This window comes from Nocardia sp. NPDC058633, from assembly GCF_042717045.1.
GTDB lineage: Bacteria > Actinomycetota > Actinomycetes > Mycobacteriales > Mycobacteriaceae > Nocardia.
In genome coordinates this window covers 56,248-112,866 of sequence record NZ_JBHXRA010000011.1, presented here as the reverse complement: position 1 = coordinate 112,866, position 56,619 = coordinate 56,248, and the positions used below count along the sequence as shown (strand labels likewise).

56 protein-coding genes (1 of these 56 only partly in view) are annotated in these 56,619 nt (G+C 67.9%); 35 read left to right on the top strand and 21 right to left on the bottom strand.

The features are described 5' to 3' along the window. The 5 genes from ACFWUR_RS16590 to ACFWUR_RS16570 form a co-directional block, all read left to right on the top strand. Positions 1-159: the 3' portion of a hypothetical protein gene (locus ACFWUR_RS16590; RefSeq protein ID WP_378907735.1), read on the top strand. It extends 561 nt beyond the left edge of the window; only the last 159 of its 720 coding nucleotides appear in the window; the start codon falls outside the window, past its left edge; the stop codon is at positions 157-159. Continuing rightward, on the top strand, positions 156-1,118 hold the full coding sequence (locus ACFWUR_RS16585) for an ATP-binding cassette domain-containing protein (protein WP_378907733.1): 963 nt from the start codon (positions 156-158) through the stop codon (positions 1,116-1,118). The genes ACFWUR_RS16590 and ACFWUR_RS16585 overlap by 4 nt, the downstream gene beginning before the upstream one ends. Then, entirely contained in the window at positions 1,115-1,900 is a 786-nt protein-coding gene (locus tag ACFWUR_RS16580) for an ABC transporter permease (protein ID WP_378907730.1), read from the top strand. Before ACFWUR_RS16585 ends, ACFWUR_RS16580 begins: the two co-directional genes overlap by 4 nt. A gap of 29 nt (positions 1,901-1,929) precedes the next feature. Next, positions 1,930-5,505 (top strand): ABC transporter ATP-binding protein, encoded by a 3,576-nt coding sequence (locus ACFWUR_RS16575; protein WP_378907728.1) that lies wholly within the window; start codon positions 1,930-1,932, stop codon positions 5,503-5,505. A 105-nt stretch (positions 5,506-5,610) separates the two neighbouring features. Continuing rightward, positions 5,611-9,414: a multifunctional oxoglutarate decarboxylase/oxoglutarate dehydrogenase thiamine pyrophosphate-binding subunit/dihydrolipoyllysine-residue succinyltransferase subunit gene (locus ACFWUR_RS16570; protein WP_378907725.1), complete on the top strand. Its 3,804-nt coding sequence runs from the start codon at positions 5,611-5,613 to the stop codon at positions 9,412-9,414. Between the two features lie 78 nt (positions 9,415-9,492). Here the strand turns inward: ACFWUR_RS16570 and ACFWUR_RS16565 are convergent, their stop codons facing one another. Further along, on the bottom strand, positions 9,493-9,942 hold the full coding sequence (locus ACFWUR_RS16565; RefSeq protein WP_378907722.1) for a hypothetical protein: 450 nt from the start codon (positions 9,940-9,942) through the stop codon (positions 9,493-9,495). A 212-nt stretch (positions 9,943-10,154) separates the two neighbouring features. Here ACFWUR_RS16565 and ACFWUR_RS16560 point away from each other — a divergent pair, with 212 nt between their 5' ends. Next, positions 10,155-11,309, top strand: a complete 1,155-nt coding sequence (locus tag ACFWUR_RS16560) for a hypothetical protein (RefSeq protein ID WP_378907720.1) — start codon at positions 10,155-10,157, stop codon at positions 11,307-11,309. Between the two features lie 111 nt (positions 11,310-11,420). On the opposite strand, the gene ACFWUR_RS16555 is transcribed toward ACFWUR_RS16560, so the two are convergent. Together ACFWUR_RS16555 and ACFWUR_RS16550 are read right to left on the bottom strand one after the other, a co-directional pair. Then, positions 11,421-11,588, bottom strand: coding sequence for a hypothetical protein (locus ACFWUR_RS16555; RefSeq protein ID WP_378907717.1), 168 nt, complete (start codon positions 11,586-11,588; stop codon positions 11,421-11,423). Then, complete coding sequence (locus ACFWUR_RS16550; RefSeq protein WP_378907714.1) at positions 11,558-11,716, bottom strand: hypothetical protein; 159 nt, start codon at positions 11,714-11,716, stop codon at positions 11,558-11,560. Before ACFWUR_RS16550 ends, ACFWUR_RS16555 begins: the two co-directional genes overlap by 31 nt. Before the next feature lie 157 nt (positions 11,717-11,873). On the opposite strand from ACFWUR_RS16550, the gene ACFWUR_RS16545 reads away from it, so the two are divergent. The 4 genes from ACFWUR_RS16545 (at position 11,874) to ACFWUR_RS16530 (ending at position 15,841) form a co-directional block, all read left to right on the top strand. Then, positions 11,874-12,188 carry a type VII secretion target gene (locus tag ACFWUR_RS16545; RefSeq protein WP_378907712.1) on the top strand — a complete coding sequence of 105 codons (315 nt, stop codon included), beginning with the start codon at positions 11,874-11,876 and terminating at the stop codon, positions 12,186-12,188. Continuing rightward, positions 12,185-14,104: a hypothetical protein gene (locus ACFWUR_RS16540; RefSeq protein ID WP_378907709.1), complete on the top strand. Its 1,920-nt coding sequence runs from the start codon at positions 12,185-12,187 to the stop codon at positions 14,102-14,104. Before ACFWUR_RS16545 ends, ACFWUR_RS16540 begins: the two co-directional genes overlap by 4 nt. 952 nt (positions 14,105-15,056) lie before the next feature. Next, entirely contained in the window at positions 15,057-15,386 is a 330-nt protein-coding gene (locus tag ACFWUR_RS16535) for a hypothetical protein (protein ID WP_378907707.1), read from the top strand. Between the two features lie 86 nt (positions 15,387-15,472). After that, positions 15,473-15,841 (top strand): ADP-ribosylation/crystallin J1, encoded by a 369-nt coding sequence (locus tag ACFWUR_RS16530; RefSeq protein WP_378907706.1) that lies wholly within the window; start codon positions 15,473-15,475, stop codon positions 15,839-15,841. 54 nt (positions 15,842-15,895) lie between these two features. Here the strand turns inward: ACFWUR_RS16530 and ACFWUR_RS16525 are convergent, their stop codons facing one another. Further along, the gene (locus ACFWUR_RS16525) at positions 15,896-16,510 is read right to left on the bottom strand and encodes a hypothetical protein (protein ID WP_378907704.1); all 615 of its coding nucleotides are present in this window, start codon (positions 16,508-16,510) and stop codon (positions 15,896-15,898) included. A gap of 78 nt (positions 16,511-16,588) precedes the next feature. Between ACFWUR_RS16525 and ACFWUR_RS16520 the strand changes: the two genes are divergently transcribed. Then, positions 16,589-17,146 carry a TetR/AcrR family transcriptional regulator gene (locus ACFWUR_RS16520; RefSeq protein ID WP_378907702.1) on the top strand — a complete coding sequence of 186 codons (558 nt, stop codon included), beginning with the start codon at positions 16,589-16,591 and terminating at the stop codon, positions 17,144-17,146. A gap of 96 nt (positions 17,147-17,242) precedes the next feature. Then, entirely contained in the window at positions 17,243-17,473 is a 231-nt protein-coding gene (locus ACFWUR_RS16515; RefSeq protein ID WP_378907701.1) for a hypothetical protein, read from the top strand. Between the two features lie 84 nt (positions 17,474-17,557). On the opposite strand, the gene ACFWUR_RS16510 is transcribed toward ACFWUR_RS16515, so the two are convergent. Further along, positions 17,558-18,559, bottom strand: a complete 1,002-nt coding sequence (locus ACFWUR_RS16510; protein ID WP_378907699.1) for an NAD(P)/FAD-dependent oxidoreductase — start codon at positions 18,557-18,559, stop codon at positions 17,558-17,560. An 82-nt stretch (positions 18,560-18,641) separates the two neighbouring features. Here ACFWUR_RS16510 and ACFWUR_RS16505 point away from each other — a divergent pair, with 82 nt between their 5' ends. Continuing rightward, a complete protein-coding gene (locus ACFWUR_RS16505; protein ID WP_378907697.1) occupies positions 18,642-19,226 on the top strand; it encodes a helix-turn-helix domain-containing protein in 585 nt (194 codons plus the stop codon). An 82-nt stretch (positions 19,227-19,308) separates the two neighbouring features. Here ACFWUR_RS16505 and ACFWUR_RS16500 read toward each other — a convergent pair whose 3' ends face one another. Then, positions 19,309-19,944 (bottom strand): TetR/AcrR family transcriptional regulator, encoded by a 636-nt coding sequence (locus tag ACFWUR_RS16500; protein ID WP_378907695.1) that lies wholly within the window; start codon positions 19,942-19,944, stop codon positions 19,309-19,311. Positions 19,945-20,012: 68 nt separating this feature from the next. Here ACFWUR_RS16500 and ACFWUR_RS16495 point away from each other — a divergent pair, with 68 nt between their 5' ends. The 4 genes from ACFWUR_RS16495 to ACFWUR_RS16480 all read left to right on the top strand — a co-directional run bounded on the left by ACFWUR_RS16495 (position 20,013) and on the right by ACFWUR_RS16480 (position 25,245). Further along, complete coding sequence (locus tag ACFWUR_RS16495; RefSeq protein ID WP_378907694.1) at positions 20,013-21,548, top strand: flavin-containing monooxygenase; 1,536 nt, start codon at positions 20,013-20,015, stop codon at positions 21,546-21,548. Further along, entirely contained in the window at positions 21,545-22,378 is an 834-nt protein-coding gene (locus ACFWUR_RS16490) for an SDR family NAD(P)-dependent oxidoreductase (protein ID WP_378907692.1), read from the top strand. Before ACFWUR_RS16495 ends, ACFWUR_RS16490 begins: the two co-directional genes overlap by 4 nt. 24 nt (positions 22,379-22,402) lie before the next feature. Further along, positions 22,403-23,356, top strand: a complete 954-nt coding sequence (locus ACFWUR_RS16485; RefSeq protein WP_378907689.1) for an alpha/beta hydrolase — start codon at positions 22,403-22,405, stop codon at positions 23,354-23,356. Positions 23,357-23,448: 92 nt separating this feature from the next. Beyond that, on the top strand, positions 23,449-25,245 hold the full coding sequence (locus ACFWUR_RS16480) for an AMP-dependent synthetase/ligase (RefSeq protein ID WP_378907686.1): 1,797 nt from the start codon (positions 23,449-23,451) through the stop codon (positions 25,243-25,245). A gap of 52 nt (positions 25,246-25,297) precedes the next feature. On the opposite strand, the gene ACFWUR_RS16475 is transcribed toward ACFWUR_RS16480, so the two are convergent. Further along, positions 25,298-26,167, bottom strand: a complete 870-nt coding sequence (locus ACFWUR_RS16475) for an alpha/beta fold hydrolase (RefSeq protein WP_378907684.1) — start codon at positions 26,165-26,167, stop codon at positions 25,298-25,300. Positions 26,168-26,250: 83 nt separating this feature from the next. Here ACFWUR_RS16475 and ACFWUR_RS16470 point away from each other — a divergent pair, with 83 nt between their 5' ends. After that, positions 26,251-26,811, top strand: a complete 561-nt coding sequence (locus ACFWUR_RS16470; RefSeq protein ID WP_378907681.1) for a CGNR zinc finger domain-containing protein — start codon at positions 26,251-26,253, stop codon at positions 26,809-26,811. A gap of 51 nt (positions 26,812-26,862) precedes the next feature. On the opposite strand, the gene ACFWUR_RS16465 is transcribed toward ACFWUR_RS16470, so the two are convergent. Together ACFWUR_RS16465 and ACFWUR_RS16460 are read right to left on the bottom strand one after the other, a co-directional pair. Further along, positions 26,863-27,573, bottom strand: coding sequence for a cutinase family protein (locus ACFWUR_RS16465; protein WP_378907678.1), 711 nt, complete (start codon positions 27,571-27,573; stop codon positions 26,863-26,865). A gap of 72 nt (positions 27,574-27,645) precedes the next feature. After that, complete coding sequence (locus ACFWUR_RS16460) at positions 27,646-28,068, bottom strand: hypothetical protein (protein ID WP_378907675.1); 423 nt, start codon at positions 28,066-28,068, stop codon at positions 27,646-27,648. Positions 28,069-28,194: 126 nt separating this feature from the next. On the opposite strand from ACFWUR_RS16460, the gene ACFWUR_RS16455 reads away from it, so the two are divergent. Continuing rightward, positions 28,195-29,751, top strand: a complete 1,557-nt coding sequence (locus ACFWUR_RS16455; protein WP_378907674.1) for a molybdopterin-dependent oxidoreductase — start codon at positions 28,195-28,197, stop codon at positions 29,749-29,751. Positions 29,752-29,768: 17 nt separating this feature from the next. Here ACFWUR_RS16455 and ACFWUR_RS16450 read toward each other — a convergent pair whose 3' ends face one another. Together ACFWUR_RS16450 and ACFWUR_RS16445 are read right to left on the bottom strand one after the other, a co-directional pair. Further along, the gene (locus ACFWUR_RS16450; protein ID WP_378907673.1) at positions 29,769-31,241 is read right to left on the bottom strand and encodes a DHA2 family efflux MFS transporter permease subunit; all 1,473 of its coding nucleotides are present in this window, start codon (positions 31,239-31,241) and stop codon (positions 29,769-29,771) included. A gap of 29 nt (positions 31,242-31,270) precedes the next feature. Then, complete coding sequence (locus ACFWUR_RS16445; protein ID WP_378907672.1) at positions 31,271-31,975, bottom strand: PadR family transcriptional regulator; 705 nt, start codon at positions 31,973-31,975, stop codon at positions 31,271-31,273. A gap of 123 nt (positions 31,976-32,098) precedes the next feature. Between ACFWUR_RS16445 and secA2 the strand changes: the two genes are divergently transcribed. Next, entirely contained in the window at positions 32,099-34,330 is a 2,232-nt protein-coding gene (gene secA2, locus ACFWUR_RS16440; protein ID WP_378907671.1) for an accessory Sec system translocase SecA2, read from the top strand. Positions 34,331-34,349: 19 nt separating this feature from the next. On the opposite strand, the gene ACFWUR_RS16435 is transcribed toward secA2, so the two are convergent. Continuing rightward, the gene (locus ACFWUR_RS16435; RefSeq protein WP_378907670.1) at positions 34,350-34,943 is read right to left on the bottom strand and encodes a hypothetical protein; all 594 of its coding nucleotides are present in this window, start codon (positions 34,941-34,943) and stop codon (positions 34,350-34,352) included. A gap of 262 nt (positions 34,944-35,205) precedes the next feature. Between ACFWUR_RS16435 and ACFWUR_RS16430 the strand changes: the two genes are divergently transcribed. The 4 genes from ACFWUR_RS16430 to ACFWUR_RS16415 are packed head-to-tail and all read left to right on the top strand — an operon-like array spanning position 35,206 to position 38,614. Further along, the gene (locus ACFWUR_RS16430; protein WP_378908008.1) at positions 35,206-36,090 is read left to right on the top strand and encodes an ABC transporter substrate-binding protein; all 885 of its coding nucleotides are present in this window, start codon (positions 35,206-35,208) and stop codon (positions 36,088-36,090) included. Positions 36,091-36,105: 15 nt separating this feature from the next. Then, positions 36,106-37,254, top strand: a complete 1,149-nt coding sequence (locus ACFWUR_RS16425; RefSeq protein ID WP_378907669.1) for an ABC transporter ATP-binding protein — start codon at positions 36,106-36,108, stop codon at positions 37,252-37,254. Then, complete coding sequence (locus ACFWUR_RS16420; RefSeq protein WP_378907668.1) at positions 37,251-37,910, top strand: ABC transporter permease; 660 nt, start codon at positions 37,251-37,253, stop codon at positions 37,908-37,910. The genes ACFWUR_RS16425 and ACFWUR_RS16420 overlap by 4 nt, the downstream gene beginning before the upstream one ends. Next, a complete protein-coding gene (locus tag ACFWUR_RS16415; protein WP_378907666.1) occupies positions 37,907-38,614 on the top strand; it encodes an ABC transporter permease in 708 nt (235 codons plus the stop codon). Before ACFWUR_RS16420 ends, ACFWUR_RS16415 begins: the two co-directional genes overlap by 4 nt. Here the strand turns inward: ACFWUR_RS16415 and ACFWUR_RS16410 are convergent. From ACFWUR_RS16410 to ACFWUR_RS16390, 5 genes are all read right to left on the bottom strand, one after another. Then, entirely contained in the window at positions 38,597-38,806 is a 210-nt protein-coding gene (locus ACFWUR_RS16410; RefSeq protein ID WP_378907664.1) for a ribbon-helix-helix protein, CopG family, read from the bottom strand. The two genes, ACFWUR_RS16415 and ACFWUR_RS16410, sit on opposite strands and share 18 nt — an antisense overlap. Before the next feature lie 71 nt (positions 38,807-38,877). Beyond that, the gene (locus tag ACFWUR_RS16405; RefSeq protein WP_378907661.1) at positions 38,878-40,098 is read right to left on the bottom strand and encodes an NADP-dependent malic enzyme; all 1,221 of its coding nucleotides are present in this window, start codon (positions 40,096-40,098) and stop codon (positions 38,878-38,880) included. 422 nt (positions 40,099-40,520) lie between these two features. Beyond that, positions 40,521-42,077 (bottom strand): FAD-binding protein, encoded by a 1,557-nt coding sequence (locus ACFWUR_RS16400; protein WP_378907658.1) that lies wholly within the window; start codon positions 42,075-42,077, stop codon positions 40,521-40,523. A 51-nt stretch (positions 42,078-42,128) separates the two neighbouring features. Further along, positions 42,129-42,395, bottom strand: coding sequence for a hypothetical protein (locus tag ACFWUR_RS16395; RefSeq protein ID WP_378907655.1), 267 nt, complete (start codon positions 42,393-42,395; stop codon positions 42,129-42,131). After that, complete coding sequence (locus ACFWUR_RS16390; RefSeq protein ID WP_378907652.1) at positions 42,392-43,246, bottom strand: PHP domain-containing protein; 855 nt, start codon at positions 43,244-43,246, stop codon at positions 42,392-42,394. The genes ACFWUR_RS16395 and ACFWUR_RS16390 overlap by 4 nt, the downstream gene beginning before the upstream one ends. A gap of 68 nt (positions 43,247-43,314) precedes the next feature. Between ACFWUR_RS16390 and ACFWUR_RS16385 the strand changes: the two genes are divergently transcribed. After that, positions 43,315-44,400: a magnesium and cobalt transport protein CorA gene (locus ACFWUR_RS16385; protein ID WP_378908006.1), complete on the top strand. Its 1,086-nt coding sequence runs from the start codon at positions 43,315-43,317 to the stop codon at positions 44,398-44,400. On the opposite strand, the gene ACFWUR_RS16380 is transcribed toward ACFWUR_RS16385, so the two are convergent. The 3 genes from ACFWUR_RS16380 to ACFWUR_RS16370 are packed head-to-tail and all read right to left on the bottom strand — an operon-like array spanning position 44,397 to position 46,460. After that, a complete protein-coding gene (locus tag ACFWUR_RS16380) occupies positions 44,397-44,978 on the bottom strand; it encodes a suppressor of fused domain protein (RefSeq protein WP_378907649.1) in 582 nt (193 codons plus the stop codon). The two genes, ACFWUR_RS16385 and ACFWUR_RS16380, sit on opposite strands and share 4 nt — an antisense overlap. A 4-nt stretch (positions 44,979-44,982) precedes the next feature. Then, positions 44,983-45,477: a general stress protein gene (locus ACFWUR_RS16375; protein WP_056813349.1), complete on the bottom strand. Its 495-nt coding sequence runs from the start codon at positions 45,475-45,477 to the stop codon at positions 44,983-44,985. Positions 45,478-45,524: 47 nt separating this feature from the next. Then, the gene (locus ACFWUR_RS16370; protein ID WP_378907647.1) at positions 45,525-46,460 is read right to left on the bottom strand and encodes an HpcH/HpaI aldolase/citrate lyase family protein; all 936 of its coding nucleotides are present in this window, start codon (positions 46,458-46,460) and stop codon (positions 45,525-45,527) included. A gap of 52 nt (positions 46,461-46,512) precedes the next feature. Here ACFWUR_RS16370 and ACFWUR_RS16365 point away from each other — a divergent pair, with 52 nt between their 5' ends. The 10 genes from ACFWUR_RS16365 (at position 46,513) to ACFWUR_RS16320 (ending at position 55,230) form a co-directional block, all read left to right on the top strand. Next, entirely contained in the window at positions 46,513-47,820 is a 1,308-nt protein-coding gene (locus ACFWUR_RS16365; RefSeq protein ID WP_378907645.1) for a magnesium transporter MgtE N-terminal domain-containing protein, read from the top strand. Further along, positions 47,817-48,407, top strand: a complete 591-nt coding sequence (locus ACFWUR_RS16360) for a DUF1003 domain-containing protein (RefSeq protein ID WP_378907642.1) — start codon at positions 47,817-47,819, stop codon at positions 48,405-48,407. Before ACFWUR_RS16365 ends, ACFWUR_RS16360 begins: the two co-directional genes overlap by 4 nt. A 112-nt stretch (positions 48,408-48,519) precedes the next feature. Beyond that, complete coding sequence (locus ACFWUR_RS16355) at positions 48,520-49,890, top strand: lytic murein transglycosylase (protein ID WP_378907639.1); 1,371 nt, start codon at positions 48,520-48,522, stop codon at positions 49,888-49,890. 96 nt (positions 49,891-49,986) lie between these two features. Next, a complete protein-coding gene (locus ACFWUR_RS16350) occupies positions 49,987-50,841 on the top strand; it encodes a lytic transglycosylase domain-containing protein (RefSeq protein ID WP_378907636.1) in 855 nt (284 codons plus the stop codon). A 70-nt stretch (positions 50,842-50,911) separates the two neighbouring features. Beyond that, entirely contained in the window at positions 50,912-52,048 is a 1,137-nt protein-coding gene (locus ACFWUR_RS16345) for an Mrp/NBP35 family ATP-binding protein (RefSeq protein ID WP_378907634.1), read from the top strand. A gap of 38 nt (positions 52,049-52,086) precedes the next feature. Then, complete coding sequence (locus ACFWUR_RS16340) at positions 52,087-52,407, top strand: DivIVA domain-containing protein (protein ID WP_378907632.1); 321 nt, start codon at positions 52,087-52,089, stop codon at positions 52,405-52,407. Next, a complete protein-coding gene (locus ACFWUR_RS16335) occupies positions 52,404-53,036 on the top strand; it encodes a DNA-3-methyladenine glycosylase I (protein WP_378907630.1) in 633 nt (210 codons plus the stop codon). Before ACFWUR_RS16340 ends, ACFWUR_RS16335 begins: the two co-directional genes overlap by 4 nt. A gap of 106 nt (positions 53,037-53,142) precedes the next feature. After that, positions 53,143-53,310: a DUF3117 domain-containing protein gene (locus ACFWUR_RS16330; protein ID WP_011211259.1), complete on the top strand. Its 168-nt coding sequence runs from the start codon at positions 53,143-53,145 to the stop codon at positions 53,308-53,310. A 2-nt stretch (positions 53,311-53,312) separates the two neighbouring features. Then, the gene (locus ACFWUR_RS16325) at positions 53,313-54,197 is read left to right on the top strand and encodes a putative RNA methyltransferase (protein ID WP_378907627.1); all 885 of its coding nucleotides are present in this window, start codon (positions 53,313-53,315) and stop codon (positions 54,195-54,197) included. A 79-nt stretch (positions 54,198-54,276) separates the two neighbouring features. Then, positions 54,277-55,230 (top strand): prolyl oligopeptidase family serine peptidase, encoded by a 954-nt coding sequence (locus ACFWUR_RS16320; protein WP_378907624.1) that lies wholly within the window; start codon positions 54,277-54,279, stop codon positions 55,228-55,230. A 223-nt stretch (positions 55,231-55,453) separates the two neighbouring features. On the opposite strand, the gene glgA is transcribed toward ACFWUR_RS16320, so the two are convergent. Then, the gene (glgA, locus tag ACFWUR_RS16315) at positions 55,454-56,608 is read right to left on the bottom strand and encodes a glycogen synthase (protein ID WP_378908004.1); all 1,155 of its coding nucleotides are present in this window, start codon (positions 56,606-56,608) and stop codon (positions 55,454-55,456) included. Between the last annotated feature and the right edge of the window lie 11 nt (positions 56,609-56,619).

Below are 56,619 nucleotides of genomic sequence, written 5' to 3'. Positions count from 1 at the left end.
ATCGGTGGCGCGGGCAACCGGGCGCTGGGCAAGGTCACCATCGAGAACGCGCACAAGGCTTTCGGGCCCGCGCCCGCGATGTGGCCCACCCCGCTGCACAACGTGATCGACGCCGACCCGCTGCCCGCGATCGGCACCGGCAAGGTGAACAAGAAGTGAGCGAGGGCCGCGGCGGTGATGCCGTGCTCGTGCGTGGCGTGGGCAAGCAGTTCGGCCCGGTGAGCGCGGTCCACGAGATCGACTTCGCCGTGCCGACCGGTTCGGTGACCGCGCTGGTGGGGCCCGCGGGGGCGGGCAAGTCGACGGTGGTGCGCATGGCGCTGGGCCTGCAGCAGCCGACCACGGGCACCATCGAGGGCCTCGACCGCGGTCCCGCCGCGGTCGGGGCCGTCCTGAGTCCGCGTGGACTCCATCCGGCACGCACCGTGCGCGACCAGCTGTGGTCCCACGCGCCGGTCGCGGGCGCGTCCCGGCGCCGGATCGCCGCGGTGCTCGACGAGACCGGACTCAGCGCCGTGGCCGATACCGTTGTGGCCCGGCTACATCCGGGCCAGCAGACGCGGTTGGCCCTGGCGACGGCTTTGCTGGCCGATCCCCCGCTACTCGTGCTCGACGATCTGTTCGCGGGTGCGAACGGCATCGAACGCGGCTGGCTGCACGAGGTGTTGCGCCGTCACACCGCCCGTGGCGGCACCGTGCTGGTGAGCTCGGACGCGCTGGCCGACGTGGTGGCGATCGCCGATCAACTCGTGGTGCTGAGCGAAGGCACGGTCGTCTGGCAGGGCACACCGGCCAAGCTGCGCCGCGGCCATCCCGACCGCCTCGTCGTCGCCGCCTCGCCGTCCATCGCGCTGGCGACCGCACTGGCGAGCCACGGATTCACCGACGCGGTCATGCGACCCGACGGCCGTCTCGCCGTCGCCGAAGCGAGCGAGGCGACCATCCGCTCGATCGCGGAACACGCCCAGGTGCGGATCGGCAGCATCGTCACCGATCCCATCCACCCCGATCGGGTACTCGCCGCACTGACCAAACCGCGCCGCCACCGGCATACCGTGTCGACGCCGAATCCCGCCGCCTACGCCCCGGCACCGACCTCGTATGGGACACCCCGATGACCACCTCCGTGCTGCCCGCCGATCTCGTTCCCGGTATCGACACCGAGGCGCGCAAGGTCGTCGCGCTACGGCAGACCCGGCTGCTGCTGGCCGCACCGATCGCGTTGGCGCTGGTCGCGACGCTGATCACCGCGATCATGTCGGGGCCAGCCGATCCGAAGGGCCAGCCGACGACCGGTGCCGCCACGATCGGTCTCTACCTCGGGATGATCGCGGTCTTCGTGGTCGCCGCGCTGCTCGGCATCGCCGCCACCGGCGGTGAATACCGGCACAAGACCATGGCGCTGACCGTGCTGTTCGCGCCCGATCGCGACCGGCTGGTCACCGCGAAGTACGTCGCGGTCGCCGGCTTCGCCTTCGCCCTCGCGCTCGCCGCCGAACTCGTGAGCTTTGTGGTGCTGCTGGTCGCGGCGCGCGGGAAATTCGACCTGGGCTGGCAGCTGCTCGAAGTACTCGCCGCCGGACTGCTCGTCGCCGTGTGCTGGGCCGTGCTCGGTGCCGGAATCGGGCTGCTGCTGCGCACGTTCAGCGGCGCGGCGTGGCTGGTGCTCGGCTGGGCGTTCGCGATCGAACCGCTGATCTGGTTGGTGGCCAAGGGCTTCGGAGCAGGCGGATTCGCCGCGTTGCTGCCCGTCTCCGCCACGGTGGCCGGGGTGAGCGCGGGCTCGTTCGACGAGGCCGAGGTGTTCGCACCGACACCGGCGGCGCTGGTGGTGCTGCTGCTGTGGACCGCGGCGGTCGGCGCGGCGGGGTGGTGGGACCTGCGCAACCGAGACCTGTAGTGCCCGCGAAGGCGGGATCGTCGGGGTGGATGCACCGGCTGTGGCGCCTGTGCCTGCACCATCGGCGGCTGCTGGCGGGCATCGCGGTCTCGGTGCTGGCCGGGGCAGCCGTGGCCATCGCCGCACCACTGGCCACCAAACGCGCGGTCGACGCCGCCCAGGCGGGCGACACCTCGGTGATCGGCACCGCCGCCGCCCTGCTCGCCGTACTGGCGGTGACGCGGTTCGTCGTCACCTTCGCGCGCAGGCTCTGGGCGGGCAAACTGTCGCTGGAAGTGCAACACAGCCTTCGGATTTCGCTGCTCGCCGCCCTGCAACGGCTCGACGGCGCGGGCCAGGACGCGATCCGTACCGGACAGGTGGTGTCGCGATCGATCACCGACCTGCAGTTGGTGCAAGGGCTGCTGGCGATGGTGCCGTGGTCGGGGCTGGCGGTGTTGCAGTTCGTGCTGTCGGCGGTGGTGATGGTGTGGTTGAGTCCGCCGCTGGCGCTGGCCGCCCTGCTGGTCGCGCCCGCGATGGCGGTGATCGTGTTGCGCATGCGGCCCCGGCTCTACGCGGCGACCTGGTCGGCGCAGCAGCGCGCGGCCGATCTGGCCGAACACGTCGAGCAGACCGTGACCGGTGTCCGGGTGGTGAAGGGGTTCGGGCAGGAATCCCGAATGGTCGACATCCTCGAAGAGCACGGTCGGCTGCTGTTCGCCGAGCGCATGCGCGCCGCGCGGATCAACGCCAGGTTCGCGCCGGTGGTGTCGGCCCTGCCGCAGGCCGGGCTGGTCGCGGTGATCATCGTCGGCGGCGTGCTCGCCTCGCGCGGTGCGATCGGCATCGGCACCTTCCTCGCGTTCACCGCCTATCTCGCCACCATGACGTCTTCGGCCCGCACGATCACCTCGGTGGTGATCATGGCCCAGCTCACCAAGGCCGCCGTCGACCGCGTCTTCGAGGTGATCGACGCGGCGCCGGTACTGGTCGACCCGGACGATCCCACCGAGCTACCACCGGGACCGCTCGGGATCGAATTCGACGCTGTCGGGTTCGGTTTCGAGGCCGATCAACCGATCTTGGCCGATTTCGATCTCACCGTGCGACCCGGCGAGACGGTCGCGGTGATCGGTCCCGCCGGCTCGGGCAAGACCACGCTCTCGCTGCTGCTGCCCCGCTTCTACGCACCCGACGCGGGCCGGATCAATCTCGTCGGCACCGACGGCACCCGGGTCGATCTGGCCGATCTGCGCGCCGAGGAGTTGCGCGGCGCGGTCGGTGTCGTCTTCGACGATCCGTTCCTGTTCTCCGACACCATCGCCGCCAATATCGCGCTCGGCAGGCCCGACGCCACCGACGCGGAGATCTCCGCCGCCGCGACGGCCGCCGCCGCCGACGAGTTCATCGCCGCGCTGCCCGAGGGCTACGACACCGTCATCGGCGAACGCGGGCTGACCCTGTCGGGTGGCCAACGCCAGCGCATCGCCCTGGCCAGAGTGCTGCTCACCCGCCCGCGGGTGCTGGTGCTCGACGACGCCACCTCGGCGGTCGACGCCGTCACCGAGGCCGAGATCTTCCGCCGACTGCCCGACCCGGGCGGGCGGACCACGCTGATCCTGGCGCACCGCGAATCGACCCTTGCCCAGGCCGATCGCGTCATCCGGCTGCCCGCACCCACCGGGTCGGTGGTGCCGACGACGGCCGTGAAGACCACACCCCGCCTCGACGCGGGCAAGCCGCGGTCGATGTCGTCGGCGTCGAAGGACCTCAGCGAGACCCCGGAACTTCGCGCCGCGGTCGACGCCCTGCCCCCGGCCACCGAAGAACCCGCACTGCCCGGCGACCACCGCGCACCCCGACCCGACTTCAACCTGCGCGCACTGCTGCGCCCGGTGCGTGGCCTGGTGTGCGTGGTGGTGCTGCTGCTCGTCGTCGACGCCCTGCTCGGCATCGCCTTCCCGCCGCTGGTGCGCTACGCCATCGACACCGGTGTCACCGCGGGCGACGACACCGCGCTGCTGGTGTCGGCGCTGATCGGTACCGGCCTGGTCCTGGCCGGTTTGGTGGTCGGCGCCGCCGTCACCGTGCTCACCGCGCGCACGGGCGAGCGGGTGCTGTTCGGGCTGCGGGTGCGCAGCTACGCCCAGTTGCAGCGACTCGGGCTGGACTTCTACGAACGCGAACTGTCCGGCCGCATCATGACCAGGATGACCACCGACGTCGACGCGCTGTCGACGTTCCTGCAGACCGGGGTCGCGACCGGGCTGGTGGCACTGATCACCCTGATCGGCGTGGCCGTCGGACTGTTCTTCATCGATGCCGGGCTGGCGGTGGTCGTGCTGATCGCCGTGGCGCCGATGCTGCTGGCCACCCTCGCCTTCCGCCGGGTCTCCTCGGTCGCCTACACCGTCTCGCGCGAACGCGTCTCGGTGGTCAATGCCGGTTTCCAGGAGAACATCGCCGGTCTGCGCGCCGTGCAGGCCGCCCGCAACGAGCCGACCGCCGCACGCCGCTTCGCCGAGTACTCCCACAACTATCGTGATGCCAGGATCCGCGCCCAGCGTGCGATCGCGGCCTACTTCTCCTTCGGCCTCGCCTGGGCGGACCTGGCCTTGGCCGTGGTGGTCTACCTGGGCGCCAACGCCGTCGCCGACGGGCGCACGAGCACCGGAACGCTCGTCGCCTTCGTGCTCTACCTGGGTCTGTTGTTCAGTCCCATCCAGGATCTGTCCCAGGTGTTCGACGGTTATCAGCAGGCCAGAGTCGGTCTGCGGCGCATCGGCGACCTGCTACGCACCACCTCCTCGATCGCCGCCGACCCACCCGACGCGATCTCCGTCGATCGCCTGCACGGGGAGATCGTCTTCGACGACGTCCACTTTCGCTATCCCGGCGCGAGCGCCCCCGCCCTCGACGGGGTGAGCTTCACCGTGCCCCCCGGCGCGACGCTGGCACTGGTGGGCCCGACCGGCGCGGGCAAATCGACGATCGTGAAGCTGCTGGCACGCCTCTACGATCTGCCGCCCGAGCCGGGGGCGGGCGCGATCCGGGTCGACGGTGTCGATCTTCGGCACTACGTGCTCACCGAGTACCGGGCGCGGCTGGGAATCGTGCCCCAAGAAGTTCACCTGTTCACCGGCGACGTGGCGAGCAACATTGCATTCGGGCAAAGTTTTGCCACATCGGTGGACATCGCGATCGCCGCCGACGCTGTCGGTGCGGCGGAAATGATCGACGGTTTACCCAGGAAAATGCACCATCCGGTCGGCGAACGCGGACGTGGACTCTCCGCGGGCCAACGCCAGTTGATCGCGCTGGCCAGGGCCGAACTGGTCGATCCCGACCTACTCCTGCTCGACGAGGCCACCTCCACGCTCGACCCGGAGACCGAGGCATCGGTGCTGGTAGCGAGCCGATCGCTGGCGCGGGGCCGGACCACCGTCGTGGTCGCGCATCGACTCGTGACCGCGGCGCGCGCGGATCTGGTTGCCGTGGTCGAAGACGGCCGTATCGTGGAATTCGGTGCGCCGCTCGACCTACTCGCCAGTAGGGGCCATTACTCGAGACTCTGGGCGGCGGGCAGGGAGGCAGAGGGCATAGTGTCGACCCAAGACCGGTAGCGACGCCTGTCAACCGCTGGGCATATGCTCGGTGCGGGCGCATCGGCAGCCATCCGCTGATACCCCTGCCTGGCACGTCACAAACGTCGCAGCGCGAAGAACGAAATGAGGCGAACACCAGCTGTGAGCAGCTCAACTTCCCAGTTCGGACAGAACCAGTGGCTAGTCGACGAGATGTATCAAAAGTTCAAACAGGACCCGTCCTCGGTCGACGCGAGTTGGCACGAGTTCCTCGCGGATTACACCCCGGAAGCGACAGAGTCCGGTAACAGCGAGGCACCGGTCGCCTCTTCCGCTCCCGCGACGGCCGCCGCGCCCAAGTCGGCAGCTGCTCAGGCCCCGGCTCCCAAGTCGGCCGCTGCTCAGGCCCCGGCTCCCAAGGCCGCTGTGGCGACGGCACCGCCGAAGCCCGCCGCGGCTCCGGCTCCCGCTCCGGCTCCGGCCGCCAAGACCGTGCGCGCACCGCAGACCACGCCTGCACCGGTGTCCAACGCACCGGCCACCACCACCGCACCCAAGGCTGCCGCCGCGGGCCCGGAGAACAAGGTGCTGCGCGGCCCCGCCGCCGCCATCGCGAAGAACATGTCGGCCTCGCTGACGATCCCCACCGCTACGTCGGTACGCGCGATCCCGGCCAAGCTGATGATCGACAACCGCCTGGTGATCAACAACCACCTCGCGCGCACCCGCGGCGGCAAGATCTCGTTCACCCACCTGCTGGGTTACGCGATCGTGCAGGCGATCAAGGCGTTCCCGAACATGAACCGCCACTTCGCCGAGATCGACGGCAAGCCGAACTCGGTCACCCCCGCCCACACCAACCTCGGCCTTGCGATCGATCTGCAGGGCAAGGACGGCAACCGATCGCTGGTCGTGGCCGCCATCAAGGAAACCGAAGACATGAGCTTCGGTCAGTTCCACGCGGCTTATGAGGACGTCGTACGCCGCGCACGCGAGGGCAAGCTCGGCGCCGACGACTTCTCCGGCGTCACCATCTCGCTGACCAACCCCGGCACCATCGGCACCGTGCACTCGGTGCCGCGCCTCATGCCGGGCCAGGGCGCGATCATCGGCGCCGGTGCGATGGAGTACCCCGCCGAGTTCCAGGGCATGAGCGACGAGCGGATCGCCGATATCGGCGTCGGCAAGCTGATGACGCTGACCTCGACCTACGACCACCGCATCATCCAGGGCGGCGAGTCGGGCGATTTCCTGCGCACCATCCACAACCTGCTGATCTCCGACGAGTTCTACGACGAGATCTTCCACGGCCTCGGCGTGCCGTACGAGCCGATCCGCTGGCGCAAGGACATCAGCGCGCGCGGTGTCGACAAGAGCGCGCGCGTGCTCGAGATGATCGCGGCCTACCGCAACCGCGGGCACCTGATGGCCGACACCGATCCGCTGCGCCTGGTCAAGGACAAGTTCCGCAGCCACCCCGACCTCGACGTCACCCAGCACGGCCTCACCCTGTGGGACCTCGACCGCACCTTCGACGTGGGCGGTTTCCACGGCCAGGACCGGATGAAGCTGCGCGATGTGCTCTCGATCCTGCGCGACGCGTACTGCCGCCACGTCGGTGTGGAGTACACCCACATCCTCGAGACCGATCAGCTCAAGTGGATGCAGGAGCGCGTCGAGCAGAAGCACGTCAAACCGACTGTCGCGCAGCAGAAGTACATCCTGAACCGGCTCAACGCGGCCGAGGCGTTCGAGACCTTCCTGCAGACCAAGTACGTCGGCCAGAAGCGCTTCTCGCTCGAGGGCGCCGAAGCCGTCATCCCGATGATGGACGCCACCATCGACCAGTGCGCCGAGTACGGGATGGACGAGGTCATCATCGGCATGCCGCACCGCGGTCGCCTCAACGTGCTGGCCAACATCGTCGGCAAGCCGTACTCGAAGATCTTCACCGAGTTCGAGGGCAACATGAACCCGGCGGCCACCCACGGCTCCGGCGACGTGAAGTACCACCTCGGGGCGCACGGCCAGTACCTGCAGATGTTCGGCGACAACGAGATCGAGGTCTCGCTCACCGCCAACCCCTCGCACCTGGAGGCGGTCGACCCCGTGCTCGAGGGTCTGGTGCGCGCCAAGCAGGACCTACTCGACAAGGGCGACGGCCCCGACGGCTTCTCGGTGATGCCGCTGATGCTGCACGGTGACGCCGCGTTCGCCGGCCAGGGCGTGGTCGCCGAAACGCTGAACCTGTCGGGTCTGCGTGGTTACCGCGTCGGCGGCACCATCCACATCGTGGTGAACAACCAGATCGGCTTCACCACCGCGCCGGAGAACAGCCGCTCCACCGAGTACTCCACCGACATCGCGAAGTTCATCGGCGCGCCGATCTTCCACGTCAACGGTGACGATCCGGAAGCCTGTGACTGGGTCGCCAGGCTGGCAGTTGATTTCCGCCAGAAGTTCCGCAAGGACGTCGTCATCGACCTCGTCTGCTACCGCCGCCGCGGGCACAACGAGGGCGACGATCCCTCGATGACCCAGCCGGAGATGTACGACATCATCGACACCAAGCGGTCGGTGCGTAAGGCCTACACCGAGTCGCTGATCGGCCGTGGTGACATCTCCATGAAGGAGGCCGAGGACGCGCTGCGCGACTACCAAGGCCAGCTGGAACGTGTCTTCAACGAGGTCCGCGAGCTGGAGAAGTACATTCCGGAACCGTCGGAATCGGTCGAGGACGACCAGAAGGTGCCCGCCACGGTGATCACCGCGGTCGACAAGTCGGTCCTGCAGCGCATCGGTGACGCGTTCCTGAACACTCCCGACGGTTTCAACGTGCACCCGCGCGTGAAGCCGGTGCTGGAGAAGCGTCGCGAGATGGCCTACGAGGGCAAGGTCGACTGGGCCTTCGCCGAGCTGCTCGCCTTCGGTTCGCTGATCGATCAGGGCCACGACGTGCGCCTGACCGGTCAGGACTCGCGTCGTGGCACGTTCACCCAGCGCCACTCGGTGATCATCGACCGGGTCAACGCGGTCGAGTACACCCCGCTGCACAACATCGGTTCGGAGAATCCGGGCTGGTTCGCGGTGCACGACTCGGCGCTGAGCGAGTACGCCGCGGTCGGCTTCGAATACGGCTACTCCCTGGGCAACCCCAACGCACTGGTGTTGTGGGAGGCGCAGTTCGGTGACTTCGTCAACGGCGCGCAGTCGATCATCGACGAGTTCATCTCCTCCGGTGAGGCCAAGTGGGGCCAGCTCTCCGACGTGGTGCTGCTGCTGCCGCACGGCCACGAGGGCCAGGGTCCCGACCACACCTCCGGTCGCATCGAGCGGTTCCTGCAGCTGTGCGCTGAAGGCTCGATGACCGTGGCGGTGCCGTCCACGCCGGCGAACTACTTCCACCTGCTGCGTCGCCACGCGCTCGACGGGATCCGTCGTCCGCTGATCGTCTTCACCCCGAAGTCGATGCTGCGCAACAAGGCTGTGGTGTCCGACGTCAAGGACTTCACCGAGTCGAAGTTCCGTTCGGTGTTCGACGAGCCCACCTACGAACAGGGCATCGGCGACACCGCCAAGGTCAAGCGCATCCTGCTGACCTCGGGCAAGCTCTACTACGAGCTGGCCGCGGAGAAGGCCAAGCACAAGCGCGAAGACGTGGCCATCGTCCGGATCGAACAGCTCTACCCGATCCCGACGTACCGCCTCAACGAGGCACTGGCCAAGTACCCCAACGCGACCGACATCGCCTGGGTCCAGGAAGAACCGGCCAACCAGGGCGCATGGCCCTTCTTCGGCCTGAACCTGCCCGAAGTGCTGCCCGAGCGCCTCGGCCGCCTGCGTCGCATCTCGCGCCGCGCCATGTCGGCCCCGTCCTCGGGTTCGTCGAAGGTACACGCCGTGGAACAGGCCGAGATCATCGGCGAGGCTTTCGAACCGACCACGTAGTTCTCGAAAGCACGTAGTGCTCGAAACATAGTGCGACAGGGGCGGATCCGTTTCGGATCCGCCCCTGTCGCCTGTTTGCTACTGGTTGAGGGTGAACCAGGCCCGGCCCGAGAGCTGTTCCAGTTCAGGGTGATGCGGGTAGAGGTCGGCGGTGGCGACGATTTCCGCCTCGACCCGGCCCGGCCCGGGGCCCATGCCCATGCCGGTGATCACACCGTCGGTCGCGTTGATGACGCCATTGGCGTCGACGGTGTGGGACTGACCGTTCTCCCGGCCGGTATCCAGGTTCTTCCACCGCACCGCCACTCGATAACCCTCGCAGTCCTGCCCGGTCTGGACGATCTTCACCCGCACCCCGAGATGCCCGGCCTGCGGCTGCGGCACCGTCTCGGCATTGATGATGGCCGCGCAATTGTTGCCCGGCACCCGCACCAGCGTCGGCTGGAACTGAACAACCGGGTCGGACGGCAGCGCCGCCGCTGGACCGACCACCCCGACGACCGCGGCGACGGCGGCTGCGGCAGCCACCCCGACCCGAACCGAAACCCGTTGACTTTGCGTTCTTTTCAGATTCATACCCGAATATGGCCACCGGACCGAAACTCGTTAACCACCGCAACGGTTTCCCGGCGGCAACCGGCGAGGAGATCTGGATCACAGAGATCTCTCAGGAGTACGGCAGACCGGCCTCACGGTCGCCGAGTAGCGTCCGCCGCGAACCATCGACAGGAGTGTGACAAGTGAGCGGACGAAACGGATTCCTGCTGCTCGGCGGGATCGCGTCGGTAGGGGCGGGCGCTGTGCACTTCATGGCGGCGGGGATGCATACCGAGCACGCGACTTTGGCGCGGCTGATGGTGGTGCTCGCCGCGGTGCAGTGTGCGACCGGGGTGGCGGTGTTGCTGAGCGAGCGCAAGGTTGTCGTGGCGTCGATGCTCGCGGTGAACGGTTCCGCGGCCGCGGTGTGGGCGTTCACGCGGTTCGCGGATGTGCCGTTCATCGCCGGGTTGACCGCGGAGTCACCGCAGGTGGCCGACACCGTGTGTGCCGCTTTGGGTGCGCTGGCCGTTGTCGCCGCCGGTGTCGGGCTGCTGCGGCCCACCGCGACCTTGCCCCCGATGCGCTCGGGGATCGCGGCGGCGGCAGTGGGTGTGCTCGCGCTGGCGGCGATGCTCAACGGCGTCGGACACGTCCACAGCCACGGCGAAACCGGCGAGCACGCGCACGCCGCGGGCGACGATCACGCGCACGGCGCGGGGGACGACGCGAACTGGCCTCGCCCCTATGATCCGACCGCGCCGATCGACCTGTCCGGTGTCTCCGGCGTGAGCACCGACCAGCAGGCCCGCGCCACCAACCTGATCCGCAGCACCCTCGACGGCCTGCCCGCGTTCGCCGATGTGAATACCGTTGGCGCGTTGGGCTTCCGCTCGATCGGCGACTCGGCGACCGGGTACGAGCACTACATCAACACCGGCTACATCCGTGACGACAACTTCCTCGACGCCACCCACCCGGAGTCGCTGGTCTACCGAGTCGACGGCACGAACCGCACACTCGTCTCGGCCATGTACATCGCCAACGGCAAGAAGATCGACGACCCGACCCTCGTGGACTTCGGCGGGTCGCTGATGCAGTGGCACGTCCACGACAACCTCTGCTGGAAGGCAGGCGACAACGGCCCGCAGGTCGCCGGCGTCACCGATGAACAAGGCAACTGCCCGCCCAACTCGATCAACCCCGGTGCGGGCAATCCGATGGTGCACGTATGGATCGCCCCGCACGAGTGCGGCCCGTTCGCGGCGCTCGAGGGCCATGGGGCGGGCCAGGCCTCCGCGGGCGGGCGCCGAACAGACACCTGCGGCAGCCACGACCATGGCGGCGGTCACAAGTAGGCAGCAACACTGTCAACAACCATCCCCGGCCGTGCCGCAAGGTTGAATGCTTGCACACTGCCGTGGGCGCGAGCTCGACTTCGCTGGAGGTACGAATCAGCCGGGCTGAACTCAGCGACGCAGAGCGTCGATCGTGGTCTTCGGAGAAGTGTTGAAGCGGGACAGGATTCCGAGTTCCAGTTCGCTCCCGACATTGATCAGTCGTTCGAACAGGGTGTGTTCGGGCGCCATCCGCACACCCGCACCGATCATCGCGCGCCCGAACGTGGCGCCGCGCACTCGCGCATTTTCGACTCCGCCAGGTCGGGGTCGGCGGGTACCTGCCAGGAGACGATGTCGAATCCCGCTGCCCATAGGGCGGATTCGCCTGCCTCGATGCATGCGGCCAGCGCGTCTTCGTCGGCCAACGCACACCGACGCCCCCGATCCTGGTCTGGCCCGAAGCCGCTACCTCGAGCCACGTCGCCCCTTGCCGCGCCCGATCCACAGTTGGAGGCGGGCGGTACACTTCCCGCTTCGACGCCGATATCGCAATAATCGGCCGATCGGACGAAGGCGGGGGCGATGAGTTTGAAGGTGGACCCGGATGCGCTCCGGGCATGGGCTGGCTGGTTGGACGGCCTATCTGACGATGTCGAGGCATTGCAGAACACCGCGACAATGACCAACACGGCGTCGTTCGGCGCAGTGGGAGTATTCCCCGGCACCGACATCGGTGCCGCTTTGACCAGCGCCCAAACCGCCGTCAAGGGCGCGCTGGGTACCTTCGCTACCCGACCGGCCGAGATGGCCACCATCGCCAGGGGCGCCGGTGACAACTATGAGATAACCGATGTACAGTTCGCCGCCGGTCTGCAGGCGATGGGCGGGGTGTCATGACCGAAGCCGCGCTGCGGATCTCGCAAGTCGAAGCGTGGGACGGCGGTGTCTTCGATGCCGGAACCTCGTCGCTCGGAGTCGTCGTCGCCAAGTTCGACGGTCTTTTGGCGTCGATGCTGATCGAACAGGACGATCTCGCTGAATCTTGGAACGGTGCGGGAGCAGACGCTGCTGCTAGCCGAGTGGTCAGCGACAAGACGGCGGGAAGTCATATCTCGGCAAAGATCGACGCTGTCAAGATCGTACTCAGCACGGGCAAGTCCGAGCTACAAGCTGCCAAAGACTTCGTTCTGACCAAACGCAACAACTTCGTCGAGTGGGGATTCGAAATCGACGACCGCGGGATTGTGTCGGCAAACGCGAAGATCAGGGAGTTGCGAAAGACCGGCATGGAGAATGGGGCGTCGATCACCGCCGGCCTGGAACTGATGGCCGAGGCGGGACGCTACAGCCTGGAGCTACTCGGGGCATTGCAACACGCAAAAGGCGTTGCGACCTCGGTCCAGACCAGACTGCAGACCGCGACGACTGAGCTCAACACCCTGGTCGCCACCGAAGCGCCGTCGAAAGCGATGCGCGACCTCGGAATCGGACGCCCGTCAACGGACGCGACTCCGGGATCATTGATTCCCTCCCCGGTGGAGGCCGCCCAGGCGCTGAGTGAGGGCAAGGAAGTGCGGGTGATGATGCCCGATGGATCCACACGCATCATCACCCCGAACGCGGATGGCACCTTGACTGTTGCGCAATCGGTGATCGGACCGGACGGGGCGACCACAATCACTGCCAGTACGAATGGCGGTCCGTCGACCACGACGGTGATGACACCTCGTGCGGACGGATCGGGGATCATCGACACAACAGTCACGAACGCGAGCGGAACCACCCAGCGGAGCCGCACCATCCCAACGGGCACGGGGCGAAACGAAACCTATGCGATCAACCCTGACGGGTCGGTGGGCACCAAGCTTTCGGAGTCCTACCGCGCTGACGGCGGAATCGTGACTGACACACACAGGGACGGCGTCATCGACCGGCAGTGGAAGGGCCCCGACGGTTTCACGGCCAACGAGCGATATGCGGTCGGTCCCGACGGCCAGCAAGTATTGATAGGAACATCCAATTCAGCGCAGATGACATCGGTTCTGCAGCCGGACGGTACCATCCAAACCACCTACCCCGACGGTCGGTCGGCGCTCACACGAGAACTTGCCGATGGCAAGGTAGTCACAGAGTTCTCCGACAAGTCGGTCCTTGCCTACGATCCGAAGGCCGCCGTCCCCGGCGTCGCCCAACAAAGCCCATGGGACGTGGTGAAGGCTTGGAGTGGCGGGCATGGAACGGGATTTGTCGACTCGACCACCGGAACAGTTGAAACCCATCCGTGGGCATCAGGTGCGGGTGTTGCAGCTGCGGGAGGTGGTGAGGCAGTCAGCCAAGTCGGCAAGACGATGGCTGGTGAGGCGGCGGGGCTGGCGGGCAATGCCGCTGCAAAACAGATCATCGCCAATAGCATGCTCGATGCTGGTACCCCCGGCGCTGGTCGTGCCGCGATCGAGGCGCTCGACGCCTCGGCCGACGCTACGGGAAAGGCAGGTGCGGCGAGTGCCGCCGGAACCGCCGCGAAGGTGCTCGGCTGGCCCGCCACAATTGGCATCAACTCATACATCAACTATGACGACTGGCAGAACGGAAAACCGGCCGACGAAGCGATCGCGAACGCCACTGGCGGCACGCTGGGTGGAATGGGTGGCGCGGCGGCAGGCGCTTGGCTAGGTGCACAGTTTTGCTCACCGGCGGTTCTGACCGGGGTCGGGGCCTGGGTTCCTCTTGCCTGCGGCGCAGGAGGCGCTGCACTCGGTGGGTTCTTCGGAGGATCCGCTGGTGCATACGTTGCTGAACAGCCTTTCAAGTAGAAAGAATCTACGATGTCAGTGCACTCGAGAATATTGACAATAGTCCCGACCAAAGGCCCCAGGGTTCCGCTTCCTGCGTGGCAAACAGTTTGGGGAAAACCGCGTCCGGCAATCCAAACAATTGCGGCGACTACGTTTTTCGCGATCGGGGCCTTGGTATTCATACCCTACAGTATCGAAGCTGCGAAATCCGGGAACTCAGCTCGGACAATTTTCGGGCTGCTGGCAATTCTCGTAGGCTTGACATTCGTGGCAGCTGGCGCGCCGCATTTGCGAGCTCGACGAAAGCGAATTCCGCGCAACTTGCTTATCAAAGGACCCGACCGCAACGTTCTCGGACTTCAGTTCCGCTTGGTTCGATACTGGCGAGTAACTCTTGTGCTATGGCTGACAGTCGGACTAGCGTTCACGCTCACACGGGCGACCCTGTCGCTCGAACAGCTCCTGACCGGCAGCGGCGATCGGGTAGCTTTCAACGTGCTTGCCATCACGTTATCAGTCGCAGCCGCAGGACTGCTTGCGTTTCTTTTAATTTTGCTTACAATTAGAACTAGCGAAAACAGCATAACGATTAGCAGAGACGGGGTCCTGCGCAGGATGGGGAATGTTACCCTAACGATCCACTGGGGCAGTATCGATCGAATCGAGCCTCGGGTAGTGAACAATGTAAATTCCGTATGCCTGACTCCGCTCCCGCATGAGGAATTCATATTTGATGCATGTAAAGGCAAAGACGCGCGACCGAGTCGCAATAAGGGCGTTGAGGAGATAGTTCTTCCGGCGACATCATTTGGCGTCGATCCTGCCCTACTGCTTTGCATCCTTACCTATTACAAGGAAAATCCCGGGGATCGTCACGAGCTGGATTCCGAAGGCGTACTCGATCGAATAAAGAGCGGGAGGCTCGTCCGCCCAGGACGAGGCTGACAATTCTCACCAAGAGGAATACTGGGTGAGCGTCGACTATATCGTGCGGCTCGAGCAGGGCCGCGGCCCAAAACAACTCAACCAAGCTCTCGGCGCCCTGACCAGGGCGTTGCGCCTCAACGATGTCGACCGCGACTTCGTCTATCGGCTGGCCGCCGCCGAACCGCCACAGGCAGGCCGGATCTCGATGCTCATCCGCCCCATTGTGATGCGTCTGTTCGACCGTCTCGCCGATCTGCCCGTGATGGTCCTGTTCGCGAAATTTGACATCTTGGCCTGGAAACTCTGTCCGCGGCCCTGTTCGGCGACTCCTCCGCGACCCCCATCGCCACGGCTCTCGACCCGCTCCGGGTAACCGGCCTGGAAACCTTCGACCCCCACTGAGCCTACCGACCCGAAATCCACTGGGCGCCGTACCGCGGTCACGACTACGGTGCCTGCATGCACACCACGACCCTGTGGCGCCCGACCGGCCCCGAAGAGCTGGCCCTGGTGGCCGAATCCGGTTGGCGCACCTGGCCACCGCGCCTGCCCGACCAGCCGATCTTCTACCCGGTCCTCAACGAGGCCTACGCGATCCTCATCGCAAGGGACTGGAACGTGCCGGCCTCCGGCGCGGGCTACGTCACCCGTTTCGAGGTCGATACGACCTACCTCGACCGCTACGACGTGCAACAAGCCGGTGGCCGCGACATCCTCGAATATTGGATCCCCGCGGAGGATCTCGACGAATTCAACCGCAATATCGTCGGCGGTATCGAGGTCGTCCGCCGTTTCCCCGACGACGCGCCCCTGCCCGGCAGGAGTTGAATCTCCCGCGTCGACAGCGGCGCGCAGGGCGGGTCCGACTGAGACCTTCGGGGGTCAGAGGGCTCGGGCCGTCACCATCGCCGTACGAATCGATGCGAGCGCGGCCCGCGGGTCGTCGGCCCAGAACGCGACGGTGCCGACCGTGAAGTCGCCGTGGGGGGTGTGGAAGGTGCGCGGTTCGGTCAGGTCGACGCGAATATTGGTCGAACTGCCGACGATCACAGCGAGCGTTGTCTCGCCGGGGCCGGTGAGCTGCAGCGACTTTGCGCCGTCGTAGGCGCGCAGATCGGTGCGTACGGCGCGGATGTCGGCGACGGGGAGGTCGAGGGCGACCCGGCGCAGGGAGCGGATCCGGAGGAGTTCGTCGGTGAGCACGTGGGGATACATGTGGTGCGCGGCCAGCATGCCTGCCATCCACAACAGTCCCCAGACGCCGAGGATCAGGGCGACGAGCTGGACCGGCGGCCACGGGATGATCAGGTGGACAGCCGGGATCTCCACGGCACTGACCACCAGGAACGCCCAGAAGAACGCCGAGACCGCACCGGCGTATCGAATCGGCGTACCGGCCGCGATGTCGGGCCTGCGGGCGAGGGCGCGCGCGAGGCTCACCCAGATGTCGATTTCGAGGCGGACGAAACGTCGTGCGAGCTGGGTGATCGGGCGCATGGACCCTCCTTTTCAATACACTTGCATTGTAAAGAGCGAGAAGGTGGCAATACAAGTGCATTGTGAAAAGATGGACCAATGCCGAAGCGGGTGGATCACAGTTCTCGACGCGCGACGATCAGTGACGCGGTGATGCGACTGCTCGCCCGAGACGGGCTGGAGTCGATCAGCCTGCGCCACGTCGCCACCGAGGCAGGCGTGTCCGCCGGTCAGGTGCAGCACTACTTCCCCAGCAAGGAGGCGATGATGGAGTTCGCGACCACCACCATCGCCGAACGGATCACCGAACGGATCGCCGCGGCGGGCCCCGACCCCGACCTGCGCCACATCCTCACAGCCCTGCTGCCCACCGATGCCGAATCGGCCGCCGACGCGCGCATCCTGATCGGCTACCTGGCCTTCGCCTCGGTCCGCCCCCGGGTGGCGGAAACCCTGGCAGCCAACGGCCTTGGCTTCCGCGACCACCTGGCCGCCATGATCGCCCACCATCCCGACCCCGACTCGGCCGCCGACATGCTTCTCGCCCTTCTCGACGGCCTCGCCCTGCACGTCACCATCGGCCAACTCTCGCCCGACAAGGCCCGAGCGCTGCTGACCTCGGCCATCGATGACGTGCAGGGCCACCGCACTCGGTGACACGGCGTTCCTGCGCCCCGGTTTTCGGGGCTACCGGTCGGTCGGTTCAGAAGGGATCATTGCTGTTGCCCGTTCTGCGGCAATACTTTTCGAACAATGGGAGACAGCGTGTCGATCGGGAAACTTGTCATGGCCGGGATGGCGATCGTGGCGCTGGGAGCTGTGGCGCCCGCTACGGCGATGGCCGCGCCGACAGCAGCCGCGCCGGTCGCCGAGACCGGTAGCGCCGATGCGACCAGCGGCAGCGGGACGTTGGTGATGCTCATCGAGGAACTGTTCAAGCCGTGCCCGTTCAGCAGCACGGTGTGCCCGGCTACCGACAACTGAGCGCCCCGGCGCATCGCCCCGGCGTGACCTACGCCGGGGCCGAAAGTGGTCCTCGACGGATGTGCTGCGTCGAGGACCACTCCGCTAGACGGACGCGGATTCGCTCCGGCCCTCGCGTACGCGACGTTCGGCGACCGAGGCCGCGGTTTCGGCCATCACCAGTTCGGCGTTGATCTGCGCGCCCGCCATGGCACCGGCCGCGGCGGCGGCGCCCACCTGGGCGGACGGGTCGGTGGCGTTGCCCGCGATCCAGACACCGGGGACCGAGGTGCGGCCTACGGGGTCGGCGGGGATGTGGTCGCCCGCGCCGGAGGGGTGCGGTTGCGGAACCAAACCCAGACCGGCGAGGAAGGTGGCGCGGGTGTTCATCCGAGGGGCCACCACCAGGGCGTCGCGTTCGACGACGGTGCCGTCGGAGAGCCGAACGCCCGTCAGGCGGTCGGCGCCGAGTACCTCCACGACCTCGCCGTCGACGATCCGAATACCGCGTGCCATCAGCTTTTCCGCGTCTTCGTCGCTCACCGGGGCCACCGTATGGGAGAGGAAGACGATGTCGTCGCTGAGCTGGCTGAACAGCAGCGCCTGATGCACCGACATCGGACTGCTCGCCAACACGGCGATGCGCTGATCGCGCACTTCCCAGCCGTGGCAGTACGGGCAGTGCAGCACGTCGTGACCCCAGTGTTCGCGTAGGCCACTGACTTCGGGGAGCTCGTCGGCGAGGCCGGTGGCGACGAGGACGCGCCGGGCCCGCACGGTCCGCTCGTCGGCGAGGGTCACCACGAAGCCCTCGATGTCGGTGGTCCCCGACGGATCGGCGTCACGGTCGACCGTGACGACCTGACCCGAGACCACATGTCCGCCGTACCCACGCACTTCGGCCCGCCCGCGCTCGAGCAGCTCCAACGGCGACATTCCCTCGCGCCCCAATAGTCCGTGCACCCCCTCGGCAGGTGCGTTGCGCGGAGACCCCGCGTCGATCACCGCTACCGAGCGCCGTGAACGCGCCAGCATCAGCGCCGCGTTCAGCCCAGCGGCTCCGCCACCGAGCACCACCACGTCGTAAGAATCATCCAGCTGTGTCATCTCGACCTCCTTCGAGAATCCACATTGCATCCCCGCACCGAAGACTGGCAACCTTCTTTGCCGACATGGCAAACTGAATGCCATGGACGACCTCGATCAAACCCTCGACTCGGTCGGCCCTCGGCTGCGCGTCCTGCGCAAACAGCGCCAGACCACCCTCGCCGACCTGTCCCAGGAAACCGGCATCTCGGTGAGCACCCTGTCCCGGCTGGAATCCGGCGACCGCAAACCCACCCTCGAACTACTGCTGCCCCTGGCCAAGGCGCACGGCGTCACCCTCGACGAACTCGTCGACGCCCCGCCCACCGGCGACCCGCGGATCCACCTGCGCCCGGTCACCCGCCACGGCATGACCATGCTCCCGCTCACCAAACGCGCGGGCGGCATCCAGGCGTTCAAGATGATCATCGCCCCGGGCGCCCGCGATCGGCCACAGACGCCGCAGGTGCACGAGGGTTACGAGTGGCTCTACGTGCTCAACGGTCGCCTGCGCCTGATTCTCGGCGACAACGACCTGATCATGAACCCCGGCGAGGCCGCCGAATTCGACACCCACGTCCCGCACTGGTTCGGTGCCGCCGACGAGCAATCTGTCGAATTCATCAGCCTGTTCGGCAAGCAGGGCGAGCGCGCGCATCTGCGCGCCCGCCCGAAGGGCTCGGCCTGACAACCTGCTCAGCCGAGCGTGAAGCTCGCGCGTCCCGAGATCCCCGGTTCGCAACACGCCGCACTGTCCGTTGACAGCGAGCTCAACCCTGCAGCGCCGTGATCAACGCCGGACTCAACGCCAGCGCGGGCAACGACTCGACCAGCAGGTCGACCAGCGCCTCGCGACTGATCGGCTTGTCGATCATCCAGGTGAGGATGGTCTCTTCGACGAAGGCGATCCAGCCGCGAATGGCCAGGGTGAGCCGGGCCAGGTCGGGATCCTCGGGCGGCAGCGGCAGTTCGCTGACGATGAGATCGGCGATGGCACCACGGGTTTCGTTGACATAGTCGGCCATGTCGGGGGTGACACTGGCGGGCCCGCGCAGCACGGAGCGATAGGACGCGGAATGCTCGGTGGCGTAGTCGACGAACCGTTCGATCGAGTCGCGCAGCATGTCGAACAGCGACAGTTCACGGTTGGGCATGATCGCGGTGAAGAAGTCGGTGCTCACGTGCCGAGCGATCGCCTCGTGGAATTCCTGCTTGGAGGCGAAGTAGTGGAACAGCAGGCCGCGCGAGATGCCCGCCTGCTTGGCGATGTCGTCGACCGAGACGTCCTCGAGCGACCGGTCGGCCAGCATCTCGGCGCCGAGGGTGATCAGCTGTAGCCGCCGCTCCTCGGGGCCGAGCCGGACACGCTTCGTCTCTCCCGTACTCCTGGTACTCACAAGTGACATCCTAGCCACTACTGAATCTGGTTCAATAGCTATTGACTGCGCCTCAATAAGACCGTATTCTGCATTACATGAGTCGCAAGGTTACAGACAAAGTTGTCGAACCCCGAGCAGGTGTCCGCCACGTCAAGACGATCATCGTCGGCAGCGGGTTCGCCGGGCTCGGTCTGGCCATTCGCCTGCGTCAGCAGGGTCGCGAGGATTTCCTCGTGCTCGAGCGTGGCAGCGAAGTCGGCGGCACCTGGCGCGACAACACCTACCCCGGTGCTGCCTGCGACGTGCCCTCGCACCTGTACTCGTATTCGTTCGCGCCGAACCCGGACTGGACCCGCTCGTTCTCCAAGCAGGGCGAGATCCAGGCCTACATCAAGGGTGTCGCCGAGCGCTACGACGTGCTCGACCGGCACGTCTTCGACTGCGATGTGCAGGCCATCCGCTGGAACGACGTGGACGCGCGGTGGGAGATCAGCTCCACCCAGGGCGAGTTCACCGCCGACACCGTGGTCTCCGCGGTCGGCGCGCTGTGCGAGCCCGCGCTGCCCGACATCAAGGGCATCAACGACTTCGAGGGCGAGATCTTCCACTCCGCCCGCTGGAACCACGACGCCGACCTCACCGGCAAGCGCGTCGCGGTGATCGGCACCGGCGCCTCCTCGATCCAGATCGTGCCCGCCATCGCGAGCAAGGTCGCCACGCTCGACGTCTACCAGCGCACCGCGCCGTGGCTGCTGCCGCGCATGGACCGCCCGTACCTGCTGCCCGAGCGCCTGGCGTTCAAGCACATCCCCGCGGTGCAGCGGCTCTCGCGCGCGGCCATCTACGCCGCCCGCGAGACCCAGGTCGTCGGCCTGACCCGCTTCCCCGTGCTGATGAAGGCCTTCGAGGCCCTCTCGCGCGCCAAGCTGCAGATCGAGATCCGCGATCCCGAACTGCGCAAGAAGGTCACCCCGAACTACCGGATCGGCTGCAAGCGCATGCTGATCTCCAACGAGTACTACCCCGCGCTGGATCGCGACAATGTCGACGTGATCACCGACGGCATCGCCGAGGTGAAGCCGGGTTCGATCGTCACCGCCGACGGCACCGAGCGCGACATCGACGCGCTGATCGTGGCCACCGGCTTCCACGTCACCGACTCACCGACCTACAACGCCATGGTCGGGCGCGACGGGCGCACGCTGGCCGAGGTGTTCGACGAGATCGGCCAGCAGGCCTACAAGGGCTCGGCCATCGCCAACTTCCCCAACATGTTCTTCCTGGTCGGCCCGAACGTGGGCCTGGGCCACACCTCGATGGTCTACATGATCGAATCGCAGATCAACTACGTCAGCGATGCGCTGGCGACCATCGACAAGCAGGGCCTGCGCACGGTCGAGGTGCGCGAAGACGCGCAGCATGCCTACAACGCCGACCTGCAGGACAAGTTGGGCAAGACCGTCTGGAACACTGGCGGCTGCGCCAGCTGGTATCTGGACAAGCACGGCAACAACACCACGTTGTGGCCGGACTTCACCTTCGAATTCCGTAGGCTGACAAGGCATTTCGATGCCGATGCCTACACTACGACAACCGCAGACGCCGATCTGAAAGTGGTGGCAGCTCAGTGAGCAAAGATGCTTACTTCACGAACAAGGTATGCGTGATCACCGGCGCGGGCTCCGGTATCGGCCGAGCGCTGGCCGAGAACCTGGCCGCGCGGGGCGCCAAGCTCGCACTCTCCGACATCGACGCCGAGGGCCTGGCCCAGACCGTCGCCTCCTGCGAGAAGCTGGGCGCGCAGGTCAAGTCCGACCGGCTCAATGTGGCCGAGCGTGAGTCGTTCCTGCTCTACGCCGATCAGGTGAAGGCGCACTTCGGTGTCGTGCACCAGATCTACAACAACGCGGGCATCGCCTACCACGGTGACGTGATCAAGACCGAGTTCAAAGACATCGAACGCATCATGGATGTGGACTTCTGGGGTGTCGTCAACGGCACCAAGGCGTTCCTGCCGATGTTGATCGAGTCCGGCGACGGCCACGTCGTCAATGTGTCCAGCCTCTTCGGCCTGGTCACCGTGCCCGGCCAGGCGGCCTACAACTCGGCCAAGTTCGCGGTGCGCGGCTTCACCGAGGCCCTGTACCAGGAGATGCGGGTCGCCAAGGCGCCCGTCAAGGTCACCTGTGTGCACCCCGGCGGCATCAAGACCGCCGTCGCCCGCAACGCCACCTACGCCGAGGGCATGGACGGCGCCAACACCGCCTCACTGTTCGACAAGTACCTCGCGATTCACAGCCCGGAGATGGCCGCGCAGACCATCACCGAGGGTGTGCGCAAGGGCCACGCCCGCGTGCTGATCGGCTGGGAGGCCAAGGTGCTCGACGTGAGCGTGCGATTCCTCGCCTCCGGCTACAACCGGATCTCGGCCGTGGTCAACGGCCGCTTCATGCCTCACTGACACCCTCGAGATCCAGGAAACTCCATGCGCGAGTTCAAGATTCCGCTACCGATCGCCCGCACTCTGCTCGACCCGGTGTTCCGGGTGACGTTGAACGCGCGGCTACCGGTGGTGGTGCAGCGCGTTCTGCTCGACGCGGTCTCCCGGTTGCAGCTGATGCCCGACGGCGCCGTCGTGCAGCACCTGCAGCTGGGTGGCCGGCCCGCCGAACGAGTGATCGCCGAAACCGCCATTCCGGGTTCGCGTACCCGGGCGGTCCCACCCGAGCGTGCCGCGGGCGCGATCCTGTACCTGCACGGCGGGGGTTACGTGGTCGGCTCGATCGCCACGCACCGTTCGCTGGTGGCCAGGCTCGCGCGCGAGACCTCGTGCGCGGTGTACTCCCTGGACTACCGGCTGGCACCGGAGCACCCGTTCCCGGCCGGTCTCGACGACGCCGAGGCGGCGTTTTTGGACCTGGTCGGCAATGTCGGCTACCGACCCGATCAGATCTGCCTGGCCGGTGATTCGGCGGGCGGCGGCCTGTCGATGGCCCTGGCCCAGCGCCTGATCGAACGGCATCAGATGACGCCCGCCGCACTGGGCCTCATCGCACCGTGGGTCGACCCCACCGAGGTGCCGAGCAAGGACCGCGACCTGGTGATCAACCGGGCGTGGTCACAGGCGTGCGCCGCCTACTACCTCGGCGACGCCGCAGCGACCGAAGTGGGTTACGCCCCGCTCTCGGGCGACCTGATCGGCCTGCCACCCACCTATGTGCAGGTCGATGTGAGCGAACTCCTGCACGACCAGTGTTGCAAGCTCGTCTCAGCCTTGCGTGGAGCGGGCGTGCACGTGCGCTTCACCGAAACCCGCGGCCTCTGGCACGTCGCGCAACTGCAAGCCGCGCTGGTCACCGAGGCGGCGACGGCACTCAGCGAACTCGCGGAATTCCTGCGAGAAGCAATTCAGCCGGTATCGATCAACGATTTACGATAAGGCCTGGTGACGGGCAATTCGGGCGGCGATATCGCGACCCGCTCGAACGTGTCGTAGATTACTGGCGAGTAGAACCCACTGGAAGGGCACAGATGCGAGAGTTCGAAGTTCCGGCTTCCTACACCATCCCGGACGATGCGAACAATTCCGACAACGTCTTCCGCTTCGGCGAAGAGACGCCGAATACGGTGTTGTTCAACGTCCCGAACGGCAGCGGCGGCTGGAATGACGTCACGGCAGCACAGTTCGCGAAGGCCGTCACCGGCGTGGCCAAAGGGCTGATCGCCTCCGGCATCGAACTGGGCGACCGCGTCGCGATCATGGCGGCCACCCGCTACGAGTGGTCGCTGCTCGACTTCGCGATCTGGGCCGCCGGCGGCGTGACCGTCGCGATCTACGACAGCTCGGCCGCCGAGCAGGCCAAGTGGATCCTGCAGGATTCCGAGACCAAGCTGCTGGTCGTCGAGAACGACAAGCACCGTGCCACGATCGAGGAGATCGAGGCCGGTTCGCTGCCCGCGCTGGCCGAGACCCTGCAGATCGACGGCGGCGCCATCGACACGCTCACCGAGCGCGGCGCCGAACTGGACGATTCGGTCGTGCACGAGCGTCGCAAGCAGGTCGGCGCGGCCTCGCCCGCCACCCTGATCTACACCTCGGGCACCACCGGCCGCCCCAAGGGCGTGCAGCTGACCCACGCCAACCTCTACGCGGAATCGCGTTCGGGCGGCATCGAGCTCAGCGCTTTCGTCTCCGAGGGCCAGAAGACCCTGCTGTTCCTGCCGCTGGCGCACGTGTTCGCCCGCGCGGTGGCGCTGATCGCCTTCGATTCCAAGGTGATCATCCGCCACAGCTCGGACTGGACCACGCTGGTCGAGCAGTTCGGTGACTTCAAGCCGGACTTCATCCTCTCGGTGCCTCGGGTGTTCGAGAAGGTGTTCAACTCCGCCAAGCAGAAGGCGCACGACGGCGGCAAGGGCAAGATCTTCGACGCCGCGGCCGAGACCGCTATCGCCTACAGCACGGCGCTCGAGACCAAGGGCGGCCCCGACCTGCTGCTCAAGCTCAAGCACTTCGTGTTCGACAAGCTGGTCTACAGCAAGCTGCGTGCCGCCCTCGGTGGGCAGTGCCTGGCCGCGGTCTCCGGTGGCGGGCCGCTGGGCGCGCGCCTGGGTCACTTCTTCCGTGGCGCCGGCGTGACGATCTACGAGGGCTACGGCCTGACCGAGACCACCGCCGCGTTCACCGTCAACACCGCGCAGTTCATCCGGGTCGGCTCGGTGGGTCGTCCGATCCAGGGCCACGCGGCCAAGATCGCCGAGGACGGCGAACTGCTGCTCAAGGGCTCGGTCGTGTTCGACGGCTACTGGGGCAACGCCGAGGCCACCGAGGAATCCTTCGTCGACGGCTGGTTCAAGACCGGCGACCTGGGTGCCATCGACGCCGACGGCTTCGTCACCATCACCGGCCGCAAGAAGGAAATCCTGGTCACCGCGGGCGGCAAGAACGTCTCCCCCGCGATCCTCGAGGACTCCCTGCGCGCACACCCGCTGATCAGCCAGGTCATGGTCGTCGGTGACGGCCAGCCCTTCATCGGCGCGCTGGTCACCCTCGACCCGGAAGCCCTGCCGGGCTGGAAGGATCGCAACGGCGTCGCCGCCGACACCGCGATCGAGACCCTGATCGAGAACCCGACGCTCGTCGCCGAGGTGCAGGCCGCGATCGACGAGACCAACAGCAAGGTCTCCAAGGCCGAGGCGATCAAGAAGATCCGCATCCTCCCGGTCGACTGGACCCAGGAGGGTGGCGAGCTCACCCCGAAGATGTCGCTCAAGCGCGCCGTCGTCATGAAGCAGTACGCGGGTGAAGTAGACAAGATCTACTCCTGATCCTCGCTGTTCGAAAGGCCGGTTGCGCATCCGCAACCGGCCTTTCGCCTGTTCAGGGTGCCAGGCGCGCGAGGAAGTCCGCGATCAGCGGGGCGATCTCGGCCAAGTGGGTTTCGAGAGCGAAGTGGCCGGTGTCGAACAGGTGCAGCTGCGCGGCCGGCAGATCGGCCAGGTAGGCGTGGGCGCCGGGCGCCGGGAAGAACGGGTCGTCGGCTCCCCAGACGATCAGGGTCGGCGGGGTGTGCTCGCGCAGCCAGCGCTGCCAGGCCGGGTAGGCCTCGACATTGGACTTGTAGTCGAAGGCCAGCGACAGCTGGGCTTGTTCGCGGCCCGGCAGGTCGAGGAAGTGCTTGTCCAGCGTCCAGCTGTCGGGCGAGAGCACAGCGGGATCGGGCACGCCGTGTTCGTATTGACCGCGAGTCCCCGCCAGGGTGAACAGGCCACGGATCGTGTCCTGCGCGTTCTCCTGATCCGGGCGCAGCGCGATGAACTCCCTCGCACCGTCGGAGAGTCCGGCCTCGTAGGCGTTGCCGTTCTGCACGACCAAGCCGGCGATCCGGTCCGGCATGCGGTGGGCGAGCCGGAAGCCCACGGGCGCACCGAAGTCGAACAGGTACATCGCGAACCGGTGGAGGCCGATTCGCGCGACGAAGGCGGCGATCGTGTCGGCGAGCCGATCGAAGGTGTAGTCGAAATCATCTGGCGCACTGGTATATCCGAACCCGGGATAGTCGGGGGCGATGAGCCGATAGCGCTCGCCCAGCGTGTGCATCAGGGTGCGGAACTGATGCGAGGCCGTCGGAAACCCGTGCAGCAGAAGTAGAACCGGAGCGTCGGGAACGCTCGGCACGGATTGCCGATAGAAGATCTCTACCCCGTCGATGTCGACGGTGCGGTGTTCGATGCGGGGCACTGCACTCATTTCACATGCTTTCATCCGTAGTTGATGCATTAGTCATACCGCGCAGCCGCTAATGCGTCAACGGGAAGATGTACCATTAGATGGTGACCGCACCGACTCCGATGATCGGCGAACCGCTCGCCGTGGACCTGGTCAACACCCGCCCGCTCGGCGCGGATCTACTCGCCAGCCCCGCGCAGCTCGCGGACTGGCTGACCGCGCAGGCCGCACGGGAACCCGACCTGGCCGTCGCGACCCCCACTTCCGCCGACCTGCTCGCGATCCACGCCGTCCGCGACCACACCGCGGCTGCCCTCGACGCCGTGCGCGACGGTCGGCGACCACCGGAATCCGCTGTGCGCGGGCTCATCGCGGCCCAGATGGCCGCGCCCGCGATTCTGCGCCCGACCTGGACCGGTACCGCCATGGCGACCGACCGTCACCGCACCGGATCGGCCGGGGTCAGGGCCGCTGCCGCCCTCGCCGAAGCCGCCGCCGTGCTGCTCGCGGATCCCGCGATGGGCAAACTCCGCCGATGCGCCGCCGACGACTGCGTGCTGCTGTTCGTCGCCACCCACCCGCGTCGCCAATGGTGCTCTCCGGCCCGCTGCGGCAACCGGGCCAGGGTCGCCCGGTACTACCAGCGCCACAAGGAACAGGCTTGAGACCGCGCAAGGCCGGTCGCGCCTCCGCGACCGGCCTTGCGCAGCGTGCGATCAGAGTCGTTGCACCACGAATTGTGCCGCGGTGACAGTCATTCCGTTGACGCCGTAGAGGGTGTGCAGGGCATTGGGTTGAGCGAGGGGGGATCCGTCGCAGATGTTGTCCGCGGCGACACACAGGTCGATGGTCTTGTCCCTGTAGGGCGCGCCGATCGACACCGCGGGCGCGTCGGCATCGCGCATGAAACGATCCGACGGCTTGCCGAACAGCGCGACCGCCGCGACATGCTCGGCCACCTCGGGCGCCATCGGTTCGGGCAGGTACATCTCGTACTCCGGCGGCACACCCTCGGGCACGTCGACACCGGTCGCGAACCCGGCCAGCGCCGCACCCTGCGAGTATCCGCCGAGCACGATCCGGGAGCCGGGGCAGTTCGCCGCGAGGTACTCGACCCGCCGCTGCGCGTCGCTGATCCCCTGCACGACGGTGTGCGCGAAGGCGAGTCGGTCGGCGAAGTTGCTGCTGGCCGGGTAGTCGACGCCGTAGGTGCCGATCGAACGTCCGCCCGCGTTCGCGCGTAGCGCTTCGACGAAGGAAATGCCGGTCAGGCCGAGTTCGCCACCGGGTTCGGCGGTGCCGCGAGCGAACACCACCTCGATGTCGGAACAGGGCGCGGCGGTGGCGGAGTGGGTGGGCGATACCAGGGGAATCGCGGCTGCCAAGAAGACTGCAGACACGAATCGCGAGAAGGAACGTGCTGTCATGCCGCGCAGACTACCGACCGCGACCGTTCGCCGATGCTTCGCCTCGCCTCGGCGCGCCGCTCGCGCCGCCGGTCAGGCCACGCTCAACTGCCTCGATCGTAGGACCAGCAGACCCGCGACGGCGATCGCGAGATCGGCCGCGATCTCGAACAGTGCTGCGAACCAAGAGAATCCGGTGACGCCGGCGGCCGCCGGGGCGTTGATGAAGCTGTCGCTGAGTGGGCCGAACCAGTCCGGGAGCAGATGCACGATCGTGAAACCCACCGCGCTCGCGAAGCCGATGAACACCGCGGCCCGTGGCGCCGCCGAATGGCGCCGCACCACCAGGAACACCGTGAACAGCGCGAACAGGATTTGCAGGGTGCCGAGGGCGTTCACCAGCGGCGAGGTGACGTCCATGCCGCGGCGTAGATGGTCGGCGCCGTGAACCAGGAGTGCGACGGCGAAGACCGCCGTCGCGGCGCGCAGTGTCGAATCCGGTGCTGTCTCGGTCATCGGTCTCTCCTGCCGAGCGGGGTCATTTCTACTACACAGTGTAGTTTTCGATGGCGGTGCGTGGGGCGGGTTCGGCTGTCACAAATCGGTCACCAGGGCGATTCCGGCGCGACGTAGGCTCGGGCCATGGCGTTGTTGCGGGCGATGGCCGGGATCGTGGCCGGGGCACTGGTACTCGGTGTGGCGGAGTTGGTCGCGGTGTTCAGCGGGGCCGGGAGCGCGCCCGCGTATGCGCTCGGCGCGACCGTTGTCGACCACACGCCCGACGGGGTCAGGGAGTGGGCGATCTCGACCTTCGGCACCAACGACAAGGCCGTGCTGTTCGTGTGCATGGGGATCGTCGCCGTCGTCGTCGCGGGCGTCGCCGGGGTGCTGGAGCGGGCAGGCAGACCGATCGGGTCGGTCGCGTTCGCGGTGTTAGGCGTGATCGCCGCTGTCATCGGCGCCGGGCGGGTCGGCGGATTCTCCGGTGCGCTGCCCGCGCTGATCGGTACCGCCGCTGGAATTCTCGTGTTGCGAGGGCTGACCGGGCGAATCGACGACGCCTCCGCGTCGCCGCGATCGGCGCCGGACACCGCGGTGCCACCACAGAAGACCGAGGCGACGATCGCCGGAGCCGGGCGGCGGCGGGTGCTCGGCGGTATCGCGGCGACCGGGGTGCTCGCGCTCGGAGCCGGGCTCGCGGGTCGGCTCCTCGGCGGTGCTCGCCGTGATGTGACAGCCGAGCGCGCGACCGTCGAACTGCCCCGGGCGGCGACGCCGCTACCGCCGCTACCGCCGGACGCCGATCTGCGGGTGCCCGGACTCACCTCCTACATCACCCCCAACAGCGACTTCTACCGCATCGACACCGCGCTGATCGTTCCACAGGTGTCCACAGACTCCTGGTCGCTGCGGATCCACGGCATGGTCGAACAGGAAATCACCCTCACCTGGGACGATCTGCTGCGCCGAGCCCCGGTCGAGAGCCTGGTGACCCTGGCCTGCGTGTCCAACCCGATCAATGGCGACCTCATCGGCAACGCCCGCTGGCTCGGCTACCGGCTCGACGAACTCCTCGCCGCGGCCCGCCCGCTCCCGGACGCCGACATGGTGCTGTCCCACAGCGAGGACGGCTGGACCGCGGGCACTCCCCTGTCGGTACTCACCGACGGCCGCGACGCCCTGCTCGCCATCGGCATGAACGGCGAGCCCCTGCCGATCCAGCACGGCTATCCCGCCCGCCTCGTCGTCCCGGGTCTCTACGGCTACGTCTCCGCCACCAAATGGGTCACCGAACTCGAGGTCACCCGCTTCGACAAGGCCACCGCCTACTGGACTCGCCGGGGTTGGTCGGCGCAGGGCCCGATCAAGACCGGCACCCGCATCGACACTCCCCGCGGTCGCGGCCGAATCCCGCAGGGCCGCACCGTGATCGCTGGGGTCGCGTGGGCTCAACATCGCGGCGTCACCGGGGTCGAAGTGCAGATCGACGACGGCGACTGGCGCCCGGCCCGGCTGTCCACCGAGGTCACCGTCGACACGTGGCGCCAGTGGACCTACGACTGGGAGGCCACTCCCGGCCAGCACACCCTGCGCGCCCGCACCACCGATACCACCGGCGCGCCGCAAACCGCCGTCGAACAGGACGTGATCCCCGACGGCGCCACCGGCTACCCCACCCTCACCGTCCAGGTGAGCTGACCGAACAGCCCGCGTGATCAGGTCGACGCGTCGACGGTCTCCCGGGCGGCGGCCTTGCCTGCCGACTTCGCGTGGCCGACGAACAGCGCGGAGGCGATGACGCCGATCACCAGGATCGCGGCGGGCAGGATCATCGACTGGGCCAGCGAGGTGCTGAATTCGTCGAGGATCTGGGGCGGGAGGGGCCCGGTGGCAGCGCCTTCGCCGACGGGACCGCCGCCGCCGAGGCCGTTGGCGGTCAGTCGGGCGGCGATCAGGGCACTGATCGCGGCGCTGCCGAGAACCGAGCCGACCTGGCGGGTGGTGTTGTACACACCGGCGCCCGCGCCGGCCTGGGCGACCGGCAGATTGTGGGTGGCGGTCGTGGCGAGCGGGGCCCAGATGCAGGCGTTGGCCAGGCCCGCGACCGCGGCGGCGAGCAGGAACCAGATGATCGGCGAGTCCGGGCTCATCAACACGCCGAAGGAAGCCACCGAGCCTGCGAACAGCACGAAACCGATGGTCGGCAGCAGCCGGGGCGGCAACCGGTCCGAGACCTTGCCGATGAACGGCGCGGCCAAGCCGGTGATGATCGCCATCGGAGCGAAGACCAGCGCCGACATGGTCGGCGACATCTCCCGCACGGCCTGCAGATAGAAATACGACGGCACCATCATCGAGGTGACCGCGGCGCCCATGGCGGCGATCGCCAGATTCGACAGCGCGAAGTTGCGGTCCCGGAACAGGCTCAGCGGCACCAGCGGCTCGCCCCTGTTGCGCGCCTGGTTGATCACGAACACCACCAGCATCACCACACCGAAGCCGATCAGCAGCCAGATCCGCAACGACCAGTCCTGCGAATTGCCCTCCTGGATACCGAAGACCAGCGCGAGCATGCCGATTCCGCTGAGCACGACACCGACGATGTCGAATTTGTGGTCGTTGGTCGGCAGCGCGGGCACCAGCCACACGGCCAGCCCGAACGCGACGACGCCGACCGGCACGTTGACGAAGAAGATCCACTCCCAGCCGAGATTGTCGACCAGCACCCCACCGAGGATGGGGCCGATCAGCGTCGCCAGCCCGGCGACCCCGCCCCACAGGCCCATCGCGGCGCCGCGCTTGTCCGGCGCGAAGGTTCGGGTGATCACGGCCATCGTCTGCGGCGTCATCAGCGCGGCGCCGATGCCCTGGGCCGCGCGGGCGGCGATCAGCATGCCGATGCTGCCGGACAGACCGCACCACAGCGAGGCGGCGGTGAAGATGGCGAGGCCGATCAGGTAGATGTTCTTCGGCCCGAATTTGTCGCCGAGACGGCCGGTGACCAGCAGCGGCACCGCATAGGTGAGCAGGTAGGCGCTGGTGACCCAGATGACATTGGAGATATCGGTGCTGAGCTCGGTCATGATGGCCGGATTGGCGACCGCGACGATCGTCATGTCCAGCAGGATCATGAAGAACCCGACCACCAGCGCGAACAGCGCCAGCCACGGATTGCGTTGGGTGGTCATCGAATTCGTTCCAATCTCGGGAGTCGGATTCAGCTTCGGGCAGCCCAGCGGAGCCCGGGCGCGACGTCGAGACGATCCCCACTCGACCCATCGTTGGTCTGCTCGTCGGTGACGCGTTCGCCGGTGTCGGGGTCGAACTGCTCCCACGGCACGGCACCGCTGCCGAGTTCGGCGGCGAAGTTCTCGATCCACGCGAGTTCGGCGTGGAGGGTGGCGCGCATGTATTCCAGGACGACGTAACAACGCCGCGGGACCGCACGGCTGCGCGTCCAGTCCAGCAGCGCATCCATGTCGGCCCGCGACCGGCTCAGGTACTCCACGCGCTCGTCGAGCAACGCGAGGACCTGCTCCCTCGGAAGGGTGTGCGCTTCGGCCAACGCCACCCGGAAGATCGGATATTCCTGCACCGGCATCCGCAACAACTCGGCGATCCGGCCCCGCAGCGCCGCACGCCCGGAATCGGTGATCCGATAGGTGGTCCGCTCGGGCCGATTCCCGGCCCGACCGACGCCCTCCGCCGCCACCATCTCGTCGTCGGCCAGCCGGGCCACCACGTGATACAGCGACCCCGGCCGCACCTTGACCAGCAGATCCCCCCGCCGAGCGATCAGCAGTTGATACATCTCGTACGGATGCATGGCCCGCTCGTCGAGCAATGCGAGCACCGCGATAGCCAACGGCGTCATCACATTCCGACCGGGCTGCCCCACCGCGCCACCTCCCACCGGCTTCATGGTCCACACCAAATATTCCAGATGGAATATACGGAGCGGGGCAACCCCTGACAAGGGAGCGGGAATGCGCTGTTCGGCGTTCGTCCGAGGTGGGATCGGCGCTCGCGCTGGTAGACAGGTGGGATGGGGCGCGCGTGGCAAGACGGTTTCTGGCGACTGTTGCAGGGGCGGGGGGTCGCCGAGGAGGCCCGGCGTCGCGATGCCGTCGTCGCCACCGCCCGCGAGCACGAAACGCGGGTCAGCGCGCTCACCGACAGCGAACTCGCGGCGGTGGTCGCCGAGGCGGACGAAGCCGAGTTCCTGGCGGTGGCGCGCGAGGCTTCGGTTCGCGCGCTCGGCATGCGCCCGTTCGATGTGCAGTTGCTCGGCGCGTCCTGGATGTCGAGCGGACAGGTCGTGGAGATGGCGACCGGGGAGGGGAAGACCCTGGCCGCGGCGATCGCGGCGGCGAGGTATGTCCGTGGCGGGCAACGGGTGCACGTGGCCTCGGTGAACGACCATCTCGCACAACGTGACGCGGAGTGGATGGCGCCGCTGTACCGACTGCTCGGGGTGAGCGTCGGCTGGATCGTGAGCTCGTCCACCGCGACGCAACGGCGCGCGGCCTACGCCGCCGATGTCACCTACGCCGCGATCAGCGAATTCGGATTCGACGTCCTGCGCGACCGCACCGCCACCACCGTGGCCGAGCTCGTCGCAGCGGAACCGATGGTGTTGCTGGTCGACGAGGCCGATTCGGTGCTGATCGACGAAGCGCTGGTGCCCTTGGTGCTGGCAGGTCAGGCGGGGGCCGAGAGTTCCGATCAGCACATGGCGGCCGTGGTGCGATCGCTGCTGCCGGAGCAGCACTATCGCACCGATCAGCAACGTCGCAATGTCGAGTTGACCCCGGCCGGAGCCGTTGTCGTGGAGTCGGCACTCGGTGGGATCGATCTGTACTCGGCCGAGCATGTGGCCACGATGCTGCCCGCGGTGAATGTGGCCCTGCACGCGCAGGCGCTGCTGCATCGCGATGTCGACTACCTGGTGCGCGACGGCAAGGTCGGCTTGATCAACCAGTCCCGCGGCCGCGTCGCGCAGCGGCAACGCTGGCCGGACGGCCTACAGGCGGCGGTGGAGGCGAAGGAAGCCATCGAAGTCAGTTCCGGCGGTGAGATTCTGGACAGCCTCACCGTCCAATCGCTGGTCGGACGTTATCAGCGGCTCTGCGGCATGAGCGGCACCGCGGTGGCGGCCGGGGAGCAGCTACGCACGTTCTACGACCTGCGGGTGACCGTCATCCCGCCGAACAAGCCGTGTCGGCGCATCGACGAGCCGGACCTGATCTACCCCACCCAGGCCGAGAAGAACGCGGCCGTCGTCGAGCGGATCGCCCAGGTGCACGCCACCGGACGACCGGTTCTCGTCGGTACCCCCGCCGTGGCGGACTCCGAGCGACTGGCCGACGAACTGGCCGCGCTCGGCGTGCCCTGCGTGGTTCTCAACGCCAAGAACGATGCCGAGGAAGCGGCGATCGTCGCCGAGGCCGGGGTTTTCGGGGCGGTGACGGTGTCGACGCAAATGGCCGGACGTGGCACCGATATCCGACTCGGTGGCACCGACGGCGTCGACCACGATCGGATCGCCGAACTCGGCGGGCTCTTCGTGATCGGGACCGCCCGACACACCAGCAGGCGACTCGATGATCAACTCCGCGGCCGGGCGGGCCGACAGGGCGATCCGGGGAGTTCGGTGTTCTTCGTCAGCCTCGACGACGATCTGGTCCGGCGCCACGCACCGCGCACGGATCAGGATCCCGAGTATCGAGTGCGCCACGCCCAGCGGGTCGCCGAGGGCGCCGATCTGGAAATCCACGCCAACACCTGGCATTACCACCAGCTCACCGCACAGCATCGCAAGATCCTGGGTGAGCGGCGCGAGGAATTGCTGCGGACCGATCGCGCCGCCCGAGACCTCGCCGAGAGTTGCCCGGACCGCTGGGCCGAGGTGGCGGCGACGGTCGACGAACCCACGCTGATCGAGGCAACCCGGCAGATCGCGCTCTTTCACCTGGACCGGTGCTGGGCCGAACATCTGGCCATGCTCGCCGAACTCCGGGAAGGCATCCATCTGTGGGCGCTTGCCCGGGAGCGACCACTCACCCAATTCCATCGGGCCGCCATCGCCGCTTTCCGAGACATCGAAGCAGCCATCACCGAGCGCACGGAGCAGACATTTCACAGCATCACCATCACTGCCGTCGGCGCGGACCTCGACGCCGCGGGTCTGCGGCGGCCGACGTCGACGTGGACGTATCTGGTTCACGAGCAACCGTTCGGCGGCCAGAGCGAGCTCCGTCAGCTCTACGGAATGTAGGCGCCACCGCCGACCCGCGCTACAGGCTGTGCGCGTCCAGCCATGATCTGGCCACGTCGGCGGGGCGGGTGCCGCTGTCGACCCGGCGGATCGACTCGACCAGTTCCTCGGTGGTCAGTTCGCCCGCTACGTAATTGAGCTTCTTCAACTGCTGACGGTTGAAAATGCCGGTGCGGTAGAGGGCGAGAACGTTCTGGGCGCGGATCGTGTAGTCGGGGTCGGGCAGGGCGTCGCGGGGGCGCAGGTCGGTGCCATCGGCCGCGTCGGTGACCGAAAGACCCTGCGGTAGTGCGGCATTGACAGCCGCGGCGACTTCGCCCGGTGTGCGCGCGGGAGAGGACGGGTGCCAACGGTCCAGCAGTGCGCCGTTGCGGGCCGCAAGGACCGAGATTCGGCCCGCGTCGAGATCGACCAGCGGGGCGGTCAATCCGGTCACCACTGTCGTCTCGGTGCCCGTGCGGGCCAGCGCCTGGGAGTAGATCTCGGCGAGCAGCACCGATTCGGTGGAGGAATCCGCGCCCACCGCGACCGCCGGACGCGCATCGTCGCCGGCGCAGGAAATGGTGGTGAAGGCGCAGGTGGCGGCCAGGATCGCGGCGGCGGTTCTGCGCACGGCGACCGAGTGCATCCGGCGACACCAACTTTCGGTATTTGCCGTCAACCCGCGCAATTCGGCCCGACGGCGGGCAGTATGAACTACCAGAATGTACCTGTGGCCCTCGGGTCGCACGAACAGCGCACTGCCCGCCTTTGCCGGAAGGACACCAGTGAAAACCGCCTTCGCCTCCTCATCGCCAGGACAACGTCGACCGGCACGCCGCCTCGCAGTGCGGGCGGGCCGGGTACTGGTCGCCGCGGTGGCGCTGGCCGCCGCCATGATCGTCTCCGCGTGCGGCAACACCGATCCGCTCGCCGCCAAGGGCGATTGCACGAGCGACGCGTTGATCGTCGGGTCCGCCAACTTCCCCGAGTCCGAGACCGTCGCCAACATCTACACCGAGGTGTTGCGGATCAACGGCTTCAACGTGGACACCAAGTTCGACATCGGCTCGCGCGAGGCCTATATCCCCGCGCTGCGCCAGTGCGCGATCTCGCTGATCCCGGAATACACCGGCAACCTGCTGCAATACCTCGACAAAGACGCCACCGCCACCGCCGCGCCCGAGGTGAACGCCGCGCTCACCGAGGCCCTCGGCGAGGATCTGGCCATCGCGACGCCTGCCCCCGGCCAGGATTCCGACGCGGTGGTCGTCACCCGCGCGACGGCCGACAAGTGGGGTCTGAAGTCCATCGAAGATCTCGCACCGCACTCGGCCGAGGTGAAATTCGGCGGGATGGCCGAGTTCGCGCAGCGCCCGGGTGGCCTGCCGGGCTTGAAGAAGACCTACGGCCTCGATATCAGCGAGGCCAACTTCGTGCCGATCGCCGACGGTGGCGGTCCGGCGACGGTGCGCGCGCTGGTCGAAGGCCAGGTGAACGCGGCCGACATCTTCACCACCTCGCAGGCGATCGCGGAGAACGACCTGGTCGTACTCGCCGATCCGAAGAACAACTTCGCGGCGCAGAACGTGGTGCCGCTGTTCAATGCCGCGAAGAAGACCGACAAGGCCGTCGCCGTGCTCGACGCGGTCTCGGCCAAACTGACCACCAGCGAACTGATCTCGCTGAACACGGCGGTGTCGGGTGAGAGCAAGATCGAACCGAAGGCCGCCGCGCTGGCCTGGATCACCGCGAAAGGGCTGAACACCCCCATCGGTTAATCGGCAGGAGCCCCGTTGTCCGACATCATCTTTCGCGGCATCGACAAGACCTATCCGAACGGCACCCACGCGGTGCGCGATCTGAACCTACACATCGACTCGGGCTCGTTCACCGTCTTCGTCGGACCGTCCGGCTGCGGCAAGACCACCTCGATGCGCATGATCAACAGGATGGTCGACCCCACCGCGGGCACCATCACCATCGACGGACGCGATATCGACACGGTCGATCCGGTGAAGTTGCGCCTCGGGATCGGCTATGTGATCCAGAGCGGTGGGCTGCTGCCCAACCGCAAGGTGATCGACAATGTGGCGACCGTGCCGATATTGCTCGGGCAATCACGCAAGGCCGCCCGCGCGGCCGCGCTGGACGTCATGGACCGGGTGGGGTTGGATCGCGGCCTGGCCGAGCGGTATCCGGCGCAACTGTCCGGCGGCCAGCAGCAACGCGTCGGTGTGGCGCGGGCACTGGCCGCGGACCCGCCGGTGCTGTTGATGGACGAGCCGTTCAGCGCGGTCGACCCGGTGGTGCGGGCGGAACTGCAGTCGGAGATGCAGCGGCTGCAAGCGGAGCTGAACAAGACGATCGTGTTCGTCACCCACGATATCGACGAGGCGATCATCCTCGGTGACAAGATCGCGGTGTTCGGGCGCGGCGGGGTGTTGCAGCAGTACGACACCCCGGAACACGTATTGGCCCAGCCCGCAACGGATTTCGTCGCGGGTTTCGTCGGCCGCGATCGTGGCTATCGGGGACTGTCGTTCCGCAGCGCCGACGCTGTCGCGCTGGCGCCGATTCGCACGATCGAACCGGCTGATATCGCCGGATTGCGGCTCACCCAGGGCGAATGGGCACTCGTGGTCGACGCGCTCGGCAAGCCGGGCGGCTGGATCGACGTGACCGGTGTGGAGCGAGTACGCGCCGGAAAACCCCTGGACTCCAGCGTTTCCGCCGGTGGTTCACTGTTCATGCCGGACGGCGACCTCCGTCAGGCGCTGGACGCGGCGATCTCCTCACCCTCGGGTGTCGGCGTCGCCGTCGACGAGACGGGAGCGGTGCGCGGCGGACTGCTCGCCACCGACGTGCTGACTCAACTCGCCGAACAGCGGGCAACCGAAGACTCCGAACGCAATCAGGAGTTCTTCACCCAGGGCACGTCGTGAGATATCTGATCGACAATTTCGCCGACATCATGGCGATCACCCGCACGCACCTGATGCTCGCGCTGGTTCCCCTGCTGCTCGGTCTGGTGATCGCGGTGCCGATCGGCGCGCTGGCGCGCGGAAACCGGTGGGCCAGAAGGGTCACCACCACGGTGTCGAGTGTGGCCTACACCATTCCCTCGCTCGCGCTGTTCGTGATCATCCCGCCGCTGATCGGCATCTCGATGATCGACCCGCTCAATGTGATCATCGCGCTCACCGTCTACTCGACCGCGCTACTGCTGATCGCGGTGCCGACGGCACTGGACACGGTGCCCGCCGACGTGATCGATGCCGCCGACGCGATCGGCTTCGGGCGGTTCCGCCGCACTGTCACGGTCGATATGCCGTTGGCGCTGCCGGTTTTCACCGCGTCGTTGCGCGTGGTGGTGGTCACCAATATCGCGATGGTGTCGGTGGGTGCGCTGATCGGAGTCGGCGGACTCGGCAAGCTGTTCACACAGGGTTATCAGCGTGACTACCCCGACCAGATCGTCGCGGGCATCATCGTCACCCTGGTACTTGCGCTGATCTTCGATCGGCTGGTGTTGCTGCTCGGCACCCTCGCCACCCCGTGGACCCGCGCCGATCCGAGGGTGAAAGGGGCACGATCGTGAACCTTTTCCTCGACGCCTGGAACTATCTGAGCGACGGCGCGAACTGGGGCGGGCCCACCGGCATCGAACATCGCCTGCTGCAACACCTCTGGTACAGCTTTCTGACGGTGGCGTTGTCGGCGGTGATCGCCGTGCCGCTCGGGTTGATCGTCGGGCACACGCGCCGCGGCAGCGCGGTGATGGTCGGCTTCGCCAACGCGATGCGAGCGCTGCCGACGCTGGGACTGCTCACGTTTCTGGTACTCGGACTCGGACTCGGGCTGATCCCGCCACTGCTGGCCCTGATCACCGTCGGCATCCCGCCACTGCTGGCCGGAGCCTACGCGGGGATCGCGAATGTGCCCGCCGATGTGGTCGACGCGTCGCGGGCGATGGGGATGACGGAGCGCCAGATCCTGTTCCGGGTCGAGGTGCCCAACGCGATGCCGGTGCTGCTCGGCGGATTGCGCGGTGCCACCTTGCAGGTCGTCGCGACGGCGACCATCGCGGCCTACGTCAACCTCGGCGGTCTGGGCCGATACATCTTCGACGGACTCGGGCTCTACCGCTACGACCTGGTACTGGTCGGCGCGCTGCTGGTGGCGCTGCTCGCCCTCGCGCTCGACGGGATTCTGGCGGTCGCGGTGTGGGCGAGCGTGCCGGGCACCGGTCGGCTCGCGCGCACCGCGGCCGACCCCACCCGCATCTCAGTCGTCACCGAGTAGCGCCCGCAGGTGCGGGTCGTCGGCCAGCACCTGCTGCATCCTGGCGCGTTCCCTGGCGCGCTGGGCGTTGGCGTGAATCCACTCCTGCGCCGCCTGCACCATCACCACATTCACCGAAACGCCCGCTGCCGCCGCGTCGGCCGCGAGCTGCTCGGCGACATCATCGGGAAGCTGCACGGTGATGGTGGTCATCGTTCGATGATCCCAGACAACGACACAGCGCCCCCGTTCCGGTGGGAACGAGGGCGCTGTGTGAGCAGAAACTAGGCGACGCCCTCGGCGCGCGCGGCTTCGGCGACGGCCTCGGCCACCGCCGGAGCGACGCGCGGATCGAGCGGGCTCGGGATGATCTTGTCGACAGCGAGCTCGCCGGCGACGACACCGAAGATGGCGTTCGCGGCGGCGACCTTCATGCCCTCGGTGATCCGGCGGGCACCGGCGTCGAGCGCACCCTTGAACACGCCGGGGAAGGCGAGCACATTGTTGATCTGGTTCGGGAAGTCGCTGCGGCCCGTCGCCACGATCGCCACGTACTTGGCGGCCACGTCGGGGTGGATCTCCGGGTCCGGGTTGGACATGGCGAACACGATCGCCTCCGGCGCCATCGAGGCGATGAGCTCTTCGGGGATCGTGCCCGCGGACAGGCCGAGGAACACATCGGCGCCGGCGAGCGCGTCGGCCGGACCACCGGTCAGGCCACGCGGGTTGGAGCGGGCGGCCAGGTCGGCCTTCACCCCGTTGAGACCGTCGCGACCGGCGCTGACGATGCCCTTGGAGTCGAGCACGACCACGTCGGGCACACCGGCGGCGAGCAGGATGTTCGCGCAGGCCACACCGGCCGCGCCGGCGCCGGAGACGACGACCTTGAGCGCGGACATGTCACGGCCCTGCACCGCGGCCGCACCCTTGAGCGCGGCCAGCACCACGATGGCGGTGCCGTGCTGGTCGTCGTGCATGACCGGGCAGTCGAGCGCCTCGATGACGCGGCGTTCGATCTCGAAGCAGCGCGGGGCGGAGATGTCCTCGAGGTTCACCGCGCCGAAGCTCGGACGCAGGTGGATCAGCGTCTGCACGATCTCGTCGGGGTCGGTGGTGTCGAGCACCAGCGGGATCGAGTTCAGGCCCGCGAACTTCTTGAACAGCGCGGCCTTGCCCTCCATCACGGGCAGCGAGGCACGGGGGCCGATGTCGCCGAGGCCGAGCACGGCGGTGCCGTCGCTGACCACGACCACGAGACGGTCGGTCCAGGTGTAGCGCTTGGTGAGCGCGGGGTCCTCGGCGATCGCCCGGCTGACCTGGGCGACACCGGGGGTGTAGGCGATGGACAGATCGCGCTGGGTCTCGAGGGGGGCGCTCAGCTCGACCGACAGCTTGCCGCCGAGGTGGCCCGCGAAGATCTCGTCGTTGGTGATGGCAGCTAGGCTCGCTGCGTCATCGGCCTTGGGCGCCGCGGTGGCATTCGGTGCGTCAGTCACAGGTGACACGATTTCACTCCTGCTCGAGTCGGGCTCAACCGGGGGACGGTTACCGCCGGGTAAATCGGAACTACGGATTTCTGGGATACGGGTTTCTACGACGCTGGATCGCTACCACGCTCATCGAATGCGCGACCGCACGCGTTTCGCGGTGGCAACCGGTACACGTGGCGCGGCACTGATCCGCCGAGCGGAACCGGACGGGTACGTCCGGGCGAGCAAAACGGGTCGACCAACGCTGCGACGGTGCGTCGCACGGCGGAAGGTCACCGATGTCCCCGAACCCGGCGGTGGCAAGGGAAGGGAATCCGCAACATTCTGCCAGCACGGTGCGTCGATTGCCAAACCGCATCATGGGTCGAGCGTAGTCGCGGCGAATTGCCGTGGCGTAAGCGAAAACTCGCAGCGCAGCGGGAACATCCGGTGAACTTTCACACCGTGGCGGGGGTGGCCGCGGTGAGCTCGCCGCCGAGAGGCCGCGGTCCTTCCTCGCGGCGCACCCACACCTCGTCGAGCCCGCCACAGCGCAACCGGACCAGCCAGTCCGAACGCGCGGCGGGATGGTCGATGCGCCGGTGGATGCCGCGGCTCTCGGTGCGCACCAGCGCGCTGTAGCCCGCCCACCGGGCGACGGCCAGCAAGGCCGCGGCCTGGCGGGCCCGCAACCCGCCGAGGCCGAGGCCGCCGAGGTCGAACTCCGCGCCGGGCCACATGGCGTCCAGCTCGGCGATGCTGTCGCCGAGGCTGCCCGCGCTGCGCCGGTAGCTGCGGCGCAACGGCAACGTGTGTTCCTGCACCAGTCCCACCACCGAGCGCGGGTCGATGTGGGCATGGGGGCCGAGGCCCGCGCCGGGTACGAGCCGTGCGCTGCTCGCCCGCTCGTTGGCGAGCGCGAACGCGGCGGCTCCCCGGCCCGCCCAACTCCCCGAGGCAAGGGCCCACGCACCGTTGAGGCCGCCGCCTGCGCCCGCCGCCCCGGTGACCACCTGCCTGCCGGTCACATCGCCCGCACCGAACAGCCCGCGGATCGTCGTCGAGCAATCCGGGCCCGCCAACGCCAGCCCACCCGCGCCGCGAATGGTTCCCTCCAGCACGGCCCGCACCGGGACCCGCCCCGCGGCATCGACCGCGCCGTGCCTGCTCAGCCAGTGCCGAACCGTGTCGGGCACTTCGTGCAGGGCGGCGAAGACCTGCCGACCGTCGGCGATGGCGGTGAGCGCCGCGCGATAGCGGTCGGGCAGTTCGGCGCCCGCTTCGTCGTAGAGGGCCGCGAAATGCACCGATAGACCGGGCGCGACCGCCGGATGCGGGCGCACTCGCGACAGCACCGGTGCCAGCCCATAAGCGCTGGAGAACTCCATCCCGCACAGTTCGGCACCCGCCTCGGCCGCCATCAGCAGTCCTTCGCCGGTGCTCACCTCGGTGCCCGCACCGCCGGACAGGAAGGCGCAGCCACCGGTGGCGACCACGACCGCACCGGCCCTGACGGTCCAGGGTCGAAACTTGTTGTGACGCTGGATCCCCGCCGCCCCGACAACCGTGCCCGCCGGGTCGACGAGCAGTTGCATCGCCGGATGGTGATCGAGGATGCGCACCCCCGCCTCCAGCGCGCCACGGCGCAGTCGGCGCAGGTAGCTGGCGCCGTCGAAGTGCACGTGCGCCGGGTCGCCACTCGGGTCGGGCACGCGGTGCCGGGTACCCGACCAGGTCTGCAACCGCCGGTGGGTCTCCTCGATCACGCGGTGCAGCCAGGCCCGGTCACCGAGACCGCCACCGGCCGCGAATGCCTTCTCGACCGCCTCGGCGCGGCCGGGACCTGGCGGGATATCCCAGAGCACGGTGGTGCCGTACACGGTGGGGCCGCTGGAACCGCAGCGACTCTTGTCGACCAGCACCACCCGCGCGCCCGTCGCCGCGGCCGAGAGGGCGGCCCAGAGCCCGGCGGGTCCGCCTCCGAGGATCACAACGTCGGTTTCGATGCTGGTCACAAAGAGAAATATTCGGGCACAGTTCACCCGTCCGCAACCATTACGCGGGGGTCAACCCCACCATTGTGTCCAAAGCAGTACACCGGCCGTGACCAAGACCGCTGTGGAGCCGGCCAGCGCCGCCATCCCACGGCGTCGATCGGCGAAGACCTGCGCCACGACCACCACCACCGCGGCCACGACATGCCAGGTCAGCGAGACAGCGCCCGGCCCGGGAAAGTCGCGACGCGCGCCGATCACCGCCGCGCCGACGACCACGCACAACAGAACGAGCACCCCGCCCGCGACGACGCCGCTGACCGTGCGCGCCGCCGTCACGGGGCGATCACCGGTGTTCCGCTCGCCTTGTCGATGAGGGCCTCGTATTGGTCGGGGTCGGTGGCACACGCGCCGATCTCGATGGTCTTGTTGCTGCCGTGATAGTCCGACGAGCCGGTGCGAACCAGGCCCAGCTCGCGCGAGAGTTCGGTCAGCACAAGGCGATCGGCGTCACTGTGATCCGGGTGGTCGATCTCGAGCCCGCCGAGGCCCACCCCGGCCAGCGCCCTGATCTCGTCGAGCGCCAACAGCCTGCCCCGCTTGCGCGCGCGGGCATGGGCGATCACGCTGACCCCGCCCGCGTCGGCGATCAACCGCACGGCCCTGGCCAGCGGGGTATCGGCCTTCTCGGCGTAGTACGGCCCGTGCGGAGCGAGCAGGTCGATGAACGCGGCGTTCACACTCTCGACCACCCCGGCCGCGACCAACACCTGCGCCAGATGCGGCCTGCCCACCGCCGGACCCGCGGTCGCCATCACGGCGTCGGGATCGATCGGCAGACCGTCGGCCGCCATCTTCTCGGCCATCGCCCGCACCCTGGCTACCCGCTCACCGCGCAACCGCTCGCGTTCCTCGGCGAAACCGCGGTCGGTGGGGTCGAACAGATAGGCCAGCAGGTGTACCGGCACCGGATACCCGTCCTCCCCCACGCCGGTACACGACATCTCCATGCCACGCACCAGCGTGAGCCCGGGCGGACGCGCCGCCTCGGCCTCGGCCCAGCCGCCGGTGGTGTCGTGGTCGGTGATCGCGACGACGTCGAGACCGGCCGCCGCGGCATGCCGCACCAGTTCGGCGGGGGTGTCGGTGCCGTCGGAGGCGGTGGAATGGGTATGCAGGTCGATGCGCACACTCTCAGTCTTACAGTGCGGTCTCGGCTCGCGTACGGTCGTCCGCCGAGTCGGGCGGTGGCCGTAGGATCGCGCTGGTGCCATCCCTACCGCCGATGCCCTCGTTTCGTGGACCGGGCCGGGCCGCGAATCCGCTGCCGCGGATCGCAGTTCCGACCGCGCGCGCCATCGTCGATTGCGGCGTCTACATCGACGGTGAACGCTCGCGCGGACATTTCACCCCGACCCAGGCGCTCGAGGCAGCGAGCAAGAGCGCATCCGGCTTCGTCTGGGTCGGCCTGCACGATCCCGACGAGACCCAGATGAACGAGATCGCCAGGATCTTCGACCTGCACACCCTCGCGGTGGAAGACGCTGTGCAGGGCCGACAACGGCCCAAGCTGGAGCGTTACGACGACACCCTGTTCCTGGTCATGCGCACCGTCAGCTATGTCGAGCACGATATCCATGCCATCAGCGAGATCGTCGAGACCGGCGACATCATGGTCTTCACCGGCCCACACTTCGCGATCACCGTTCGCCACGGCGACCACACGGGCCTCGCGGGCGTACGCCGGGAACTGGAGGGAAAACCCGACCAGTTGCGGCTCGGCCCGTGCGCGGTGCTGCACGCGGTCGCCGACCACGTGGTCGACTCCTACGTCGAGGTGTCCGAATCGGTGGAAGACGACATCGACGAGATGGAAGAGGCGGTGTTCACGCCGGCGTCGAAGGTCGGCATCGCATCGATCTATCAACTCAAACGCGAAGTCGTCGAACTGCGCCGGGCCGTCGGGCCGCTCGGGATACCGCTGCAGCAACTGGTACACAACCAGGGCCTGCCGCTACCCAAGGAGATCCGTCGCTATCTGCGCGACGTCGCCGATCACCACACCAGCGTCTCCGAGCACATCACCTACTTCGACGAGTCGCTCAACGCGCTGGTCAACGCGGCCCTGGCCAAGATCAGCGTCCAGCAGAACACCGACATGCGCAAGATCTCGGCCTACGCCGCGATGGCGGCCGTGCCGACGATGATCGCGGGCGTCTACGGCATGAACTTCGACTACATGTGGGAACTGCACCAGCCGTGGGCCTATCCCGCCGTGCTGGTGATCATGGCGACGCTGTGCGCGCTGTTGTTCCGCAGTTTCCGCCGCAACGAGTGGCTCTAGAGATTCACCGCACCGCGTTCGGGATCACGCACGTCGATACCGGCCTCGGCCCAGGCATCGCGGAGCGCTTGGGCGCCGCGCACCCGCACCCAGGCGGCCTCGGTCGCGGTCACCGGGGTCACGCTGAGGTAGCGCACCGGGTCGGCCGGGTCGGGCAGCGGGATGGCGGGAATGTCGCTGTCGCCCAGCACCACCGCGGTGAACTTCGCGTTGCGCCACAGCGGTTTTCCGAGGTCGAGCAGCGCGTCCGCTTGCAGCACAACACCTTCCACCGACGGGGAGGCGACGAGGACACCGAGGGATTTGGCCACCCCCACCTGCGGGTCGGCGCTCATCAACAGCGTCAGGATCAGTTCCGCGCGTGGTCCGCGCACCGGGTCGGCCAGCAGATCGGTCGGATCGCCCATCGGATGACGGGAACCGCCCAGTGTCGCGTAGTGGACCGCGCCGTCGCCGGGGATGCGCAGGATCTCCACCGGTTCCAGTCCGAGGAAGGTGAGCGAGGCCGAATCGACCTGGGCGCGTTCGACGTCGAAGTGATCCAGCACCGCGGCGCGGACCGTGTTCTCTACGTCCATCGCGCTACAGGGCCAATCGAGCGAGCATGTCGCGGGCTTGTTCGGCGGACTTCGGATCACACAGCACGTCGTAACGCCCCGCGACCAACTGCATGGTCGAGGCGAAATCGCGCTGGCCCTTGGTGGCCGCGTACGGGATGGAGGTGGTGATGACACCGAAGACGATGCCGCCGAGCAGACCGACCACGAGCGGTCCGAGCGCACCGCCGGTGGTGGTGAACAGGCTCAGCAGCAGACCGAGGAACAGGCCGAGCCACGCGCCCGACACCACGCCGCCGCCGATGACCTTGCCCCACGTGAGCCGGTAGAGCACCCGCTCGACCTGCATCAGATCGACGCCGACGATGGTCACGTCCTGCACCGGGAACTGCCCGTCGGCCAGATAGTCGACCGCGCGCTGCGCCTCCGCGTAGGTGGGATACGAGCCGACCGGCCAGCCCGACGGCGGCGTCGGCAACGCCTGCCGCCCGCGATTCGAGTTGCCCAAGGGATTCGTCATAGTCCTATTCTGCTATTCGTCGACCGACTGTGCCGCAGTGAAACGCGTCATCGCGGTTGCTCGGTCCTCGTCATTCCCGCAGCGCGGCCCTTGTCGGCGACGACTCGAGCCATTTTGGCGCTGGCCTCGTCGATCATCTCATCCCCCAACATGACAGCGCCACGCGCGCCGCCTGCCTCCGAGGTATGGAAGGCGTAGGCCTCCAAGATCAGTTCGGCGCGGTCGTAGTCGGCCTGACGTGGGCTGAAGATCTCGTTGGCGGCATCGATCTGGCCCGGGTGCAGCACCCACTTGCCGTCGAAACCCAGTGCGGCCGTTCGCCCCGCGGCGCGGCGGAACCCGTCCACATCGCGAATCTGCAGGTACGGCCCGTCGATCGCCTGCAGGCCGTGCGCGCGGGCGGCGAGCAGGATCGTCATCAGGATGTGGTGGTAGGCATCGCCGACGTCGTAGCCTTCGGGCTGCTCGCCGACCACCAGCGTGCGCATATTGATGCTGGCCATGAAATCGGCGGGCCCGAACACCAGCGCCTGCACGCGCGGGCTCGCGGTGGCGATGGCATCGATATTGCGCAGGCCCAGCGCGTTCTCCAGTTGCGGTTCGATGCCGATCCGCCCGACCTCGAGACCGCTCGCCTTCTCCACCTGGGTCAGCAACAGGTCCAGGGCTCGCACCTGCCCGGCATCGGTGACCTTGGGCAGCAGGATCGCGTCGAGCCAACTGCCCGCGCCCTCGACCACGCTGATCACATCGGCGAAGGTCCATTCGGTGGTCCAGTCGTTGACCCGCACCACCCGCAGCTGCGAACCCCAGCCCGGTTCGTTCAGCGCGGCGACGACATTGGCCCGCGCGGCGGCTTTGGCGCCGGGGGCGACCGCATCCTCCAGATCGAGGAACACCTCGTCCACCGGCAGAGATTTGGCCTTGGCGATCATCTTCGGGTTGCTTCCCGGCACCGCGAGTACCGACCGACGTGGCTTCATGAGGAGCGCCTCCTGGTTCGAACGGCCGTACCCGACCGATAGCCTGATGGTTATGGCAACCACCAGGGTGTACGTCGCCCGGCTCGCCGGCCTGACGGTGCTGGGTCCGGACGGGGAGTCTATCGGCAGGGTTCGCGATGTGGTCGTCGCCGTCCGCAACGGGCGCCAGCCGCCCCGCGTGCACGGGCTCGTCGTCGAATTGCTCACCCGGCGCAGGATTTTCGTGCCGATGCTGCGAGTCACCGCGATCGAACCTGGCATGGCCACACTCAACACCGGGACGGTGAGCCTACGGCGCTTCGCCCAGCGCCCGGGCGAATTGCTCGCTCTGGCACAGCTCGTCGATTCGCAGGTGCGCGTGCACGACCCGGATCTGCCCGATCTGGCCGACGTCGACGTCCTCGTCGCCGACCTGGGCATCGAGCAGACCAGAACACGGGATTGGATCGTCAGCCGGGTCGCGGTGCGGGGGCACCGGCGGATCGGGCGCAGGCGCTCGGTGCACGTCGTCGAGTGGTCGCAGGTCGACGGGCTCACCCCGGCCGAGGTGGACCGGCCGGGTCAGGATGTGACCACCCTGCTCACCCAGTTCGAGGGACTGCGCGCGGCCGACGTGGCGCACCGCTTGCGCGAACTGCCGGAGAAACGTCGTATCGAGGTGGCGATCGCCCTCGACGACGAACGCCTCGCCGACGTGGTGCAGGAACTGCCCGACGTCGACCAGGTCGACCTGCTCGGTCATCTCGAGGTGCGCCGCGCCGCCGACGTGCTGGAGGCGATGGACCCCGACGACGCCGCCGACCTGCTGGGCGAGCTGCCCGAGAGCGAAGCCGAATCGCTGCTCGCCCTGATGGACCCCGAGGAATCCGAGCCCGTGCGCCGGTTGCTCACGCACTCCCCCGACACCGCGGGCGGCCTGATGACGCCGAAACCGATCGTGCTCGGTCCCGCGACGACCGTCGCCGAGGCGCTGGCCAGGGTCCGCGACCCCGACCTCACGCCCGCGCTGGCCTCGATGGCCTTCGTCGTGCGGCCGCCCACGGCGACGCCGACCGGCCGCTACCTGGGCTGTGTACACATTCAGCAGTTGCTGCGGGAACCGCCGGCGCACCTGGTCGGCGGGATGGTCGACAGTGACCTGGCGCCGCTGTCACCCGATCTGCCGCTCTCGGCGGTGACCCGCTATTTCGCCACCTACAACCTGGTGTGTGGGCCGGTGGTCGACGCGGAGAACCATTTGCTCGGCGCGGTGACCGTCGACGATGTCCTCGACCATCTGCTGCCCGAGGACTGGCGTGAGGAAGAACCACCGGCGCTCGGCCAGGTCGAAGCAAGCTTGGCGAACAGGAGTCCGGCGTGAGTGAGAAGAATCCGGCCAGGCAGCGGCTGGAAACCCCGGTCGGGTCGCGTCTGCGTTTCGACTGGGACTCGGATGCCGTCGCGCGCACCAGCGAGCGGGTGGCGCGGTTCCTCGGCACCGGCCGCTATCTGGCGATCCAGACGGTGATCGTGATCGTGTGGATCGCGCTCAACGTGTTCGTGGTGTGGCTGCGCTGGGACCCGTATCCGTTCATCCTGCTCAACCTGGCCTTCTCCACCCAGGCCGCCTACGCCGCACCGCTGATCCTGCTGGCGCAGAACCGCCAGGACAACAGGGACAAGGTCTCGCTGGAAGAGGACCGCACCAGGGCCGCGCAGACCAAGGCCGACACCGAGTTCCTCGCTCGCGAGCTCGCCTCGCTGCGCCTGGCGGTCGGCGAGGTCGCCACCCGCGACTATCTGCGCCGGGAATTGGAAGAGATCAAGGACGTACTCGACCGCATAGACACGGTCACCACACCCGACGGCGCGCCGAAGACGGACAAAAAGCGGAAAGCGGTACGCAAGAAAACCTCCGGTCAAACGCCCTCTTCCGCCCCGATTTCGCCTGGTGCTCCAGACGCATGACCGGAAATGCTCAACAACTTCCTGACCGGTAGGTAACCTGGATCACGTTGTTCCGGGCGGGCCGGATGGGGACTCTGCGGCGCCGCTGCTTTTCGACGAAAAGGGTGTGGCCGTGCGAATTTCTGCTCCGATAACGATGTCGGCCCTTGTAGTCGCAGGTCTTGTCGCCTCGGGTTCGGGGGTGCACACCAGCGACCCGAGCACCGCGCCGACCGCGCCGGAGGCCCTGCTGGCCGCCACGGCGAGCACCACCGAGGACGCGGCGGAAACCGATGCGTCCGAGATCGTCGGTCTTCTGCCGATCGCGCAGGAGGCGCCGCGCAGGTTGCGCGCACTCAACGCCAACACTGCCGCCCCCTTCGCGGGAACCGTGCCGCTACAGAGCATTTCGCTGCCCGCGGGCAGCGGGGCGCTCGGTATCCCGGAGATCGTGCTCGCCGCCTACCGCAATGCCGAGCTGGCCATGGAAACCGCGCAGCCGGGGTGCGGTCTCACCTGGAACCTCCTCGCCGGCATCGGCCGGATCGAATCCGGGCACGCCAGCAGCGGCCGCACCGACCCCGCGGGCACGACGACGACGCCGATCTTCGGGCCCGCGCTGGACGGCACGCTGCCCGGCAACGAGATCATCAAGGAAGCCGACGGCGGTTTCGTGCGCGCCCTCGGTCCCATGCAGTTCCTGCCGAGCACCTGGGTGCACTACGCCGCCGACGGCAACGGCGACGGCGCGTCGGACCCGCACAATGTCTTCGATGCCGCGCTGGCCGCGGGCAAGTACCTCTGTTCGGGTGGCATGAACCTGCGCGAGGCGGCCCAGGAACTGCGAGCGGTGCTGCGCTACAACAACTCCATGTCCTACGCGGCCAATGTGCTGAGCTGGTCGGCCGCCTATCGGACCGGCGGCGCACCGAGCCAGGTGCCCATCTCACCGGAGATCATCCCGCCGGGCAGCGCTCCGCTGGTGGCGCCCAATGTGCTGGCCGCCTCGACCAACACGCCGTCCGCCACGGCACCGCCGTCGACGACGGCGACCACGCCCCGGGCCACCACGCCGACGCAGGTGATGATCACGCTGCCCGGACTGCCCCCGATCCCCTGCGGGATCTTCTGCCCGGCGCCGGTCGCACCGCCCGAGGTCTGCGCGAGCGAGCCGCTGCCCGCGCAGATGCCGAACCCGCTCGAACCCGCACAGCAGCCCGCGGTCCAACCCGCCGAGCAGACCTACGGCGCCGCGGCACCGCGGGATCCGGCCGCGCCCGCGCAGCCTGCCGTCGAGCCCGCCGCGTGCGCCCCGGCTGCCGTCGCCCCCACCGAGGCACCCGCACCCGCCACCCCGGAGAAGACACCGGAACCGGGTGTCGCGCCCGCCGAGGAACCCGTACCCGCCGAGCCCGCGCCGGTGGCGCCGACCCAGCAGCCGGGCATCACGCTGCCGTTCGGCATCGTCATCCCGCTGCCGCCCGCTCCCGCGCCGGCTCCGTAGAAATCAAACCGAAACTCACATCACAGAGGGGTAACAAAAAGGTCTCGGGTGCGGTAATCTCTTCTCATCCAACACGGTTGAGGAGGGCACCACACAGTGGGTCGTCATCGGAAACAGCCTGCTACGACGGTTCGACGTAGCTCGCTCATCGCACTGACCGGTTTGGTCCCCGCTGGATTGGTAGCCGTTACCGCGGCCACCACCGAGGCGACCCCGACCACCACCGCGGCTGTCGAGCACGACCTGCTGCCCGGCGCCGAGCCGGAGGCTGTGTCCAACCTCGTCGCGGCGCCTCAGGCCGAGATCGCCCATGCGGAGGCGCGCCAGTCCCCCTCGGCCACGCCGGTCGTGAAAACTGTTGCGCTGTCGGGCGATCGAGTCTCCGCCGATATGCCCGCGGGCCCACTGGGCATTCCGGGCATCGCGGTCGCCGCCTATCAGACCGCCGAAGAGCAACTGGCCGTGGAGAATCCGCACTGCGGGATGTCCTGGTCGCTGCTGGCGGGCATCGGCCGTGTCGAATCCACCCACGCCTACGGCAAGGCCGACGCACAGGGCAATCCGATCAAGGCGGTCTACGGACCCGTCCTCGACGGCAGCCTGTCCGGCAACAATGTCATCCACGACAGCGACGGCGGCGAACTCGACGGCCTCGGCGGCTACGACCGCGCCATCGGCCCGATGCAGTTCCTGCCCGAAACCTGGCACCGCTACGCCGCCGACGGCAACGCCGACGGCATCGCCGACCCCCAGAACCTCTTCGACGCGGCCCTCACCGCGGGCCGCTACCTGTGCGACGGCGGCCTGAACATGCGCGACCTCTCGCAGCAGTCGAAGGCGATCCTGCGCTACAACAACTCGATGGCCTATGTGGCCAACGTGATGGCCTGGTCCGGCTCCTACTCCAGCGGCCTCGCCCCCAAGCCCCAGGACCTGCCCAGGATCCACTAGGACCGGCCCGACGAGCATCGACAATCGTCCCCGGATCGTCGACTGATCCCGAGGCGCATAACATCGGGGTATGTCAGTGATTACGGAAGCGGATGTGCGGGCGGCGCTCGCGAAGGTCGACGACCCGGAGATCCGCAAACCGATCACCGAGTTGGGGATGGTCAAGTCCATCGCCATCGCCGACACCGGTGATGTGCACGTCGAGATCTACCTGACCACCTCCGGGTGCCCGCTGCGGACCGAGATCATCCAGCGGGTCACCAAGGCCGTCGCGGATGTCAACGGCGCCGGGGCGGTGACCGTCGATCTCGATGTGATGAGCGATGAGCAGCGCACCGAGCTGCGTAAGTCGCTGCGTGGCGATTCGGCCGAGCCGGTCATCCCGTTCGCCCAGCCGGGCTCGCTGACCCGCGTGTACGCGGTGGCCTCCGGAAAGGGTGGCGTCGGCAAGTCCAGCGTCACCGCCAACCTGGCCGTGGCGCTCGCGCAGCGCGGTCTGTCGGTCGGCGTGCTCGATGCCGATATCTACGGCCACTCCATCCCGCGCATGCTCGGCACCGACGCCCGCCCGACCCAGGTCGAGCGGATGATCATGCCGCCGGTGGCGCACGACGTGAAGATGATCTCGATCGCGCAGTTCACCCAGGGCAACACCCCGGTGGTGTGGCGTGGTCCGATGCTGCACCGCGCGCTGCAGCAGTTCCTGGCCGACGTGTTCTGGGGCGACCTGGACGTGCTGCTGCTGGATCTGCCGCCCGGCACCGGCGACGTCGCGATCTCCATCGCCCAGCTCATCCCCAACGCCGAGATCCTGGTGGTCACCACCCCGCAGATCGCCGCCGCCGAGGTGGCCGAGCGCGCTGGCGCGATCGCCCTGCAGACCCGACAGCGCATCGCGGGCGTCGTGGAGAACATGTCCTGGCTCGACCTGCCCGACGGCTCCCGCATGGAGCTCTACGGCTCCGGCGGTGGCCAGGTCGTCGCCGACCGCCTCACCCGCGCCGTCGGCTCGAACGTGCCGCTGCTCGGCCAGATCCCGATCGAGCAGGCCCTGCGCGAAGGCGGCGACGAGGGCACCCCGATCGTGCTGTCCGACCCGGACAACCCGGCCGCCGTCGCCCTGCGCGGCGTTGCCGACAAACTCGCCGTGCGCAAGCGTGGCCTGGCGGGCATGTCCCTCGGCATCGATACCACCCGCCATCTCTGAATTCGGGACTTGTCAGTAGCTGTGCCTAGGCTGGCTACATGCTGACGCTGCTTCTCTATGTGCTCATCGTCGGGTTGGTCGCGGCGATGCTGTTCCTTGTCGCGAGTGCGGTGTTCGGGCGGTCCGAGGAGCTCGGGCCACTGCCCGAGGGGACCACGGCGACCGTGCTGCCCGCCGACGGGGTGACCGGCGCCGATGTGCGGGCGTTGCGGTTCCAGCAGGTGGTGCGCGGGTACAAGGCCGGTGAGGTCGACTGGGCGCTGAGCCGGCTGGCCGAACGGATCGACGAGCTCGAGTTCGAGTTGGCGCAGGCTCGGCAGTGGCAGGCGCAGGTGGCGGCGGGTCAGGACCGCGCGTGAGCGAACTCGCCGACGACGGCCTCGTGCGCTGCGACTGGTCGACCGGCTCCCAGCTGTACCGCGATTACCACGACACCGAGTGGGGCAAGCCGCTGCACGGCGACGACGCCATGTTCGAACGGCTCTGCCTCGAGGCCTTCCAGTCGGGCCTGGCATGGATCACCGTCCTACGCAAGCGGCCCGCCTTTCGCACCGCGTTCGCCGGATTCGAGATCGCGAAGGTCGCCGAGTTCGATGATCACGACCGCGCGCGGCTGCTCGCCGACGCGGGTATCGTGCGCAACCGCGCCAAGATCGACGCGGTGATCAACAACGCCCGGGTTGCTCGCGACCTGCCGACGAGCCTCGACGAACTGGTGTGGTCGTTCGCTCCCGCGCCACGCCCACGGCCCACCTCGATCGCGAACGTGCCCGCCACCACACCCGAATCCATTGCTCTGGCAAAGGAATTGAAGCGTCGGGGGTTCGCTTTCGTCGGCCCGACGACGGCGTATGCCCTCATGCAGGCGACCGGCATGGTGGACGATCACCTGGACGTTTGCTGGGTGGCAGCCGTAGCGAACCGAACCGACTCACCGGTCACATTTCGTACTCAGGTGTCCGCCCGCGACGGCAATAGGGAAGAATAGGACCGGTGTGGCCCGCCGAACACCCGGCGAGCCCGCTGGTTGGCGACAACCGGCAGACGAGAAAACAGTGCGCAGAACCACCGCGCAGATCTGGAGGGAGCAGAGGATGGCGGCCATGAAGCCCCGTACCGGGGACGGTCCCCTCGAAGCAACCAAGGAAGGTCGTGGAATCGTCATGCGGGTTCCACTCGAGGGTGGCGGGCGTCTGGTCGTCGAACTCACACCGGACGAGGCTGCGGCGCTCGGTGACGAACTGAAGAGCGTCACCAGCTGAGTGTGCTGACCGACATCGCCGCACTTCTGGCCTGCCCGGAGTGCGGCGACGAGCTGCGACCGCACGATCGTGCGCTGCGATGCGGTACCGGCCACAGCTTCGACATCGCCCGCCAGGGCTATGTCGGACTGCTGACCGGCGCATCGACGAAAATGACCGGCGACACCGCCGACATGCTCGACGCCCGCGCCGCTTTCCAGGGTGCGGGCCATTTCGCCCCGATCGCCGCGGCGATCGCGCGCGCCTTCGATTCGCGAGCACCGGCCGATGGTCGACCACACGCGCCCGCGCCCACCGGCGACGCGCGGACCGCTTCCGACGCGGTGCTCGAAATCGGCGCGGGCACCGGCTATTACCTGGCCGAACTGCTCGACGCGCACCCCGACGCCCTCGGCATCGCTGTGGACGTGGCCAAGCCCGCCGCCCGCCGAGCCGCCCGCGCGCATCCGCGTGCGGCCTCCGTGCTGGCCGACGCCTGGCGCGGCCTGCCGCTGCGCGCGGACGCCGTCACCGGCGTGCTCTCGGTCTTCGCCCCGCGCAACCCCGCCGAAGTCGCCCGTGTCCTCGCACCGGGCGGTCGTTTCGTCGTCGTCACGCCCACGGTCGGCCATCTGGGCGAGCTGATCGGCCCGCTCGGCATGGTCAGCGTCGACCCCGACAAGGACCGCCGCCTGGCCGATTCGCTGGCGGGCACCTTCACCCGTGCCGAGCACACCCTCGTCGAGTTCCTGATGAAGCTGTCGCGCGCCGACGTCACCAACGTCGTCGCGATGGGCCCGTCGGCCTTCCACGGCACCCCCGCCGACGATCCACGCATCGCGGCACTCCCCGAGTTCACCGAAGTGACGGCATCGGTGACCGTGTCGACCTATCTAGCGAGCAGCTGACCGCACTCGTCGCGCCGAGAGCGCACAGGAAGTCCGTCCTTCAGTCGTCGAGCTCGGGCCGATCACGCTCGGCGCCACGGTGAGTCATGCGCTCCCGGATCCCGGCACCGCCGACGGTTTCGCCCTCGGCGGAAAGGAGATCCGCGACATGTCGAAGCCGCCTACGGTGGCTTGGCAGGCCACGAAAACCGTAGGAGGACGCATGGAAACGATCACCGGTACCGCGGCGGGCGTACCGTTCACGGCGCTCCCGCCGACCGGCGCCACCGACGGCCCCGCGCCGATGATCGTGACCTGGCACATGCTGGACGCGCCCCGCACGGACGCGGCCTTCGCGGCCGCGCTGCCCATGACCCGAGTGCCCGCCTGGCGGGTGCACCTGGGCATGCCGATGTGCGGTGCACGGATGGTCGACGGCCGCGTCGACGCCGTCATCGAACTCGTCCGCAAGGACCCGTTGATGGCTTTCCTGGCCCCGTTCGTCCACCAGGCCGCCGCGGAGTTCCCGGCCGCGCTGGCCGCGCTGCGCGATCAGCTGCCGGTCGATGACGAGCCGGTCGGTCTTCTTGGCGGTTCGCTCGGCGGAGCCGTGGCGCTGGAAGTGCTGACCACGGGACGGATTCCGATCAAGGCTGTCGCACTGGTCAACCCGGCTGCGCGGATCCGGTCCGCTGTCGAGGTGCTCGAGGCCGGGTCCGGACAGGCATACCCGTGGACCGACGAGTCCCGCAAGACCGCCGGCGAACTGGATTTCGTCGCCCGCGTCGCCGGAGGCGTCACGGTACAACCGCCGTTGCTCCTCGTCAGCGGCGAGCTGGACCACCCGGCGTTTCGGACGGACGCCGCCGACCTGGTCGACGCGCTGCGCGAGCGGTACACGCGCCCGGACGCCGTGGAGCTGGCGAACGTGCCGGACCTGGCGCACCCGCTGGCCGAGGAACCCGGCATGGAACCGGCCCCGCAACTGCCCACGGCCGAGGCGGTCGACGAGATCTTGACGCGGTGGTTCGTGCAGCAGCTCACGGCGGAGTGAGCGACCGCGACCCCGCCGGGTGTGTGCGGGGTTCGACCAGGCACCGGTCGCCCGAGCTCGCCAAGAATCTTGAAGGTCCCCGCGCATGCTCTTGCGTCGTGCTGCCACCGCTCGTCGGCCTTCTCCGCCACCGTCAGCCAGGCGTCGAGCTTTGTCCAGAATTCCATGGCACACGGTGGGTATCGCAGCGGGTGCGCGAATGTCCGACGGCCCGAACTGGGCCCTAGCGCAGCACACTCCGGTACACCTCGAGCGTGCGTTCAGCGATCCGCGCCCAGTCGAACTCCGCGATCGCCCGTGCCCGCCCGGCTTCGCCGTAGCGCACAGCCAGTGCCGGGTCCCCCGCCACCTCGTTCACCGCGGTCGCGAGCCCCTGCTCGTACTCTTGCGTCGATTCCGGGTCGTAGTGCACCAACCGGCCGGTGGACCCGTCGACGACCACCTCGGGAATCCCGCCCACATCGGAGGCCACGACGGCGGTGGCGCACGCCATCGCCTCCAGGTTCACGATGCCGAGCGGCTCGTACACCGACGGGCACACGAATACCGAAGACGCGGACAGGATCTGGCGGACCTGTTCGGCGGGCAGCATCTCCTTCACCCAGAAGACGTTTCCTCGCTGCCGCTGCAATCCGTCTACGGCGGTGGCGACCTCCACCTCGAGTTCTTTGGTATCGGCCGCGCCCGCGCACAGCACCAACTGGATATCGGGGTCGAACGCGGCGGCAGCGGCGAGCAGATGCCCCACACCCTTCTGTCGCGTGATCCGTCCGACGAACGAGACGATCGGCAGGTCGGCGCGCACGCCGAGTCGTTGCAGCACCGGCGTCTCGTCACCGGCGGGCGGGCCGGGATGCCACACACTCGCGTCGATACCGTTGTGCACCACATGGACTCGAGCGGGATCGATCGCGGGATAGGCGTCCAGCACGTCGTGACGCATGCCCTCGCTCACCGCGATCACCGCGTCGGCGTGCTCCATCGCGTTGCGCTCCGACCACGACGAGAGCCGATATCCACCACCGAGCTGCTCGGCCTTCCACGGCCTGCGCGGTTCCAGCGAATGCGCCGTGAGCACATGTGGGATCCCGGACAGCATGGCGGCGAGATGACCGGCCAAGCCCGCGTACCAGGTGTGCGAATGCACCACGTCCACACCGCCCGCCGCGTCGGCCATCCGCAGCTGCGCCGACATCATCTGCAACGCCGCGTTGGCGGCATACAGTTCCGGGTCGGGGCCGTGCACCACAGCACCACTGCGCGGCGCGCCCATGCAGTGCACGGTGACGTCACAGAGCTCACGCAATCGAAATGTGAGTTCGGTGACATGAACTCCCGCACCGCCGTACACCTCGGGGGGATACTCCCGGGTCAGCATGGCGACCCGCG

What these genes read in the sequence shown, in the direction of transcription:
- ACFWUR_RS16580 (WP_378907730.1), top strand. Translation starts at nt 1,115, where the DNA reads ATGACCACCTCCGTGCTGCCCGCCGATCTCGTTCCCGGTATCGACACC.
- ACFWUR_RS16575 (WP_378907728.1), top strand. Translation starts at nt 1,930, where the DNA reads ATGCACCGGCTGTGGCGCCTGTGCCTGCACCATCGGCGGCTGCTGGCG.
- ACFWUR_RS16570 (WP_378907725.1), top strand. Translation starts at nt 5,611, where the DNA reads ATGAGGCGAACACCAGCTGTGAGCAGCTCAACTTCCCAGTTCGGACAG.
- ACFWUR_RS16545 (WP_378907712.1), top strand. Translation starts at nt 11,874, where the DNA reads ATGAGTTTGAAGGTGGACCCGGATGCGCTCCGGGCATGGGCTGGCTGG.
- ACFWUR_RS16540 (WP_378907709.1), top strand. Translation starts at nt 12,185, where the DNA reads ATGACCGAAGCCGCGCTGCGGATCTCGCAAGTCGAAGCGTGGGACGGC.
- ACFWUR_RS16530 (WP_378907706.1), top strand. Translation starts at nt 15,473, where the DNA reads ATGCACACCACGACCCTGTGGCGCCCGACCGGCCCCGAAGAGCTGGCC.
- ACFWUR_RS16525 (WP_378907704.1), bottom strand. Translation starts at nt 16,510, where the DNA reads ATGCGCCCGATCACCCAGCTCGCACGACGTTTCGTCCGCCTCGAAATC.
- ACFWUR_RS16520 (WP_378907702.1), top strand. Translation starts at nt 16,589, where the DNA reads ATGCCGAAGCGGGTGGATCACAGTTCTCGACGCGCGACGATCAGTGAC.
- ACFWUR_RS16515 (WP_378907701.1), top strand. Translation starts at nt 17,243, where the DNA reads ATGGGAGACAGCGTGTCGATCGGGAAACTTGTCATGGCCGGGATGGCG.
- ACFWUR_RS16510 (WP_378907699.1), bottom strand. Translation starts at nt 18,559, where the DNA reads ATGACACAGCTGGATGATTCTTACGACGTGGTGGTGCTCGGTGGCGGA.
- ACFWUR_RS16505 (WP_378907697.1), top strand. Translation starts at nt 18,642, where the DNA reads ATGGACGACCTCGATCAAACCCTCGACTCGGTCGGCCCTCGGCTGCGC.
- ACFWUR_RS16500 (WP_378907695.1), bottom strand. Translation starts at nt 19,944, where the DNA reads ATGTCACTTGTGAGTACCAGGAGTACGGGAGAGACGAAGCGTGTCCGG.
- ACFWUR_RS16495 (WP_378907694.1), top strand. Translation starts at nt 20,013, where the DNA reads ATGAGTCGCAAGGTTACAGACAAAGTTGTCGAACCCCGAGCAGGTGTC.
- ACFWUR_RS16485 (WP_378907689.1), top strand. Translation starts at nt 22,403, where the DNA reads ATGCGCGAGTTCAAGATTCCGCTACCGATCGCCCGCACTCTGCTCGAC.
- ACFWUR_RS16480 (WP_378907686.1), top strand. Translation starts at nt 23,449, where the DNA reads ATGCGAGAGTTCGAAGTTCCGGCTTCCTACACCATCCCGGACGATGCG.
- ACFWUR_RS16475 (WP_378907684.1), bottom strand. Translation starts at nt 26,167, where the DNA reads ATGAGTGCAGTGCCCCGCATCGAACACCGCACCGTCGACATCGACGGG.
- ACFWUR_RS16465 (WP_378907678.1), bottom strand. Translation starts at nt 27,573, where the DNA reads ATGACAGCACGTTCCTTCTCGCGATTCGTGTCTGCAGTCTTCTTGGCA.
- ACFWUR_RS16460 (WP_378907675.1), bottom strand. Translation starts at nt 28,068, where the DNA reads ATGACCGAGACAGCACCGGATTCGACACTGCGCGCCGCGACGGCGGTC.
- ACFWUR_RS16455 (WP_378907674.1), top strand. Translation starts at nt 28,195, where the DNA reads ATGGCGTTGTTGCGGGCGATGGCCGGGATCGTGGCCGGGGCACTGGTA.
- ACFWUR_RS16450 (WP_378907673.1), bottom strand. Translation starts at nt 31,241, where the DNA reads ATGACCACCCAACGCAATCCGTGGCTGGCGCTGTTCGCGCTGGTGGTC.
- ACFWUR_RS16445 (WP_378907672.1), bottom strand. Translation starts at nt 31,975, where the DNA reads ATGAAGCCGGTGGGAGGTGGCGCGGTGGGGCAGCCCGGTCGGAATGTG.
- secA2 (WP_378907671.1), top strand. Translation starts at nt 32,099, where the DNA reads ATGGGGCGCGCGTGGCAAGACGGTTTCTGGCGACTGTTGCAGGGGCGG.
- ACFWUR_RS16430 (WP_378908008.1), top strand. Translation starts at nt 35,206, where the DNA reads ATGATCGTCTCCGCGTGCGGCAACACCGATCCGCTCGCCGCCAAGGGC.
- ACFWUR_RS16410 (WP_378907664.1), bottom strand. Translation starts at nt 38,806, where the DNA reads ATGACCACCATCACCGTGCAGCTTCCCGATGATGTCGCCGAGCAGCTC.
- ACFWUR_RS16380 (WP_378907649.1), bottom strand. Translation starts at nt 44,978, where the DNA reads ATGGACGTAGAGAACACGGTCCGCGCCGCGGTGCTGGATCACTTCGAC.
- ACFWUR_RS16375 (WP_056813349.1), bottom strand. Translation starts at nt 45,477, where the DNA reads ATGACGAATCCCTTGGGCAACTCGAATCGCGGGCGGCAGGCGTTGCCG.
- ACFWUR_RS16370 (WP_378907647.1), bottom strand. Translation starts at nt 46,460, where the DNA reads ATGAAGCCACGTCGGTCGGTACTCGCGGTGCCGGGAAGCAACCCGAAG.
- ACFWUR_RS16365 (WP_378907645.1), top strand. Translation starts at nt 46,513, where the DNA reads ATGGCAACCACCAGGGTGTACGTCGCCCGGCTCGCCGGCCTGACGGTG.
- ACFWUR_RS16345 (WP_378907634.1), top strand. Translation starts at nt 50,912, where the DNA reads ATGTCAGTGATTACGGAAGCGGATGTGCGGGCGGCGCTCGCGAAGGTC.
- ACFWUR_RS16340 (WP_378907632.1), top strand. Translation starts at nt 52,087, where the DNA reads ATGCTGACGCTGCTTCTCTATGTGCTCATCGTCGGGTTGGTCGCGGCG.
- ACFWUR_RS16330 (WP_011211259.1), top strand. Translation starts at nt 53,143, where the DNA reads ATGGCGGCCATGAAGCCCCGTACCGGGGACGGTCCCCTCGAAGCAACC.
- glgA (WP_378908004.1), bottom strand. Translation starts at nt 56,608, where the DNA reads ATGCTGACCCGGGAGTATCCCCCCGAGGTGTACGGCGGTGCGGGAGTT.